This window comes from Bacillus sp. FJAT-50079 (genome assembly GCF_018343515.1).
Classification (GTDB): Bacteria; Bacillota; Bacilli; order Bacillales; family Bacillaceae_C; genus Lederbergia.
In genome coordinates, this window is sequence record NZ_JAGYPD010000005.1 from 262589 (window position 1) to 320259 (window position 57671).

Sequence of the window (57671 nt, forward strand, 5' to 3'; positions counted from 1 at the left end):
GTTTGTGCATTTTCTTTATTTTTAGCTCCTTTAATTAACGCCATTCCATCTGGAACAGCCGATGTTCCTTCTGATGGATACACAACGTCAACATTGGCACCGCCTGAAATATAGCGGTAAGCTGCTTCTTCTAATGTAATCCCGATTGGAAACTCTCCATCAGCTACTCCTTTATACACCATGCTTGATCCGCTTAAAATTTTCCCATCTAAATTATCGACAAATTTGCCGACAAAATCCCATCCATCATTTCCGTCATCCTCTTGAGCAAATAACATCGTCACTAGCTGAGTATAAGATGATCCCGATTTAGCAGGGTCGGTATAAGCGATCTTTCCTTTCCATTTTGGATCAAGTAAGTCGCTCCACGATTGTGGAACATCTGCCTCTTCCACCATATCTTTGTTGTACATGATGACCATTGGCAACGCAGAGAAACCAGTCCACGCTCCGTCTGCACTTTTATAAATATCAGCAATCTCTCCATCATTTTCGACTTTATATGGTTCAAAGCTTTCACTAAAGGCAGCTAATGACTCAGCTCCACCTCCCCAGAAAACATCCCCTAACGGATTATTCGCTTCCGCCTTCATCCGGTTTAATAATTCACCTGTACCGCCTGTCACTAGTTCGACTTCAATGCCTGTTCGATCCTGAAATTCTTTTACAATTGGATTGATAATTTCTGCTTGATGTGGTGAATATACGGTTACTTTTGTTGAAGCCTTTTCTTTCGACTGATTATTACCCGTTTCCTCACTGCTTTTTTCCTTATTTCCACAAGCTGCAACCGTAAATGAAAGTAAAACAAGAAGCATAAAAGCTAATACCTTTTTCAATCATCTCAACCCCTCTTTTTTTATGTTCATTTCTACATCCATTATATATCCCGAAAGAAAGCGTTAACAACGAGGTATAATTTCATAAATGTTGAAAATATTTCGGGCGATTTTAATCATAAAGAAGGTGTCCAAATGTCTAGAAATTGACATTTTGGACACCCTTATATTGTTCGTTAGAACTCACGGCAAGTTTTCTTCTCAGAGACTCCCTACTAACAAGTCTTTTTATACGCAGTAGGCGTCATTCCAGTGTACTTTTTAAAAATCTGACTGAAATAGCGTTGGTCCGTATACCCTACATACGAACTTACTTCATTTGTTTTGAGTGATGTATATTTCAATAAATCTTTAGCAACGGTTATCCGATGTTCTGTAACATATTCAATAAAATTCTGTCCTGTATGCTCCTTAAAAATTCGACTGAAATAACTATCGGAAATAAAAAATTGAGCAGCAAGATCTTGTAATGAAATCGATTCCTGATAATGATCTTTAATATATTGAATGACTTCCTCCATATTGATTGGTGAAGGCGATTCTGAAAATAATCCCTTTTGTTGATTGCTTTTATATTGATTTTTAATCATCAATGCTTGCTTATACAAATGTTGAAAGTCCGTTGGCTCTTCAGAAAGGATGCTGCGACCGCCAACGATTTGATGGTTTTTAAAAAATTCATCTAATTGCCGAACATATTCTTTTTTCTTTTCTGCTTCCTCAATAAATAAGATCCCTTCACACTCTTGATGGACGAGGCAGCTCACTCCCGGCATGATCGGTATTTGGACAGGCACGCTACTTTCCCAGCATATAAACGCATATTGTTTTGCAAACAGGGTTAGGTCAATTACGTGCCCAAGAAATAGATGCTGTGTTAGCATTTCAACCTTTTCCTTTTCCCACTCATCAATTAAACGCTTTACAATTAACACTAAATCTTCTTCCTCAATTGGCTTTAATATGTAGTCATCGGCGCCAATTTTCAGCGCTTTTTGCGCGTACGTGAATTCCTCAAATCCAGAAATAATAACGGTGCGTAAATGTGGAGCCATTTCTTTTGCTTGTTGGATTAATTCTAGTCCATCTATTCCTGGCATCCTAATATCAGTTAATAAAAGATGAGGGCGTTCATTTTTTATTACTTCTAGTGCTTCCAATCCATCGGAGGCAACGCCAACAACGTGAATATGTAATTCATTCCAGTCAATGCCCCGATGAAGACTTTCGCGGATAAACCATTCGTCATCAGCAATAACCATCCTCCACATGTTCATTTCTCCTTTAATATCGGTAATCTCATCTGCACAGTTGCCCCCATATTCGGTACACTGTCTATGAATATTCCATATGTATCTCCGAAATATAAAGCAATCCGCTTCTTCACATTTTCTAAACCAATCCCTAATTTCTTATTCTTTCTTGTATCGTTAAGTTGCTTCATTATATTTTTTAATTTTTGCTCATGAATGCCCACACCGTCATCCTTCACTTCAACGATTAAAATATCTTTTTGCTGAAAGATATGAATTGAGAGAGTCCCTTTACCTATTTTTGGTTCCAACCCATGGATGATCGCATTTTCAACAATTGGTTGAATGAGTAATGGAGGTATCCATAATTGTTTTACATCTTCATCAACGGTGAAATCAATCGACATTTTGTCCTGAAATCGCACCTCTTGTATGTATAAATAACGTTCTAATAAAAGTAAATCCTCTTCCAAACGAACAAGTTCATTATCCTTTTTAATCGAATAACGCATCATTTCTCCAAGCGCTACCGCCAATTCACTAATCATTCGCACTCCTTTAATTTTTGCAATTGCACTAATTGTTTCTAACGTATTATAAAGAAAATGAGGATTGATTTGCGCACGAAGCATTTGAATCTCAGATCGTTGCAAACGTGTTTGTTTTTCTAAGCTCTCTTTCATTGTTGTGTTCAATTTGACAATCATCTTATTAAAATTTCGACCTAATCCACTAATCTCATCTTCATATCTCGCCTGAAAACGAACATTTAAATCTCCGTCCTCAACTTTTTTCATCACTTTCGTTAATCGATTGACTGGCTTTGTAATCGATAAAGATAAAAAGTACGAAAACCATATCGCAACAATAAAACCAATGCCAATTAATAAGATCGTTAATAATTTGATCGTACGTCCGCTTTCTGCAATTATACGTTCAGGCAAAAAAGAAGCAATTTTATAATGCGTTTCTTCGTTAGTATCAAATATCGCCATATAGTTTTCGTTATTCCATTTTGTCTGGAATACTCCACTTTGGCTGTTCATAATATTATCCATTGATCCATGCTGCATTCTCATACCGATCGTTGCTTTACTTGGAAAACTGGAAATCACATATCCTTTGGCATCAAGTAAAAACAATTGATTGAGTGAATTCTGATCATCTGACTGGTAAAGTTCCGCAATGGAAGATTCTAAAATATCGATGATTACATAACCAATCGTTTCCTCACTTTGCGGATTTTTAATGAGACGTCCGATACGTAGCACAACCTCCTGTACATCGGTTTGCTTTGTCGTATAATGTGTATCCCATACAGCAGCTCCATTTCCCTCTTCCGCTTTCCTAAATATACCCCAATTCGCTTGAATATCATTGTATCGAATTGGTAAATAATCACCTGTAAAATATCGATCACCGTTCACACCTAAAATATATAAATTAATATTCCATGTTTTCGTTCCCAATACAGAGTCAAATAACTCATTTACTTTCTTGAAATCCTGATATTTCTCCTTATTTGTACGAGTCGTAGACTTCTCTAACACCTCATGGATTAATTCTGAGCGATAAATATAGTTGCTTAATTGTTCAATATCTCGTGAAAAAAAAGCGACATTTTTATTTATTTGTGTTAATTTTTCCATTACTCCATTGCTCGCCTGCTCTTTTACCATTTTCGATGAAACTTGATACGTAAATAAGCCTAAAAATAAAAGCGGGATAAGGGTAATCGCAGAAAAAAATAACATCAATTTTGTATGAAGCTTTAAGTTCATAAACCTTTCCATCACTCGCTTCACCCACTTCTTAATCAAATATCGTTTCCTTGAGAGGTTCCTGTAAAAATGTGAACAATAAGTTAAGCTGCGAAGCGGTATTACGATTTTCAGATAGTGGCGGTAGTTGATCTTCTTCAAAAAAACCAATCTGATTTGTTTCTATCCCTATATTCGCATCTCCACCAACGATTTCGCATAGTATAAAGATTTTATAATAATGATACGGTTGCGGTGGGTGCGGATGCTTATTTGAATCTAGTACAGCGAGAATCCTTTTTGGAACGACATCGTATCCTGATTCTTCCTTGATTTCTTTCACTACATTTTCGGAAGGTGATAAGCCAACATCACAAAATCCACCAGGCAGCGACCAATGATGATCATGGTTTTCACGGACCATCAAAATTCTATTTCCTTGAAAAACGACGCCTCGAACATCGACTTTCGGTGTTTGGTATCCGGTTTCATTAGCAAATAATTTTGTCAGCTTCTCCATTTCTACATCCGTATACTCGTGCATAATTTCCAAACTAATTGTTCGCAACTCCTCGAAACGTTCTCGATCATACACATCATTAGAAAAAGTCAATCCCGCCTGTGCAATCGACTGAATTCGCTTCGACCATTCCAACCATTTTTGCATCATATTCACTCCATTCTAATTATTTAATATTCTATCATTTTAGCTAAAAATAAACTGCACCATATTTACGGTGCAGTTTACATCTAATCAATTATATCTTGAAGTCCAAATTTTTTTCGATCAATGCTCGGAAATAATTCGTTCCATCCCCCTATGTTTACTTAAATCGGCAGAGAGACGGAAATGTTTTTACTCACATTTATATTAATAAACAGGATCAATCGCTGCTTTTCCCGTTACAACCGCAACGAGATTTTCAGCCGCTCGCATCGCCATTGCATCGCGTGTCTGACGGGTTGCAGAACCTATATGTGGTACGGTAACAACATTCTTCATCGCTAATAATGGGTTATCCTTGTCAACGGGTTCTTTTTCAAATACATCAAGTCCCGCTCCATAAATTTTATTATCTTGTAAAGCATGAATAAGCGCATTCTCATCAACCGTTTGTCCGCGAGAAACATTAATAAAAATCGCCGATTCCTTCATTAGATCGAATTCATTTTCCCCAATTAGCTGATATGTTTCAGGAGTAAGCGGCGTCATTAAAACAACGAAATCGGATTTTTGTAAAAGGGATTCTAAATCACAATAAGTCGCGCCATACTTTTCTTCCGCTTCCAATTTTCGACTTCGATTATAGTATAGAACATCCATCTCAAAACCGAATTTAGCCCTCTTTGCGATCGCTTCCCCAATTCTGCCCATTCCGATAATGCCAATCGTTTTGTTATGTACATCCACCCCGAAAAATGCTTCTTCATCTTTCATAGGCTCCCACTGGCCATCTTTCACAAGGTGATCTAATTCAGCAATTCTTCTAGCAGCTGATAAAATAAGCGCAAATGTTAAATCAGCGACCGTATTATCTAATACATATGGTGTATTCGTACCAATTACATTTCGAGCTTTCATTGCTTCCACGTCAAAATTATTGTAGCCAACAGACATGTTGCTGACGACTTTTAATTTTGGCGCATGATCAAGTAATTTGCCATCAATTTTTCCACCGGACGTATATAGTCCTTCGACATCAGCAATTTCTTTCATTAGTCTTTCCCGTGGGATCGGACCATCTCCAGTCCACTCACGAATTTCACAATACTCAGCAATATACTTTCTAACTTCCTCTGGAACTGGTAATGTTAAATATACGTTAGGTTTCAATATGATTCCTCCTCGGATTTTCATTTTGTGAAAAATTGACAAAATTCGGGTGGTGTCAGACACCTGTATTCATCATACTTATGGAAGGGAATTTTGACAATGCAGTTTAATGGGTTCACTCAAAGCGATTTTGATACATTTCAAATAAATGGACTGGAAAAAAGGATGCAAGCCATTCAAGAAAGTATCCAGCCTAAGTTTCGAATGATCGGTAACATATTGGCCGACGATCTATCTGCACAGCTTGGAAATGAAATGTTTTTGCATATTGCAAGGCATGCGAGAAGAACAGTCAATCCACCTCAAGATACGTGGTTAGCCATTTGTAATAATAAACGTGGCTATAAACAACATCCGCATTTTCAAGTCGGGCTGTTTGATGACCATTTATTTATTTGGTTGGCATTCATTTATGAATTACCTGGAAAAGCGGAAATTGCTAAAACATTTTTACACCATATTGACCTGCTCGAATCGACGATACCAAGTGACTTTGTTGTTTCATTGGACCATATGAAAAAAGACGCGGTTGCAATTAAAGACTTGGATGTTCAAAAAGCTCTTGAACGTTTTCGCGATGTGAAAAAAGCAGAATTTCTTATTGGTAAGCATATAAGCCCGAGTGATCCGGTTTTAAAAGATGGTGATCAATTGATAAACCTTATAAAAGAAACATTTGAAACACTTATTCCGATTTATCAGCTAGCCTATATAACAAAAGCGCAAGCGCCCGTTTAGCGACGTGCTTCCTTTCGCGATTCTGACGAGATTCTGTGGGATCAACGGCTAAAACCGAATGGAGGAGCAAAGGCATCGTGCGAGCCTCCTGTGGCAACGCCGTTGTGACCTGCATCGTGCAGACCTAAACACGGATTCGATAGAGCCGATGTTGACTTATCGTAGGAAGAAGAGTGAAGTTTGCTAGTAGCTAGGCGCCTGAAGCTAGACACAGAAATCCGATTTTTCGAATAAACATTTTATACTTTTTTTACCTTCAAAAAAGTAAGAGTTCTTGTACTCTTACTTTTTATTTCGCCAAGGCGGAAGATCATTTTTATCATCATAGCTTCCAAATAAAAAATAAGACAATACGCCTGACAGGATCGTTCCGCCAGCAGCAATCAGCATCCTCGTTTGCCCATCGATTTCGGAAAAATTCCTTTCAAGAATCCACATCGACATGATTGCCACAGCAATGACGACGGGAATGACGGGAATTAATCGTTTCATTCGCTCGCTTCCTTTCATAGAAAATCTCTATGATCTAGTGTAGCATACAAACGTGAAAAAAAAGAGAAACAGGACTACACCTATTTCTCATCGATTTATTGATTATTTTGCTGTTTGAGCTGTTCGATCTTGTAATTGATGCACAGTTACTTCTCCCCAGCTTAAATCTGGCACACGATATGTTTCAATTAATTCCTCATCCAGTTCAATTCCTAACCCTGTGATTCCACGCTCAGGTACGTGTAAATAACCGTCTTTGTACTCCACTCTATTCTTTACGACATCGCCTACGTATAACTCCGGCCCAGTTGGATCAGACGTGTATTCTAGGTTTACGAGTGATGCACCTAGATGTGACATTGCTGCGGTCCCAATCGATAATTCCTGGGTTGTTCCAAGGATGACACTCTTATTTGCCACTTCTGCTGCTGAAGCCGCTCTTTTGGCTGCTGATAATCCGCCAATAAATACCGGTGAAATATTGAAGATGTCGACTGAATCATGCTTAATCATGTCATATTGTTGCTTTTTACTCCAAACATGTTCACTGATTGGGTATTCGGTTCTCATGCGAATATGATGCAACCCCTCATGATCATTGGCGAAAGCTGGACTTTCGATCATCTCAAGCCCAATATCATATTTTGTTAATCGATTGACAGCTTTTAATGCAGCCTTCCAATCTAATAAATGGCTAAAATCAAATGATTTAATTTTTACTTGATTTCCAAATTCACTTTTCACCGCATCCAAAAATGCTTCATCAGCATCCACGTTTTTCCCAACGTACAGTCTAAATACATCGAACCCTTGGTTCAATCTCTCTCTCACAACCTCAATATTTTCTTCAATCTCATCCATAAATCTCATTCTAAAAATCGGATAACAAACTTTGATTTTTTCTCTTATTCTCCCACCTAGCATATCCGCGACTGAAATCCCCAAAGATTTTGCACATAAATCATAGAGCGCGACATCGACCCCATTACGAATAAAGCTGCCTTTTTCATAATAATACATCGCTTCGGGGAAATTCCCCGCAAGCTCTTTATTTAACTTCATAATATCAAATGGATTTTCACCAACAAGCACTGATTTTAATACATTCGTTAAGTCATTAAGGTCTGGAGCATAGCGCGGTAAATGAGAGAAGTCTGACATCTCGCCTACACCGAAGATCCCTTCATCCGAATAAATCTTTACGATTACATGTTTGTTAATGAAGCCTGTATGACGCGGAATACCAACTGCCGTTAACTCAATATCAGTTATTTTCATTGTCACTCATCCTATCTTTATTTTTTTCAGTTTGCTATGTTAAAAGATTTATTGATTTGCATTCCATATCATTTAAGCGGTAGGTGTGATCGTAATCGTTTTCGTCGATGTGAAAAATTCAATCGCTGCCTGCCCTTGTTCACGGGAATAGGAGCTTGACCCTTTCATTCCGCCAAATGGAGCTTGAAGCTCGACTCCAGCACTTTCTCCATTTACCTTAATCATCCCTGCTTCAATTTCATCAATAAAAGCGAGTGACTTTGCTAGGTCACGGGTAAATAAGGAAGCCGCAAGACCAAACTGTGTATCATTTGCTTGATCAATCGCTTCTTCAAACGTATCAATCTTAATTAAACATAATACGGGACCAAAGATTTCTTCTTGTGCAATCACCATTTCATTTTTCACATTTTCAAAGACTGTTGGCTCAACATAAAATCCATCTTCATATTCATTTTCTTTCAATACATTTCCGCCGATTAATAATGTCGCGCCTTCTTCTTTTCCTTTTTCAATATAACCCGCGACCGTATCTAATTGTGAACTTGATGCAAGCGGTCCCATGTACGTATCAGGATCTAAACCCGAGCCTACTTTAATATTCTTTACTTTGTCTATAATTTTTTGTTTAAACAAATCGTATACAGAGCTCTGAACGAAACAGCGGCTCGTCGCCGTACATTTTTGGCCTGTATGCTTCATTGCAGCGCTAACAGTTAATTCCGCAGCTAAATTTAGATCGGCATCCTCCAATACAATGGTAGGGTTCTTCCCGCCCATTTCCAATTGAAACTTTGCTCCGCGGCCGGCGGCAATTCCCGCTACTTTTTTCCCGACCTGGTTTGATCCTGTAAAAGTAATTCCGTTGACTGCCCGATGGTTTACGATCGCATCGCCAATGATAGAGCCTCGCCCTTGAACAAGATTGAGCACTCCTTTTGGAATTCCCGCCTCGTGAAAAGCTTCCACAATCTTTGCGGCAGTAATCGATGTTTCTGAGGCTGGCTTGAAAACAACCGTATTGCCAAAAACAAGTGCCGGTGCAATCTTCCAAATCGGAATAGCAATTGGGAAATTCCATGGGGAGATCACCCCAACGACCCCGATCGGGACTCGTGTTGTATACAATAAATTACGGCTATCTGCTGACGGAATAATATCGCCCGTCTTTCGATATCCTTCCTGTGCATAATAGCGTAAAATCGCTACTCCCCTTGCAACTTCCCCTTTACATTCAGCAAGTGTTTTCCCCATTTCCTTCGTTGCTGTAATCGCAATATCTTCTATGCGATCTTCCAAAAGATCGGCTGTTTTATGTAGATAATTTCCCCGATCGATAGAAGATTGTTTTCTCCATCCCTTGAGCGCTTGCTTTGCCGCTTTTACAGCGAAATCTACATCCTGTTCCGATGAGCTTGGAAAATGTCCAATCACTTCATTCGTATTTGCTGGATTTATACTGCTCAGCGTTTCCTTGCTTTCAGCCGAAATCCATGCCCCATCAATATAATTTAGATAGTCCATGTAAATCCCTCCTATATAACTTTTAAGCTTGTTGAGACTGAAGCAATCCCCATTTTTCAAGCAGATGCATCACTTGCTCCTTATCATCCGCGTCTAATGGATCAACCGGTTCTCGTGTCACCCCAGCATTTAAGCCAAGTAAGTTCATCGCTTCTTTTATAACGACGACGTTGTTGCCGTTATGATATTTAGCACGTAAATTTTCAAATGGCAATGTTTCTTCCCATACCTTCCAAGTCGTTTTTTCATCACCATTTCGAAGAGCATGAAGCATTTCAAATGACTTTTCTGGGTAAAGATTGACAAGTCCTGACGTAAATCCTTTTGCCCCTGCATGAAAATAAAATGGCGCCCACTTTTCGGCTGTCCCACATATCCACGTAATATGATGTTCTGATGGAATTTCTCTTACAATTTTTGCAAAACGCGGAAGATCATTAATCGAATATTTAACAGCGACAAATTTTTCTAGAGGGGCTATCTCCTTTAACACATCATCGCTTAATTTCTCATCTTTCCAATACACAACAGAAGGAATATCTAAAGAGTTAATGATTTTTTTATAATAAGAAACAGCCCCTGAATCCGTGATATACGGATGAATCGGCTGATGGATCATTACGGCGTCAGCTCCAACTTCTTGAGCGTATGTTCCGAGTTCAATCGCCATTGGTAAAGAGTAACCAATTCCTGCAACTACTAATGCTCGACCATTGACGATTTCTACGACTCTTTTTATTTCTTCCTTCGCCTCTTCGATTGACAGAGAATAGAACTCACTCGTATTTCCACACGGAACAATTACTTTTAACCCCTTATTAATAAGGTATTGAATATTATCTTCCACGCCAGTCCAATCGATTTCTTTCGTGTTCGAATCAAAAGGCGTCAAACTAATTCCATTAATCGTTTCCAGTTTTTTCGAAAATTCCTTGTATTCCATTGCCAATCTCCTCCATGTCATTTATCTCTAGACAAACCCTTCTTTTGATATCTGATATATCATATATCAGTAATTTTTATTATAGGCTTTATATTCTGGTAATTCAATCATTTTTTCGAAAATTTTATACAGATACTTTTTTCAAAATCTGGATTTCGTTATAAGCCATTAAAAATGGAGCTACCCCATGACCGTTGTTTTCGACGATCTTTTCTTGCGTTGTATAATATAAAAAGCTTCCATCACGGATAACGCCTGTTTCCGGCTTTTTACCTAAACCAGCACTTCTACAAATACCGCCGAGTCGAACCTCGCCCTTTTCTACACGTAGATATTTTGTCATTGTCCCATTAAAAGCAGCCTGCCCGTAAGTTCGATATTCTTCGAGAAGATAACCTAAACGAACCGCCTTTAAAATCGCATAAGCGCACATCAGTGTTCCTGTTGTTTCAAGATAATTTTCTGGTCGCTCCGCTTTGTCGACGATTTGATACCACATTCCACTATTATCTTGATAAGGAAGCATCCCTTTAACCGCTTCTTCCAGCAGTTCCTTTAATGGCTGGCTATTTACTTCTTCCCCTTCTAAAATCTCCAACATATCGACTAATGCCATAAGAAACCAACCGACACCGCGTCCCCACACATGCGGTGATCTTCCCGTTTCTTTATCACACCAAAACATCTTTCTGCTTTCATCATAAGCGTGGTAATACAATTGATTGTTTTCATTAAAAGCAAACTTTCTTACGTTTAAAAATTGGTTAATGATATCTGAATAATCTTTTTCATCTTCAAACTCTTTTATGTATTGGGCATAAAAAGGTTGTCCCATATATAATCCATCGAGCCAAACTTGATTTGGATAATTTTCTTTATGCCAAAAATTCCCGCTTGCTGTCCGTGGATATATTTTCAACTGATCGTATAGCTGATCAAGTATCTTTTTATATTTTGGATCTTTTTCTTTTTTGTAAAGTGGATATAAGATGCTTGCCATTCGAATCTGATCAATATTATAAGATTTTAAATTAATCGCAGGTATGTTTTGCTCCTCGTTAAATTGTCGGTCAATAAAGTCTTTTACAAAATCATAATATTTTTGATCAGATGTACTTTCATAGAAATCCAAATATCCCTTTAAAATACACCCTTCAATATAATGCCATCGTGAAGAATACCATTTGTCCGTTTTCATATATTGCTCGACTAATAGATTCATTTGAGTGTCTGTCAATGTAATCCCTCCAAACTCCTTTTGTTATCGCTTTCATTTCTTTCGAATAATGCCACAGGTCTGCTAATTTTCGCTCTAGGTGGACGCTTTCCGCGGGGCGAGCAATGAGTACGCTTCGTGCTAACAAGATGTTGGTCACGAAGCGGTTGCCACACGATGTGGCGAATTTAGGCTTTCTTCCTTAATTGCGCCTTGCAGGGTCTCATCTGCCTCGCACATCCCGTCGGAGTCGCCACCTTCCGTTACAATCAACAAACAGAATACATTTCAGATATCTTCTAAAACTATTTCATTTTCACATTTAATACATCATGGGCGGTTCTTAAAATATGTTGTTTTGTTACAGCTTCTGCCTGGTCGGGATTCTTGGAAATAATTGCTTCATAGATTTGCTTATGTTCGTTAAACCCATCGTATAATTCATTTTTCTCCATTAATGCCCGTTTGCGAAACGCTTGATCAAAGCTAGATATATTTTCTAATATTTGTGAGATCATCGGATTACTTGCTGCCTCTCTAATTAATTGATGAAACTTTGTATTTTCCTCAACTAATTGTTCAGCTTTATTCTCACTTAATAGTTGTTCCATATAATTAATTTGCTCCGATAATTGTTCAGCTTGTTCTTCAGTTAACTTCACTGCAGCAAGTTTTGCACAAAGACCTTCAATTGATGCTCGCAACATTTGCACCTCTTGAATACTCGTTTCCGCTAACTCTGACACGAATGTTCCTTTTCGTGGAATTGTTTCTACTAAGCCTTCATAACCAAGCATTCGAAACGCTTCTTTGATTGGTGTTGTGCTAACCCCCATAATTTCTGCCAGCTCACGTTCTTTTAAATGTTCCCCTGGTTTAAAGCGTCCCGTCACAATCGCTTCCCTCAGCGATTCAAGAACAACATCTCTTAATGATTTAATTTGTTCCGTTTTTATTGAAAATAAGCTTTCACTCATTTCTTTCACCTCACCTAATTCATTTACTGATATATCATATATCAAACATATCATGATTCGCTATCCTCTGTAAATAGCAACTCTACTCTGTTTAGATTATTTTAAAAAAATTCCAAAAAAATAGTTTACTTTATTCATCCATTCGTTTATGATTTAATCACTGATATATCAAATATCAAATATCAAATATTATGATGGAGGTTGAATCGTTGTGAAAAACATAAAGAAGGTTCTTTCTGTTTTTGTGATCTTTTTGACTATTGGAATCTTGGCAGCTTGTAGTAGTAAAAGTTCTCCCGGAAATGAAAGCGCTTCAAAAGATGCGGACAAGCCCTTTAAAATTACCGCAATGGTAAAATTACATACCCAAGAAGCACCAGATCAACGAGTATTAGACATCGTAGCTGAAAAAACAAATATGGAGTTAGACATTCAATTTGTGCCGTATACGCTTTATCCCGAAAAGGTAAATACCGTTTTTGCTACGGAGTCCTTCCCACATTCTGTCATTTTAGATTTAGATATGATTAATCAATATAAAGAAGCAATCCGTGATGGACAGTTTTGGGAAATCGGTCCTTACTTAGATGAATACGAACACTTAAGTAAAATGAACCCGGAAGTCTTAAAAAATACAATGATTGACGGGAAAATTTATATGATTTATCAAGGGAAACCTTCGTCCCGCCAAGGTGTTATTTATCGAAAAGATTGGGCTGATAAGCTCGGAATCTCTACACCTACGAATGTAGATGAATTTTATGAAATGTTAAGAGCTTTTACAGAGGACGATCCTGATGGAAATGGTAAAAAAGACACGATCGGTTTAACAAACCGTGATGATTTAATATTCGGTGCTTTTAAAACGGTCGCCTCCTGGTTTCATACACCAACGAATTTCGGTTTGAAAGATGAAAAGATTTTACCGGAGTTCATGTTCCCTGAATATATGGAGACACTGGACTATTTCAGAAAAATGCACGAAGATGGCTATATTAATCAAGACTTCCCAGTTGCTAGTAAGGTTGATCAACAAGCAATGTTGAAAAATGGGACAGCTGGTGCGTATATTGGCTCGATGGGTGATGTCGAATCACTATACAATGGCTTAAAAGAGGTTGATCCGGAAGCGGAGCTAGATGTTTTCAATCAAGTAGCAGGCCCGGACGGAGAATTCACTGTATGGTCTTTACCAGGATACGGTGATGGAATCGTGTTTCCGAAATCATCAATAAAAACAGAAGAAGAATTAAAAAGAATTCTATCATTCTATGATTATCTTATGTCTCCAGAAGGAACTAATTTAACATTCTGGGGAATTGAAGGTGATCATTATCAAGTGACAGATGGAAAAGCGGAAGTAATTAATAAAGAATTATTTGAGCGTGAAGTGTTCCCTCTTCAGTCGATGAGAATCGGTGATGAAGTAAGGGATGGTAAACTAAAAGGGCTATTCACATACGAACCAAAGGCAAAAGCAGAAGACTTATACATTGATAATGAAAATTATCTGATTCCTGATGCGACAATTGGATTAGATTCACCAACATTTTTACTTAAAGGTACAAGCTTACAACAATTGATCGATGATGCAACAATAAAATATATTATTCGTGATATTGACAAAGATGGATTTGAAGCTGTCATTGAACAATGGAAAAACCAAGGTGGAAATGAAATTATAGAGGAGTTTAGTGCTTCTTATAAAGAAATGAATAAGTAAATGTTAGGGATGGTGCAATGACTGCACCATCCTATCCTTAAGTGGAGGTAGATTTTAGATGAGTATACATACATTTGAGCCAAGTCTTTATTATAATACGATGGGCTCACATGAACCCGTTTTGTATATTAAAGATGGCGATTCCGTAGTAACATCAACAATTGATTCAAGAGGCAAGAATAAAAATTTACGTGTTATTGCCTCTCCCCCTAACCCTGTCACTGGCCCATTTTTTATTGAAGGAGCTGAGCCTGGTGACACACTAGCTGTCTGCTTTGATCATATGAAGCCAAACAGGAATAGTGGATGGACCGGTAATATCGTAGCGCCACACTTAGTGAACGCTGAAGAAGTAGTAAATTTACCTCAACGTGAGCTAATTGATTGGGATTTTGATCTAAAGAAGGATACTGCCCAACCTTCTAAGCCCATTTCGGGTCTATCTAATATTCAGTTAAAGATAGAACCATTTTTAGGATGTTTCGGAGTTGCTCCTGCTAGAGGAGAAATGATCTCAACTGCTAGCTCAGCTGAACATGGCGGAAACATGGATTACCGCGGCTTCCAAGCTGGAGTAACTGCCTATTTTCCTGTTTTTGAACCTGGTGCATTATTCTACTTAGGTGACTCACATGCTAGACAGGGAGATGGCGAAATCATTGGAACTGGAATAGAAACGTCTTTTGAGGTGCAATTCACCGTACATCTGATCAAAGAAAAAAGAATCGGCTGGCCTCGTGGTGAAGACGAAAACCATATTTTCACAATTGGAAATGCGAGACCATTGGAGTTAGCCCTCCAACATGCAACAACGGAAATGTTGCAATGGTTAAGAGAGGATTACGGTCTTGATCATGTAGCAGCGAGTGTATTGCTAGGACATTGTGTCCAATACGACATAGGCAATGTGTATAATCCAGCATATACATTAGTATGTAAACTTCCTAAGGATATGTTAGGTAAGATAGAAACTAGCTAACGAGTAGGGATGGTGCGATTGATGCATCATCCCTTATGTATTTGCCAAGCTTAATTGATGTGCTTGCGCCCCATTTTCAATTTCCCTTTAACGCATTTTTAAACTCTTTCATACCGAAATATAGCATGACTAACCCAGCAGGAAGAAAGATCCAAATAAATATTATAGGAGTTATCCAATCCATTCTTAATAAGAATAACGATAAAATGGCTATTAAGATCAATATATTTAATCGCTGTGACATTTCTTAATCAAATCCTTCCTAGGAACTACTTTATGCTAATAATTACTTATCCTCCAGCAACTTTTCCACGATCGACAATAATTTTACTTCAAGCTGACTGTAACGCTCTTTCATAAGAGCTAGCTCGATTTCTAAATTTTTTAGTCTTTCATCATTTTTCTTGTGTGCAATTTCTTTCTCTTTCTGCCTTTGGGGGGCAATCTCGATCACAGCTCCCCATTCCAAACGAGCAAGTAAACGTTCATTCATCGCCGACATTTCGCTTGGATGGCGGTCGCTTGTAAATACAATTTGCTTGGACTTCTCAAATAGGACATTAAATAAATGCAAAAGCTCTTCTTGCGTCTGTTCCCTTCCTAATAAGATTTCTATATCATCTAAAAGTAAAAGATCTGCTTGTGTATATTTCAATCTAAAATCATCCATTGTATTATTTTTAATACTTTCAATGAATTCATGTATGTATTGCTCTGCATTTATTATGATCACTTTCAATGTTGGACTTTGTTCAAGAATAGAATTACCGATGGCATGTAGCAAATGGGTTTTACCTGAAGTTGTAGGTCCATAAATATACAAAGGATTATCAGCTTGTCCTTGGGCTTCGGAAATTGATTTAGCTGCAGTGTATGCCAAGCGATTATCGTAATGAGAAATATAATTTGAAAAAGTATATTCTGGATTTAAATTATTCATTCGTGGGGAATAGGTTTTATTTAATAATGCAAGTAATTTTTCTCTCTCATTCACTGTTAATGACTCAATTAATTGCATAATATTTTTAACTTTATAACGGTGATCCTCTGCCTGTTTTTCTACAATAATTTTCACATGAGGTGATTCACTAGTCACCTGATAGATGGCATTTTTTATTTCACTAAAGTAGCTTGATTCAATCCAATCCCTTGCAAATTCATTCGGAGCAATAATCAACCATTCGTTTTCTTTCACCTTCAATTTCGTTTGTTTGAACCAAGTTTCAAAACTCGGTTTACTTATACGATTTTTTAAAAGATCCAATATAGTAGACCATTGTTTATTCTCCTGTTCCATTTCGAAGACTCCTTTCCGATAAATACCAATCCTACCTTAATCTCAATAATACGTCTTCCTGCAAAAAATTTAGCAACTGAAACAGATTATTCAGTTGCTATTTTGTCCATTCTGAAAACCCCGTATAAACAATTATTTAAAAAGGTTACTCTATTTCCCTATAAATGTTGATTTCCGTACTTTCTCGAAACTTTCGTAGTTCAGGTACAATGTTCAAAACATGCTCGGTTTTATTATGTTCATTTAAAGCCTCTTCACTCTCCCATTCCTCAAGCATTGTTAGAGTAGACGGGTCATTAATATCTTGATGAAGGGCGTACATGATACATCCTTTTTCTTTTCTCGTTTCTGAAATAACTTCTCTAGCTAATGCTAAATATTCTTCAATAGTTACATCCGGTTTTAGTTTCATTTTACATACAACTTTAATCATTTTATTGGCTCCTTCTTTTTTCATTGAGCTGTGGCCCTATTCGGAAAATACTATTATTAAATTAATGACTAGCTCGTCAAATATAGATATTTTCCATAATTCTTTTTCCAAGTCTGTACGAGCAATTCTTAGTAAAACCACTTACCATCTTGTCTTTTGGCTCTCTAGCAAATATTCTTTCACACCTGTATGTTCGAATTTGGTGAATTCTCCAACTCCATCCTTCGAAAGCATTCAATGAACAATGTTAGGGCTTCCTTTACAACTGCGATCTTCTTGAATCGACCGCAGGCAATGGAAAAATTCGAATCAAATACATACCCCTTCAAAATAATTCATAATTCAGGAAAAACTTCCTACTGTTTTGCCTAAGGAGTGGCTTGCATGAAAAATACTCGCATATGTACAGATACGATCTATTTAGGAGCGACAACTCATTCACTCCAATTTCAAAAGATTCGCTTATCGGTATTATATCATTTTCTATCAATCCAACGTCCTTGTGGATAAATTTTCCACTAAAGTAAAAGAAGGATTATTCTTCTATTCACCTAAAAGGGCTGTTCGTAAACTAATTTTCGAACAGCCTCAACATATTAAGCCTCTTTTACAGCATTTTTTTGTATCGTAATCCAAGGGCGATCTTCTTCCCACCGAACCTTGATCGGCATTTGAAATGCCTCTGTTAGTAGATTATCTGTTAATACTTCTCTTTTCGGTCCTTTGGCTACAATTTTTCCACCGTGTAAAAGAAGAACATGTGTGATCTCTTCGGTAATTTCTTCAATATGGTGCGTTACATAAAGGATATGGCAATTCGTTTGAGCGATTTCTTTCATTAAATTTAATAATTCCTCACGCGAGAAAATATCTAAACCTGAACAAGGCTCGTCTAAAATAAGGATTTTAGGGTCACTCATTAACGCTCTCGCAATAAGCACTCTCCTTCTTTCCCCTTGTGACAACAAATTGTATGCCTTCCCTTGCAAATAATCCAAGCGTAACTTTTTAATGATCGTTTTCGCTTTCTCCCAATCAGCCTCTGACACTTGTTCATACAGACCAAAGCTTGCAAATTTTCCACTTACAACGATTTCCTCGATTGATTCATGCTCGAGTATGTGCGAAAAACGTTCTAAGGAACTACTAACATAGCCGATTTCCTTACGTAATTCAGGCAAATTTGTTTTTCCGTATTCATTTCCCAACACAAAGACATCCCCTGTTGTTGAAAAATGATAACCTGTAACAATATTTAATATCGATGTTTTACCAGAACCATTTAATCCAAGAATCGTCCAATGTTCATTTGGATTTATCTCCCAATTAATTCCACTTAAAATTTCCCGGCCACTTCGTTTCCATGATACGTCTTTAAAAGATACAACCTTTTCCAACTTCATTCACCTACTTCATCTTATGTATGGGATGTTAATGGAAATAATACTTCATCATAAAAAGGATGCTTAGACCTGACAAATAAAGTATCGTCTTCCCAATTGGCAATCGATTTTTTTGCTGTATATTTTTTCAATTCAGGAATAAAATGAAACTCTACTCTTCGATCTTGAGGAGAGAGCATTTTTTCAATTATATCATCTAAATGGATATCATTTTGGCTAATCACATCATAAATATCTAATATTCCATCGTTCCGATCAGCTAATACAATCATATCATCTTCCACAAGATAATAGCGGTCTAGAAAATCACAATATCGATCAAGCAGTGACACAGAAAGTGGCCATTGATCATTGACGATGCCTAATGTTTTCGATATCGGCTTACGATTTTCCATTAACCTTATCATGATTGTTTGATCTTGACGATCCTCGGGATCTAACTTGCGAATCATCGCTTCTTGCCCGAAAATATGACTCGCATCCATTGTATAATGCTGTTCCAAAACCTTTTTAAATCCAAAGCGCGGATAAAAACTCAACACGGAATCGTTTGCAAATAAGTAGATAAAATCAACTTTCTCTTCGTATTCGTCAATAATTTGATTCATTAGGCGTTTCGCCAACCCTTGCTTTCGAAACTTTTTATCCGTCATAACCGTTCCAATCTGAATCGCTTTTTTCAGCTCATGATTGATGATGACGTCGATAAAGCTTATCGATGCATTTGCGATTATTTTTCCTTCATATAAATAAGAAAACGGAATATAGCGATTTTTGAAAAAACCAGCTTGATACCACGGCTCCATATTTAATTTAAATATATCCTGAGATAATTGGTTAAAGCTTTTTCGTAATTCTTCATTATGGAGATAATCGCTAATGATTTTTAAATTCCTCATCTCTTCACCATAAATAACGCAGCAAATTTATTGTACGATTTGCCTTAGCTTCTCGTTGCGTTCTTCCTTAATTGTATTAGTAGCCAAATCATATTTTTTCAGTAAATGAAAGATTTCGTTTAAAACGGCTTGGTTTACTTTAGCATCTAAATATTGGCTAATTGCCTCATACAGCCCAGTTGGTAGAAAGGCTCTTTGATCTTCCAACTTCTTCAAGACATCAGCTAATGAATGATCTAGTTTACACGAACTCATCGTATTTTTTCTCCTTTCCTACTCATTATATAAAATACAAAGCATGCTTGAGAAAGTAAAGTGTCACTTATTTCTCGGCATGCTTTTCACTATTGTTAGAAATGGATGTAACCATGCTCATCCTCTTAATCATTTGCTATGTTCTAGATTTGCATTTACATCCATATTTATCGATTATGGATCTTCCGATGAAAGAGTGTGAACTTTCCTTCCACAGCCACAATCACTACTATTATTAAATCATATATTTGCATTGTATCATAATAGTTTATTTTTCCCATACGAAAATTGAAAGAGTGACGTAACCTATTTTCAACTGTTGCTTTGTAACACAAAAAATATTAGTCTTGCTCATGAGGAGTGCGACATGCAACCACACAAAGGGATGCAACCCCAAAAACTATTTCAATCCACGCACTCATGTAGAGTGCGACCGAGTTTGACGGGGAGTTTTGGATTTTTATTGATATTTCAATCCACGCACTCATGTAGAGTGCGACAATGGCTCCGATTGCGTCCTCTTGAAACGCCTTTACATTTCAATCCACGCACTCATGTAGAGTGCGACACATTTGGAAGCGTCTGTTCATGATTTGAAAGAAATTTCAATCCACGCACTCATGTAGAGTGCGACGCCATGGGACATTATGAGTAAACCCCCTCTGTCGATATTTCAATCCACGCACTCATGTAGAGTGCGACTACAACTCTAAACTTATGATGTTTTTCCTTGTGCATTTCAATCCACGCACTCATGTAGAGTGCGACGGTTGAACGTGTTTGATGTTGTATGGGTCTGGGTATTTCAATCCACGCACTCATGTAGAGTGCGACTGAGCCTTATTTATTTATGGATGCTCGAATACTCATTTCAATCCACGCACTCATGTAGAGTGCGACAAATGGAATCGACCGATGCACTTGTTGATTCATTTATTTCAATCCACGCACTCATGTAGAGTGCGACCCATCTTTTAATGTATACAATTGAGGCATTGAGAAATTTCAATCCACGCACTCATGTAGAGTGCGACGCCAATGTTTTCATAAGACCACCTAGCGATTAAAATTTCAATCCACGCACTCATGTAGAGTGCGACCATCTTTTGCCCAACTCGGGATCAAGCCCCAACATTTCAATCCACGCACTCATGTAGAGTGCGACATCCCAAGCTTTTTCCGCTACTTTGTAGTTACCGTATTTCAATCCACGCACTCATGTAGAGTGCGACTTAATCATGTTAGAAAACATGGTAAGCCATTTTCGATTTCAATCCACGCACTCATGTAGAGTGCGACCTGTGCGACCCAATAAATAATCAGTAGACACATCGAAATTTCAATCCACGCACTCATGTAGAGTGCGACAGTAAGACAGGCATTATTTACGAACCATTTTTTCCGATTTCAATCCACGCACTCATGTAGAGTGCGACCGAAGTGCCAGATGTGTTGAAAGCCCTAGAAACTATTTCAATCTACGCACTCATGTAGAGTGCGACCTGATGCAGGGTTTCCGGTATTGATCGTCCAAATATTTCAATCCACGCACTCATGTAGAGTGCGACTAAAAAGGGCTTCAAAAGCAAGTACAGCAAGGAAATTTCAATCCACGCACTCATGTAGAGTGCGACGATGTTTTGCGAAGAGCAAAGGCTATAAAAGGGGATTTCAATCCACGCACTCATGTAGAGTGCGACGATAAGGATCAAAATTATAACATATTAGGGAAAAGTATTTCAATCCACGCACTCATGTAGAGTGCGACCTAAAATGCTGCTATCTTCCATTGCTATTTCCTTATTTCAATCCACGCACTCATGTAGAGTGCGACTCAATGCAATTTAAAACAGAAGATCAAGCCAGAAAATTTCAATCCACGCACTCATGTAGAGTGCGACGTTATTAAAAATTATTGATAGCTGTCAAAGAGGATTATTTCAATCCACGCACTCATGTAGAGTGCGACCTAATCCATCTAATTTATTATTAGTAGTTTTGATAATTTCAATCCACGCACTCATGTAGAGTGCGACGAATTACCACCTGACCCAGTAACCAATCCAGAAATTTCAATCCACGCACTCATGTAGAGTGCGACTGCCTCATCCTTTCCCCTTACGCGTACCTGAAATATTTCAATCCACGCACTCATGTAGAGTGCGACGGAGCTGTTGATCAAGATCAATGAAGGATAACATGATTTCAATCCACGCACTCATGTAGAGTGCGACTGGTTAGCAAAAATTAACGGGACTCACCCAAAATGATTTCAATCCACGCACTCATGTAGAGTGCGACGAAGGAATTGGGATGGATCGAAGCACTCTATATAATTTCAATCCACGCACTCATGTAGAGTGCGACACAGATGCCGGAATGTTTTCGCCTGTTGCATATTTAATTTCAATCCACGCACTCATGTAGAGTGCGACGCGCCCGCCTTCTTTCTGATTGGTGCGACGGAAAATTTCAATCCACGCACTCATGTAGAGTGCGACAAAACAGCTCTGAAATCTCAAAAGGATGACATACAAAAATTTCAATCCACGCACTCATGTAGAGTGCGACGTTCTTGAATAGCCTTTGTGTTAAGACTGTTATGCATTTCAATCCACGCACTCATGTAGAGTGCGACAAAACCACCTATTCAGGTTGCGCGCGAAGCCATAGATTTCAATCCACGCACTCATGTAGAGTGCGACATTTACTCGAACTGTTACAAACAATAAAGTCATTAATTTCAATCCACGCACTCATGTAGAGTGCGACTTGTTTGCTTCTAAGTCTTACTAGGTCTCCGAAATTTCAATCCACGCACTCATGTAGAGTGCGACTCCACGGTAGGAGCGCCAATCTGTCGAATAGCCTTATTTCAATCCACGCACTCATGTAGAGTGCGACGTACTTCGTTTTTCGTTTCTCCTTACGTTTGATACATTTCAATCCACGCACTCATGTAGAGTGCGACGCTATAAGATGATCAATGCTCGTGCTGAAACTCTTACCATTTCAATCCACGCACTCATGTAGAGTGCGACGGAGCTGTTGACCAAAATCAATGAGGGATAACATGATTTCAATCCACGCACTCATGTAGAGTGCGACAGAGGATAGGGATTTCTTAAAGAAGCTTTGCGATATTTCAATCCACGCACTCATGTAGAGTGCGACGACAAGATGGATAAGCAGGAGGGGTAGCATGAAGATTTCAATCCACGCACTCATGTAGAGTGCGACATCATTTTAACCATTTATCAAAATACACGACTTTTATTTCAATCCACGCACTCATGTAGAGTGCGACTCAAACAAAACAAATATGATACCTTAATTACTACATTTCAATCCACGCACTCATGTAGAGTGCGACAGCCGCACCGCCAATATTGTTTTCAATTGCTTTTAGATTTCAATCCACGCACTCATGTAGAGTGCGACACCTACTAACAATCGTCTTGAAAGGACTAAAACAATTTCAATCCACGCACTCATGTAGAGTGCGACAATTTTTCGTCCAGGTAAACTCGAATATTTATTTATTTCAATCCACGCACTCATGTAGAGTGCGACTTACGTTCACCTTCTTCTTTGATTGAATCCACATATTTCAATCCACGCACTCATGTAGAGTGCGACGGACAGGTATTGCGTGGGGTAGTAATACCCACGCAATTTCAATCCACGCACTCATGTAGAGTGCGACCAATCAATTCTTAAAGGGATGTTTCAAATTGAGGAATTTCAATCCACGCACTCATGTAGAGTGCGACCGATTAATGAGAATGGTCAGCTTTATTGGACTTTTATTTCAATCCACGCACTCATGTAGAGTGCGACATCGTAAATCGTTTATCCAGGATTCACAGTTGAGATTTCAATCCACGCACTCATGTAGAGTGCGACGTTTAAGCTATCTCTGTTAAATAACAACCATAAATTTCAATCCACGCACTCATGTAGAGTGCGACGGCAACAAGTGGTCGTTGCTGATCAATTCGAGATTATTTCAATCCACGCACTCATGTAGAGTGCGACTGCGAAATTGTATTAAATAAGGACTATTTCACTAATTTTTTAGTAATAATGATCCATTTAATACATTTTTACCTTCATTCACATTCTGATATTATCCAAAAACAGGCTATTTTACAACTTTTCGTGGTGCGGATCTCCTAGGGATTTTATGTGAGCTTCGGGTCCGCACTAAAAAATTAATGGTTCTTCTACATCTATTGTTTGTTTTGCTCCTAAATGTTTGACTTTAAATTTATAGTTATTTCCTAGTTTATAAAATCTTAAACTATCAACTTTTGGATCAATTAATTGTTCTAATTCAATTTCTAACTTTTTAAGTTGAGTGGCATCAAGAACACATTCGAAAACAGAGTTTTGTACACGTATACCAAAATCTTCGCATTTCTTCGCCACTTTCCTCAACCTTCTCTTACCGCCAATTGATGTTGTGCTTACATCGTACGTAATCAAGACTAAAATGATTGATCACCTACTTCCATAAAAATGGTGGGTATGCTTCAAGATCACCTCTTAGAAAACGGGCTAGTAATAAAGCTTGCGCATGTGGAACAAGTCCCCATGGAATCTTCTCCTTTAAATACGGATGTGTAATCTTTTCTTCTTTTTTCTTTTGCCACAGTTGTAATATTTCTCTTCTTGCTTCATCAGTCATGAGAACTGCTCCACTTTCTTTTTTATAAAAATCTGACGATTGCACTTGTTTTTTATTAATCATAGATATGACAAATCTGTCTGCATACACACTTCTTAACTCTTCCATCATATCGAGAGCAAGCGACATTCGGCCTGGCCGATCTCGATGCAGAAAACCAACATATGCATCTAATCCAACAGTTTCCAAGGCCGCTCCAACATCCGATGCAAGTAATGTATAAACAAACGACAGGAGTGCATTGACATTGTCAAGTGGCGGTCTACGATTTCTCCCTTTAAAGAAGAAATCCCCTTTTTGCTGTAAAATCATTTCATCCATTAAGGAAAAGTAGGCACTGGCTGCGTTTCCTTCAATTCCACGCAATACTTCTAAGTCATCAACTGCCACTAATTGTTGGATGGACTCTGTTAAATAAGCGGACATCTTTTTAAATTTGTCAACATCAATTCGTAAAGCATGTTCCCGTGTCATTCTTTCTAAAATCCATTTGGAATTATAAAGTTTACCAATCAAGAAGTTTCTTGCAATTTTTGCACTTTCTTTTTCATCATCTGATATTCGATATTGCGTTTTCCGTAACACAACATTCCCTTTAGACGGACCAATTATTCGTGCACGGAGTTTACCACTGCTTGTTAAAAACGTAATTGCGATATCTCTTTCTACACAGGCCGCCATCAATGCTGGGCTAGCTCCTTGACGTCCAAATGTGCAAATGGCCTCCAAATTATGAAGCGGCACTCGTCCAATTGCTTCGTCCTCTTTTATAATTGCAATATTTTCACCTTTCAATGCAAGATATGCGTCTGGTATTGTGATGTATAGTGTATTCAATAACTTTCTCATTCAGCCAGCATCCTTTTCATATAACTTGCAACCGATTCTTTCGTTAACAATTCTGGTAAACAAATATGACGCAATGAACAGTTCTTACAATGTTTACCCGTTTTTACACGGGGCGTGTACCGCCTTTCATAATATTGATGCATGCGCTCAGCGGTTCTTCTAACTTGTTTTTTTAATTCTTCTGTAATCTCGACCTCAACTCGACGTCTCATTTCATGATAAAACAAGTCCCCCCGTGAAATTGAACAACATAACATCTCTTCTAAACAGATTGCTTGCGCGACAAGTTGTAATATATCTGATTGATCATTTTTTGGTTTACCTCTTTTATATTCAACCGGAATAGGAGAATAGGTTCCCACTTCATTTTGTAATGTGATCCCATTTTCATCTTTGTGAAATTCAACGACATCACATATTCCCGTTAAGCCCAATGTTGAAGAATGAACAGGTAAGCCACGTACATATAATACATCCTTACGTTTTTCTCTTATAAAGGGATCATCTGCTTTATCATGCAGATGACTCCCTTCAACCGTTAGAACATTTTCTTCCCATTCTTGTTCAATATGAATTAATGCCCATTGCCTTTCACAAAAATGGAAATGCTGAATACCAGAGAGCATAAGAAACTCTGAAGCATCATAGCCCTTCATATTCTTTCACAGCTAGGCCCTCGAGCCTATCTACTGTAATGTTATAGTCTTCTATCGACTTTGGCAGAATCGTATCGTCCTTTAATTGAATTTTAACGGAACGATGTACTTTTGCTGAAGAATACTGTCCAAGCTTGGAGTTATGCTCCCACCAAAAGACTTTATTGACTTCCATGCTTCCATCTGGTCGAGCTGATGATGAATCATTCGCAAACATAGTAATCAACGCTTGTTTAAGTTTTTCAGCATCGCCTTCTGAAAACCCTGTTCTTTCCGCCAATTGTGGGTTGATGCTTCCATAAAATACATATACGCCAAAATCAACTCGATGCTTCATGCCCATTGTATCAGATGTTTTTTGACTTGGGTCCTTGGCATTCGTTGTAGAGTTTACACTTTTCGTAATTTGCATGCTTGTTATATCAACAGGATGGATACTTGTTGCAGTATGAATTGAGACAGGTCCGCGAACCCCTACTGAAACATCTGTCCCTTTGAATGCAAATACTTGTCCAAATGCACGGACATCGTACCATTCTTTGCTCGCGAACGTCTCCACTAATTCTTCTTTATTTGGCTCTTTATTTTTCTTAGTAAAGTATGGCGCAACTTCTTCATTCCCCTCCACTCTTGCCAAAATGCTTCGGTATCCATCGCTTCGGCGTTCATCAGATTGAACCAATATCGACTCGCCTTCGTCTTGTAATCTATTACGAAGTTTTCGTTTAATCGCCACATCCGATACTTCCCCATGCCCATCATAGTCTTGCCGCGGACGATTCCCATTCAATGGGTCACCGTTTGGATTTGCCTTATCAACCGTAAATACAACAGCAAAATCAACTTTATTTTGAATTGTCGTCATTTGAATTCTCCTCTTTCCGTTCGTTTTTTGCATATAAGGCGTTTACTTGGCTACTATATCCAAGTAAAAATTTTGGTCCCAGTGCATCATTATTCATATCTTTTTCCATAATGCTGTCTTCAATGTCCCGAATTAGTTTGTTATAGTAACTCATTTTTTGCCCTTGCCGTACTTGATAAGGATGAAGCTGTTTACGAATCGTCATCCAAGTACGTGCCGGGTGTTGGGAAAATGCATTGAAATATCGCATTGCATTTGTCGCTCGGTCATCTTGTCGGCGTTTTAATTCATTACGTTCTAAGACTTCTGCTACGCCGAGCAAGCGTCCAAACAAATAATCTCGATTTTGATTTTCTAGATCCAATGCCATGCCTATTTCCTCCTTTTCGAATTGTTTTCTAATCAGTGCACAAGCAATATTCAATGTACGTTGCCATTCACCTAATTGATTTGATAAATCCTTTTTAAAACTCATTGGATTTTTCACGCGATTATAGATCGTTCTTATAATATCTTTTGGGATAGCTGCCCGATCGACAATACATGGAAGCAAGCGTGTATATAGCTCTTTCTTTATTTTTTCATCTGCACGTTCACCATATACCGCTTCAACAATATGATAGGTGGAAGGTGTTCCTATATATCTGCTCATCTTCTTACTAGCATCATCATAATAGTTTTGTTGCCATTTACATGTATCATGCCAATGAGATAATTGATCAAAAAATAGCTCACTATCCAACTCTTGGTAATAAACAATCGATAATCGACCCGTGGTTGCTGCATCGACCGCCATCACAATAATATGTTTGGCACCTTCTGAGTTAAAATAATGCTTCAACCCTTTAAAAGCCAGTTGGACTTGTTCCGCAATCACCTGATTTGTATAATCTTTTTCAACCTCAGCTACTTCGGCACCGATAATAAAATTCATCGGATCTTCCTGATATATATCCATCGTACCTTTGAACGGCTGAACGACTGCTGGTTCTTTTACTCCAAATGTAATAAAATGCCGTGAATCAGATCTAAAATCTTGGCGTTGAATAAGCCAGCGCAATGCATTATGGGCCTTTTGCGAAACATCGTAGCCAATTTGTACCGCTTGATTCGGTGTATTAAAACGACCGCGGTATGTAAATCCCGTATCATCGTTGGAAGAAATCAACTTTGACATATCTCCCGCATTCCGCAAACGTGAACCATGGCGCTCTGTTAAGGGAACTGCTTGTCCAGTAATGTAACAAATACCCCTCTCGGATTTTTCTTCCATTTTACTTGCAAGATAATCTTGAAATGTTTGATAAAGGCTCTTATCCTCCCAAACAACTGGATCGCCCGGATACTGACTTAAAATTGTAAATCGGACAAGCGCTTCACTACTTTGCCCAGTAACAACTTTATAAATATCCGGTTTATCACGACCATATTTTTTATCATCTTGGGTTGTCCATTTTTCTATGAGTTTGTTATTTTCATCAACGAATAGTACTTCCGCATTTACAAGATCTTCAATTAATCTACCCTTTTTTACATAATTATAAATAAGCTCAACCTTCGGATGGGTAACTTCCCCAGTTGCCCAATCTTTCATCTGTTCGATATAATTTGGATAGTTTTTGGCACGTTTTTCTTCCCCGCCATACTTTAAATAATCTCCGGCAGCATAAAATAATTTATCATGAAGATAGTGTGCAGCGACTTTAGCACCGGAACGATTCGCCGAATCCAATGTGGCCGGTACAATTGTCCGAGCCCTGTCTTTTGGAACAACCGTTGCTTTAAAGAAATGACCCTCATGATCTAAAACGACTTCGATTTGCGCGCTTTGTGTGACATGCGATATCGGTAATAAGGTAAAGCGTTGACCTTCTCCCCGTTGCTTAAACACTCCAACTTGAAGACTATTATTCTCGTACACGTCATACAACCGCTTCATCCAACTCATTTTTCCACCTCCTCCGCAAACATTTCAACAAATTCTTCGTCCACCGATTTAACGTTTTCACCAACAGTAAATACTTTCGCTTCTTGTTTTTTTATCGGTCGTACGATTGGACATTCTTCAGGACGTACAAATTGAATGACGCCATTTTTCATCGTAGGAGTCCAAACCCTTGCTTCTAAGTCGTCCTTCCCTGTCTCATCTGGGTAATTAAATCCATGAAACATGTGACCAAAATTAATTTCACCATAATCATCATAAAAACCTTTTCCACTTCCGAATTCACAAGCTTCCACATATCCTTGACACTCACGACTGCCAAGATAAATATCCCGGCGTCCCCCGCGTTTTACTGAACGTTTCGCAATGTTATGATGTTTATGCTCATCACGGTCGAACGCGAGATCTTCACGATGCTCATTAAATTCAAAATGGGCGCGCACTTGATACATTGGTTTTCGCAAATAAGTATAATAAGCAAGTTCATTGGAAGAATCTTGATATTTTATCGGGCGTAGCCCTTTTACCTCCGTTTGAATGGCATTTATCACCCTTACTTCATCGATGTACCATACGAGGGTAGGCTTCCAATAAATGGATTCAACAATACCCTTCAATGCCTGGTAAGTTGGGATTTGATATGTAAACTTTTCTCCACCAATTTTAGTAATGGGATCTGTAAACAGCCCATATTTACCATAAACAATAAATTCAATTTGATTACGCATTGCTTTTCACCTCCTTTAATATAATAGTTGGCTTAATTGACCTTCTCCTGTTGTTTCTAATCCATATTCTTTATGATAGCCGCCATCTTTCAGGGCGTAGATCGAATCATTGTACAGGGATACTAATAACCCTTCGTTTGCAAGCTCTTGCAATGTATGACGATATACGTTAACACTGTATTGCTGTGCCTTTTTCAAATATTCGTTGAGCTTTTTATAATCATGAATATCTTCATTTAAGTTACTTATTAACTCTTCTCCTTCACCATAAGGGACTAAAATAGCTGTTGTTGGAGCCTCAATTACTTCAAAATGCGATTCTAATGTTTTAAACATAGATCGCATCATTGTCCTTGGATTTTGATTCGGAATGGCATCAAGATATTTTTGACTTTGATCAAGTAATTCAATTAATTCAACATTAAGTTTAGAATCGGTCATATTAATTTCATTGGCTGCCTTTGTTAAATAGAAGTCGAAATAGGTCTGAATCGCTTTCGGACCTAATAAATCATTAGCTAATTTTCCTCGAGTAAGAACATCTTCTTCTGTCACTTTTTGACCGAGGGCGATTTCCGGCAATTTGGATAGCTCTTCGTCCTTAGCACGAATAATATACACAGTTCCTTTTGTCCGCTCACCATGACGATTACAACGTCCGGCCGCTTGAGCAATCGAATCTAGTCCAGCTAGCGAACGAATCACACATTCAAAATCGATGTCTACGCCAGCCTCTATCAGCTGAGTACTTATACAAACTACCTTTTCATTAGGGGATTTAAGCTTATCTTTCACCCTTTTTAAAATGTCTTTTCGATGCTGAGGACACATCGAAGTGCTTAAATGATAAACGCAATATCCTTGTAAATCTTTTAATTGTTGATACACATTTAAGACCGCTTTTTTCGTATTTAATATAATAAGCAGGGATTGTTTTTCATTTAATTCTTCCACTGCAAATTCACTTATTTTTTCGGATGTCCAGCCTTCTTTTTCAATTTTATTAACGATTGATACACGTTCGAACGCCTTTACAACTTCTCGTAAATTCTTTACCATTTCTGTCCCTTCATCCATTAGAAGCGGATAATTTGTTTTGGTGAGAGATGGCTGTGTTGCTGTGCATAGGACGATACTGCTTCCTCCAAAATGATGTAAGAAGTTTACTGCGTTATTAAATAATGAAATATGTTTAACTGGTACCGATTGCACTTCGTCAAAAATAATAATCGCATTCGTAAGATTATGTAATCTTCGTGCTTTGCGAGTTCCTTTCGCATAAAATGTATCTAAAAATTGAACCATTGTTGTAAAGATAATTGGATAATCCCAATTATCTCGCGCTAATTGCATCTTTTTTTGTCGAGCTTCTCGATAATAATCGGGTTCATTTTCATTTTCTGCATTATCAATTACATTCGCATGATGCTCTAACACCTTTTCATCGTTCTGGATGATTTTGCGAACCGCATCTGCGTTTTGCTCCAATATTGTTGTATATGGAACGACATAAATGATTCGGTCCTTTCCTTTTAATTTTGCATGTTTGAGCGCATATCGCAGGCTTGCAAGTGTTTTTCCACCACCTGTGGGAATTGATAATTGGTAAATTGCAGACGGCTGTTCCGCCAAGTAATCGCACTGTTCTGACATTTCCGCACGTAATTGATTGATTGGATTTGTTGCAGAGGGATTAGCTGCCCATTCATTTAATTGATTGATCAAATGTTCATAACTTTTCTCGAAAAATGTTTGGTATGATTGATGCCACGCTGATGTATCGTTTTCTTCAAAGCGGCGGGTGTCCGTTCTGTCCGCATCAATCAAACAACTGAATACATATTTCATCACTAAACTATAAAAAACTAAAGGCGATACTCTCTCTTTATTTTGATATTTATGTAAAAGTTGTTGCAAACGTAACATGAATGATTTCACTTCATCTTGAGCAGCTCGATAAAGCTTCTCTACTTTTTCCTTGTTGCCTTCCATACTTACAAACTCTCTGTATACTTCCTCATAATAGGGAAGATCTTGCCTACACACCCTTCTAAAGAAATCCGATTGACTTCCGTCTGTTTGAATAAAATTTTGCAAGCCTGAGTGATGGGATAAAATTACCATCCCTACAATTTCTACTACTAAGTTACTTACCGCTTCAGTTTGATCCTTTGGTTTGTCCACATAATAAGCTTCGTATAAATATTTTGCACCAGCAGTTGAATGATCAATCCTCTCAAGTGGCTCCCCAGTTTCTTTTACAGCATTTTCAATATATACACTAAAAGCTTTCGTATTTTTACCCATGTCATGTAAAAAACCCGACAGCTCAGCCATCGATTGAAAACCTGCTTTTTTTCCAAATTCTTTTGCCATGATTGAAACAGTTTGCAAATGTTCTTGAACGGTTTGTATTTTAAAATCGGACTCTCTTATATGTGCAATCATATATAATCCTCCTAACTTTTAGATGAGTATGCTGATATCCATCTGCCTTCTTTCTTCTATTATTAAAGTCCTTTTGATTTTTCTGCTTAGTACCAAACTAAATACACCCTAAAAGTTATATCCGTAGTTTAAAAAAACTAAATAAGCCCAGACATTTAATCTTCAAAAGCCACTGAATTTCAATTTTCTCCTTTTTTCCTAATAAAGATTTAACCATCAAGTTTAAACCTCCTTCGGATTAGAATTGGTTGTTTTCAAGCAAATTGTTATATCAGCCACTCGTTTATTTCTTTCCCCCTTTTTTCGCAATTCAAACTTCTCTAATGATATAATATGAAGAAAAGTTTAAAACATGATTGAAAATTGACTGTCTTTTAGATAAAATTAATATGTCGTCAAATTATGGCGTGGATTGAAAATCTAATGATATTATATGAAAACCTATCTTTCTGATGGGTTTTTCATTTTTGAAAAGTCAGTTAACTACGCTCTTTTTATACTGGAAAGCACTACTTATAAATTTACTAGGTTTGAATTTCCTTATATCCCCCCTACTAAAGTTATATCTTTCATACCTCCGTCCCAAAGACATAGTAATTTTCTCCTAATTATATAACATTAGTAATAACCTATCAATTGAAAAAATGGGAAACAGCCCCAAAACTAGAACCGATTGGACTCTATTAGAAATCCTCCCATGACCAAAAAGTGCTTTGAGCAATATGCCAAAGCACTCTTTGGTTTTCATATTTTTATGTCAGTTCTCCACCTCAACCATCACCACTGCCGCACGATGAACCAATTCTTCGACCATAGTCGTTGCATTTGAGTTCTTTGCAGTGTAAATACTATGCGAAATCCGACCTGGGTTTACTCTACCTCTTACTATGATAAAGGCAAGTCTGGTTGAAATATGCCTCATCTCTGTTGAATTAATACGCATGGGATGAGGCATTAGTTTTCAACCTACAATCAACTTAACTCCAATCAAATTCTGTTATGTTCACCTCGATGCCTAATAAAATAAATTAGCTGCGCAATCAAGGTAGCAGGTAAATTTAAAAGATTTCCTTGGAGATTAAATTGTAATTGTTGCTCTTCAAAACTCATTTTTTCATACATTTCATTATAAGTTGCATTCGACTTTTTCTCCGACTCCTTTATTGCTGCAATGTTGGAGTATTGAAATGGGATTAGAATAATATAATAAAGTACTAAAACCGAACCAATGATAATGAGAATTCCCATTATTAGATTCCTCCTTTTGTAGTACTCTTTAATATTTACTACGAAAGTGTGAGCATTAAGTTTCATATGATCCATAATACATAAGGTAATTTAAAAGGAGAGGATTTCCTAGGGAAAATCCTCTCCTTGTATTACTCTACCTCTATCAACACTGCTGCTCCTTGTCCTCCACCGCCGCATAAAGTCGCAATTCCTCGACCGCCGCCGCGGCGTTTGAGTTCTTTCGCGAGTGTCAGCAATGTGCGAAATCCGCTCGCTCCTAACGGGTGACCGATCGCAATTGCTCCTCCGTTTACGTTGACGATGTCAGATGGAAGACCCAATTTGCGCTGGCTGGCGATAACTACTCCAGCGAAGGCTTCGTTAATTTCGAATAAATCGATGTCTGATAATTTTAGTTGTGTCCGATCTAATAGTGATTGAATCGCATTGGCTGGCTGCAAGTGCAATGTTGGATCAGGACCTGCTACAAATGACCAATCAATGATTGTTGCGAGTGGTTTCTTTCCAATTTTCTCGCATGTTTCAAGGTTTGTGATTATACCAGCACTTGCCCCATCGGACATTTGGCTTGCATTTCCAGCAGTGATTGTTCCATTCGCCTCAAATGCAGGTCTTAGATTTTGCAGTTTTTCCAATGTTGTTTGTGGACGTATGCACTCGTCCTCTGTAATCAATTGATCAGCGACTTTGACGCTGACAATCTCTTCTTTAAAGATCCCTTCAGCTTGAGCCTTCGCAGCTCTCACTTGTGATTGTTCTGCGTACTCGTCTTGTTCTTGGCGTTGAATTTGTAATTCACGGTTCGCTTTTTCCGAGATGCCGCCCATCGACTGATCGGATAGTGCACACCATAGTCCATCATTAAGTGTGTCCTGCAATTCGACTGAACCAAGCTTTACCCCCGCGCGCAAGTTAGAAATATGTGGCGCATTTGTCATAGATTCAAATCCGCCAACAACAAATAAGTCCCCTTCATTTCGTTCGATCCGACGAGCAGCATCGGCAACTGTCGCTAAGCTTGCAAGGCAAACATTGTTTAATGTAATCGCAGGTGTGCTTAAATCAATTCCTGCTTGAACAGCCACTTGCCGCGTAGGATTCTGACCTTGCCCAGCTTGAATAACCTGGGCTAAGATCGCTCCATCAGCGTTGGCAACTTCGGGATAACGACGAATCAATTCAGAAACGGCGATTTCCCCGAGCTCAACGGCTGATTTCGATTGGAAAATCCCTTTAAACCGACCGATTGGTGTACGAACCCCATCTAATAACACAGCTTTTCTCAATTAAATCATCCTTCATCTAATATGTGATTATGTTAAAGCATCCTTATATGTTTCACGCGCATATAAGGTAGCAACTGTACTAAGCACCCCGAGCCCTATCAAATAAAGGGCAATCGGCCAATATTGACCCTCGAATCTTGCTAGCAACGCTGTTGCGATAATTGGCGAAAATCCTCCCGCGAGAATCGCTCCGATTTGATACCCGATCGATGCTCCACTTAACCGCGTTTTTGTAGAAAAAAGTTCAGAGTAGTACACAGCTTGCGGTCCGTAAACAGCGTCATGCAAAACATTTAGTCCAATTACGATTCCAATCGTAATAATAAATATTGAACCAGAATTCATCATCCAGAAGAATGGAAAAACGAACAATGTTGATGCGATCGTTCCAAATAAATAGACTGGTTTACGGCCAATTCGATCAGATAAGTGAGACCAAAGCGGCATCGTAGCTAATCCAACCACCGAGGAAATCATCACTGCATTCAACCCAACCGAGCGATCAAATCCATGTGTCGTGACAAGATACGTAAGGATAAATACAGAATAAATGTAAAACACGGCATTTTGTACTAGTTTCATCCCAATTGTTAAAAATAAAGGCTTTTTCTGTTCACGTAATACTGTAACAACCGGTCGCTTTTCTTGTTCCTTATTATCAACCAATTCTTGGAATACCGGTGATTCGCTCACTTTTAAACGAATATAAAGGCCAATAAGAACGAGGAAAATACTTAATAGAAATGGAATTCTCCAGCCCCAAGTAAGGAAAGCTTCATTTGTCATATTATTTGATACCAATGCAAATACTGCCGTGGATAAGAGCAGCCCCGCTGGTACTCCCATTTGTGGAAAACTACCGTAAAGGCCCCTTTTTCCCTTTGGCGCATGTTCAACAGACATAACAACAGCCGATCCCCATTCTCCGCCAATCGCAAATCCTTGGACAACACGCAGGAGACTAATTAATAGTGGTGCAAGTAGTCCAACAGATTGATAGGTTGGAAGTACCCCCATCAAAAAGGTCGCAATCCCCATGAGTAATAGTGAAATCGTCAGCACTTTTTTTCTGCCAAGCCTATCCCCGTAGTGACCAAACACCATACTTCCGAGCGGACGCGCGATAAAACCAGCCGCATACGAACCAAAAGCAGCTAATGTCCCGTATAGCGGATCGAACTGAGGAAAAAATAACGCCGGGAAAACGAGTGCAGCCGCCGTTCCATATAAATAAAAATCATACCATTCAATCGTCGTACCAATAAAACTAGCTAGAGCAACTTTTCGATGCTCTCGAGAAAATCCTTTCTCTTTCTTATCAACAACCAATTGTTGTGCCATCATTACATCCCTTTCTTATCATAAGTAAATCGAGTGCTTTACTCAATTTGAAAGCCGCTTAAAAAACGGCAACCATCTTTCATTACATTTCGTGTAGCTTACTTCTAATGGCAAGCCAATTTTGAACTCCTCTTCTGGATCAAGCAAAAGATGGGTCATCATCGTTGGACCTTCTTCCAACTCTACAACTCCTAATACGTATGGGGCGATTTCACTCCATGCTGGGTGACCTGGTCGGTGAACAATTCCCCATGTTTTTAATTTTGCCTTGCCAGAAGCTGCTTTCCATTCTAAATTATTACTCCAGCAATGCGGACAAATCGTGCGCGGATAAAAAACCCATTGCTGACAATCGCCACATTGTTGTAATAAAAATTGCTTTTTCTCAATTCCATCCCAAAATGGTTTCGTAACTGAGGTAATGGTTGGTCCTGGCACAACGAGTGTTTCAAACTTTTCACTCATGACTCCACCCCCAATACTAAAGCTGCAGCCTCGCTTAATGTGGCACCATTTCCAGTGACAAGTGCATATTCTGCATTCCGTATTTGTCTTGAAAAAGCTTCCTGTCTTAGCTGACGAACCGCTTCAATAATATGTGACATTCCTCCTGCTAAGTCTGCTTGTCCAAATCCGAGCTGTCCTCCATGGGTATTCAGCGGCCAATCGCCATCGTGCCCAAAGGTATGTTCCTTCATCCAAGCACCAAATTGTCCAGGTGCACATAATCCTGCATTCTCAATTGTCAAACCGACAACACTCGTATAACAATCGTACAAAGATAATAGATTCATATCCTCTACCTTTACATTCGCTTGCCCTAGGGCAGATGAGATCGAAGAAACTAATGGCGCAGATTCAAGTGCTGGTGCATGGCTAACGGCTCGGTGGGTAATCTTTTCACCCGCACCTAGTAAGTAAACAGGTCGCTGCGTTTCTTTTACATTCTCTTTTGCAGTAACGACAATAGCCGCCCCGCCAGCAACAGGCATAACGATTTCAAATAAATGCATCGGATCAATAATTAATGGCGATTGTAACACTTCCTCAACCGTAGCCGGTTTACCATAAAAAATCGCTTCCGGGTTTAATTGTGCATTTTTGCGTGCCCAATGAGCGATCAACGCAAAATCCTCTTGAGTCGAACCGTATTCCGCCATATGACGCTGTTTTAACAATGCATAGGAAGTATTCGCTCCAGAAGCTCCAAAAGGTACATCAAACTCACGAATTGGATTACGATTTGGAGAGCGTGGATTTCCATTTCTTTCGTTTATATTGGCTAGCACACAAACAACCGTATTACACATGCCTGCCTCGATCGCAGCCGCTGCTCGCCATACCATGCCAGCAGCGGTTGCTCCTCCAAGGTCTACGACATTTGCCATCGTTGGTTCAATTCCTAAATACTCAGCGACCGTTGCTGGGACATGTTGAGGTGTTTCACCAACCTGCGGACCGACGAGCAACCCATCGATTGCCTCCTTTTCAAGTCCTGCATCTTGAACGGCTAAACGAACTGATTCAGCGATTAACCCTAAAGTCGTCTCACCTTCTGTATATCGTCTCGGTGTTAGTTCGGCGATTCCAATGATCGCGCTTGTGGGAACACGACGTTTTCTCATTAGACAAAATTCCTTTCTAATAATGTTTCATAATCTACTAAGCTATTTGGATTGCTTAGTGACCCTTTATTTTTCACTTGTTGCCCGAGTACCGTTGAACGCGCAGCACCTTCCACTTTTTTACCATTCACTGTATAAGGAATTTCCTGAACAGTGTAAATGCGGCGCGGTACGTGGCGCGGAGAAGCCTTCTTGCGAATATTTCGACGAATGAAGCTTGTCAATTCCTCACTTAGCTTTCCATCTTGAACGACAACACAGAGAACAATTTCCTCATCCCCTTCATTCGGTATCCCGAAAACGATGGAATCCTTGATTTCTGGTATTTGCTCAAGCACCCGATAAATTTCAGCAGTACCAATTCGCACTCCGCCAGGATTTAACGTCGTATCTGCACGTCCATAAATAATGAGCGATTGTTCAACCGTTTGCTCGGCAAAATCGCCATGTGTCCAAATTCCAGGTCGTTTCTCAAAATAGGATGAATGATAGCGTTCATCCCCATTCTCGCCCCAAAATGTGAGCGGCATGCTCGGAAATGGTACCGTACAAACCAAGTCTCCCTTCTGCCTAATAACGGATGCCCCCCGCTCATCAAGCACATCAACAGCCATCCCAAGCGCTTTACACGTAATTTCTCCACGACGGACAGGATGAATTGGTGAACCCACAACAAAGCAGCCGATAATTTCTGTTCCGCCCGAGATCGAAGCAAGTAAAAGATCCTTTTTTATCGCCTCATAGACCCAATCATACTGCTCTGCTGAAAGCGGTGAACCACAAGCTAGCAAACTGCGAAGCTGAGGCAATTGATGGTTTTCGCCTACTGAATAATCCGATCTTTGTAAGGTTTCCAAATATTTTGGACTTGTTCCAAAGTGGGTCACACCAACCTTCTCAGCAATCTCCCATAGAATGCCAATCTTGTCTTTGCGAAGCGGTGCACCATCATATAGTAGAATTGCAGCCTGACTTGCTAATCCAGTAACTAACCATGGATACATCATCCAAGCCGTATTCGTATACCAATACAACACATCACCTTGTTTTAAATCACAGTGCAATTGATGTTCCTTTACATGCTTTAAAAGCGTTCCACCAGCTGAATGGACAATCGCTTTTGGCAGTCCTGTCGTTCCTGACGTATATAAAATATATAATGGATGGTCAAAGGGCACTCTCGTAAATGTCGGCACAGTTGCGCTGTTTTTACATAATTCATCCCAGCTTAACAATTGCTGTGATTCGTCTTTTACGATCTCTTTATCTTCAGTTAGTGTGACAATAGCAGAAACATCATGAAGGACCTCGCATACTTTGCTGATGTTTTCACGGATATCAAAATGTTTGCCATTATAGTCATATTCCAATGACGCAATCAATAGTTTAGGACGGACTTGACCGATGCGATCAACAATTCCTTGTGAGCCGAAATCAGGTGAGCAAGATGTCCATACAGCTCCTAATGAAGTCGTTGCAAGGAGGGCGACTAATGCTTCAATTCCGTTCGTCACAACTCCAGCAACCCGATCACCGCTGCCTACCCCTAAATTTCGCAGTCCTTCTTGCGCTTTCGCTACTTTACCCCGTAATTCGGCAAAAGTGTACGATGTGACCGTTCCATCTTCACGAGCAGCAAAAACAGCTGTTTCTTTGCCCTCTCCTCGCAATAAGTTTTCCGCAAAATTTAATTTTGCTTCGGGAAACCATTTTGCACCAAGCATGGAACCATCATTAGAAGGGACAAAAAAGCTCTCGCCTTTATCACCGATAATATCGGCAAAATCCCAAACTGCTGACCAGAACGCTTCCGTATTTGCGATTGACCACCGATGAAGGCGTTCATAAGGGAAAAGCGGAAAACGAATCTGTTCGGAAAACTTTTTTAAATTGGATTGTGAAATCCACTGTTCATTTGGCTCCCATAAAATAGTCGAATCATGCTGTGTCATTTTTATTTCCTCCTATATACGTCTTTCTTCATTTTTATAAGATTCATTGACCATCTATTACTCCATCTATCCGAAATGGCAAATAAAAAACCCTCTTCAATAAGAAGAGGGTGCCTCATCTTATCTTTCAGGTATAATACCTGCAGGAATTAGCACCTTTTCAAGCTTTCACTTGTAGGTTGCCGGACTTCATCGGGCCTGTCCCTCAGTCACTCTGGATAAGAAATTATATATTAAGTTAGGTATTTTATTACTTTAGTAAACTCATATGAATTATAGTTGATCTATTTTTTTAAGTCAACAGCTATTTTGAATTGTTTGTATTATTTTAACTTTGCCTCTCCATTCATCCCCACCCATAAATCCGTTTGTTCTAGCTGGGAAGCAAGCTGTAAGAGCAGTCTTTCTTCGCCTTTTTTCGCCATTACTTGCACGCCGATTGGCAGCCCCGCATCTGAAAGATGAACCGGAAGCGACATTGCCGGCTGCCCTGTTAAATTGGCAAGCTGTGTAAATGGCGTATACGTTAAGCTCGGTAAGAACATATCCCAAATTAACGCTTGTTTCTGATCGCTATTGTTTGTTTCAGCCATCATGCCACGCAATCGTTCCTGCTCCTCTTTAGAATGTGTCAACTCACCAATTTTCGGTGCGGTGAATGCCGTTGCTGGTGTAATATAAAGATCATATGTTTCATGGAAGGCAGCCATCTGTTCTGCGGCTGTATCCCATGAAGCAAGGCTTGCAGAATATTTCGCAGCTGATACAGACTTTCCGGCTTCATTTAGCAACCATGTTTCAATTTCAACGTCATCCGCTGTAATTGCTCGCCCGACTCCGGCTTCAATTTGCTCAATTACCGAAGAAATTTCTCCGCTATTCATTAAAAAGTAATCTTTCATCAATTGAACACCATTTACATCATTTGCCTGTTCCTCAACGATATGTCCTTCCTGCTCCAACCAACGCACAACTTTTTCAACTGCTCCCTTCGCCTCTTCAGAAACCGGCGTGTCAACAGGAGATTTGGTTGTAAAAGCAATACGCAATTGTTTTTTGAACGGACGATGAAGCACGTCTAAAGAACTTCCCGGAAGAAGCGGTGTATGGAAAGCCGCCGATTGTTGAACGACTTGCAATGCATCAATCATCGCCGCGCTATCTCGCACCGTGCGACTAAGTACGAAATCAATCGATGCGCCTTGCCATTGACGACCTACTCCAGGACCAACCGGTGTCCGTCCTCTTGTAGGTTTTAGACCAAATAAACTAGAGAACGATGCTGGAATACGGATCGAGCCTCCGCCATCGCTTGCACCTGCGAGCGGTACAATCCCACCCGTAATCGCCGCAGCCGCACCTCCACTTGATCCGCCTGGGGAATAGTCAGTATTCCATGGACTTCTTGTTGGTCCATGCAGTTCAGGTTCTGTTATATTTTTCAAGCCAAATTCCGGTGTGTTTGTATGTCCTAAAAATAAAAACCCTGCATCTTCAAGCTTCTGGACAAAATTGGAATGATGGTTTGAGATCATTGATTTGAATAATGATGCTCCCGAAGTCATCGGCTCATCTTTTAGTGATTGTGATATATTTTTCAAGAGGATCGGCACACCTGCAAATGGCCGGTCATCAATTTTTAATCGCTTCGCTTCTTCTAACACTTTTTCCTTCCGTACATGTGTAACAGCATTTAATGTCGGATTGACCTTTTCTAATTGCTGCAAGCTTAATTCAATCAGTTCAATCGGTGCAACTTCTTTTTTTTGAATGAGCTCAGCCATGTCCGTCGCATCTAATGATATGTATGTTTTTATATCCATTTCTCCACCCCATCTACATATTATTTATCTTAACTGTATCATTGAAAGCGAGGCGAACCAATTATTTGGCCTGTTCATTCAAAAGCTTCTTCTAGTTCATAAACGGGAAGAGAGATATTAAACCTTGTCCCTTGCCCCTCGATGCTTTCGGCCGTAATTTCCCCCTGGTGGTAATGAATAATTTCCTTACATATTGCGAGTCCTAAGCCATGCCCATCCTTTCTCTCGGAGGATTTTGTGTAAAACCGTTCAAATATGAATGGTAATTCATCCTTTGAAATGCCAACTCCTGTGTCCTCAAGCGTAAACATTGCCTCTTTATTAAACTCGTCATACGTATACTGTAATGTAATTCCGCCTGTTTTTGTAAATTTAATCGCATTCGAAACTAGGTTTTGAATAACTTGTTCCATCCTTCTAATATCCACTTTTACAAGTGGATAACGATTTTCTTGAGAATGTGATTCGATCAGCATCGTAAAGGTAAGATGTGCATCTATAATATCAGGCTCAAATTGGTTGCTAAGATGTTTCAGCAACTGATCGCAAGGTACATATTCCATATCAAATGATAATCCGCGTGACTCTAGCTTAGCCAATTCGAATAGATCATGGATCATCCGATTAAGTGTTAATAAACGTTGATGACTTCTCTCAAGGTACAAGAATTGATCTTCCTCTTTTTCAATCACCCCATCTAAAATAGCCTCAATATACCCTTGTGCCGAGGTGAGTGGTGATCTTAGATCATGGGATATATCAGATAAAAATTGCCGCCTGCGTTTCTCTTCTTGAGCCAAATGTTGATTCGCCTTTTCTAGGTTTTCGTATGCTGATTCCAAGAGAGCTGTACGTTCTTTTACCTTTTTTTCTAAGTTTCTATATAAAAAAGCATTTTCCAATGAAATCGCTGCTTGTGAGGAAAGAAAATTTAGCAAATCAATTCTTTCCTTCGTAAAAGCATGCGTCACCATATTATTTTCTAAATATAAGGCACCAATGAGTTTTCCTTGATGTAAAATCGGAAAACATAAGATCGATTTTGGATCATAAGCTTTCATATAATCATCATTTGTAAACACACCTGTAACCGCACCATTTGTAAGGACGACTGGATCAAGACTTCTTTCTACATAGTGAACAATATTTGCAGGGTACTCTACGACATCTTCTTCGTCAATTAATGTAATTGTTTTCTTTATATTCCCTTGCGCTACGGCTTTTAATTGTTCTTCTATTTTTAAAAACATAACGGCTTTTTGAGCTCCACTATTTTCTAAAACAATGTCCATCAAACGCGCAATCAGTTTCTCTAATACAATTTCTCCAGAAAAGGCTTGGGCTGCCTTCATCACTGTCGCATAGTCAAATGAATATTGTTCCAATTCATCTGTTTGAATTACGGCTTGGTTTCCATCCACGAATAAATCTCGGTGCTTATTTCTAAGCAACAATGCTTTTCGGCTTGCTCCCCAGTTTTCATAGGCAGAATGGGCTGCTTGTATATAAACTTTTGCAACATAAGGCAACCCTCTACCAAAATAAAAATAACCCGCACATTCGTTTGCAATCGCCGTATCTTGAATAAACCCGTTTTTCTGTGCTTGAACAATCGCTTGATCATACAATAATGCTGCTTTTGACATTCTTTTTTTCATCCGTGCCTCTTCCGCTTTGATTAGCAAATATTTGTGCAGATAGTTTTCTGGTGATTCCTTCGCCCATCTTTTCCAAAGTGAAAGATGTTTTTTTAGTCGCTTGCGAATATAGAGCCTTCTCTCGACTTTTTCGCTGCTGTACATTTTCATCATCCACAATGCTTCATAAAAGTAATATTCAGGTGCAATAATGAGAACTAAAGATGAGTCAACGAGCTGATTAAGCTTCTTTAATAAAGACTTTGCTACATCTTGTTCATCAAGAATATAAGTAAGCTGCAATCGGAGTGTGTAATGAACAATTTCGGCTGATTGATCATCTGTCATTTGCACAAGATTCCAATCGGGCACTTTTGCTGTTTCTTGCAATATATCAATCCAATACGTTAATTCATTCAAAAAGTTTTTTGATAAATCATATTGTATTTGCTTCGTGAATTGGAGCTGCTGATCAATGATTTGCAGCGTTCCTACTAATCTATGCCCCTGTAAAAAACTAGCTATACAAATAAACGAACTTGCCGCACCAGCTAAATGGAAATTTCCTGATTCGATGCAATATTTTTGTGAACGCTCTAAATATTGCTGATTAAACATTAAATGCTTTTTCCAATGATTCACAAAGCTTGCATATACAAAATAAACCCTCCCTAACAAATGGGAGTTTTGGCTATTCTCAGCATAATGAAGCGCGAGTTGACCGTATTCATAACTGTCTTTGTATTGATGGAAACCTGCACTTAAAATAAGTGAGTAATTATTATAGACGAGGGCGGATAGATCAACCGTTCCATGTTTCATCATATAGTTGAATGCCTTTAGCATTAATAATGTGGCTAAATTTTGATCTACATGGTAGGCGGGAGCGTTCATATTGATTAACGTCTGCATAATGAGACGCTCATCTCCCTCCTTCATCTTTGGCAATCTTTTCAAATCGTTTGCCTTTCGAGTTCTAAGGGCAATCTTTGTCTGTAAAAATTCCCATGCAATTGCAGCTTTTCCAGGTCGTTTATTTAAGGTCAATCCGAATAATTGCAATGCCTTTAGTCCACAATCAACAGCTTCCTCAACACGATGCAAATGGATATATAAAGCGATTTTTAAATTATATATTTTAAGTTGGTCCTGCTTAGATTGAACCCGTTCTAATGCCTCGTCAAATCTCTTCTCAGCATTTTCAAATTCATTATCCAAGTATTCGACTTCTCCAAGTCCGATCGTAATTTTAGTCGTTAATTCATTATGAGTCTCCCATCCATTCTCACCTAATAATTCTTTTGCAATGGTAAAAAACGAGAGTGATGCTTTAAATGCCGCACCTTGCTTTGCCTTTTCGCCCGCGATCGTGTTCCACTCAGCAAGTTGAAGCTTCTCATTGTTATTTAAGCGATTTCGGCAATGATTCAAATGATTCACAATCACAAATATGTATTCTTCAAAGCTATTTTTCCCCGTATAATAATCCAATAATAGTTTGCCAATCGTTAAATGGTTGTTCTCTAGCTCCTCCGTTGTCATCGTGGAATAAATCGCTTGCTGCACCCGATCATGTAAAAATCGATACAGTAAAGGTTGTTCCTCCTTCACTTGCAAATCTTCATTTGAATAGATCCATTTATAACTAGGACTAAGGGGTAATAACAGTCCTTCCTCTAACCCTTTCCAAAGTGTGTTCGTAGTTACGACACTGTTTTTTTCATAAACGGCACTGAGAACATTTAAATCAAATTGATTTCCGATGCATGATGCAAGCTTTAATAATTTTTGCGTTTCTTCTGGTAGCTTGTAAAATCGTTTTGCGATAAAACGAATAATATCCTCTTGAATATCTAATTTGGACAACTTCAGAGGGTCACTTATCCATTTTATTTGTTTCTCATCATATTTAATCAATTGCTGATCATAAAAAGATTGAAATAATTGCTTCATAAAGAACGGATTTCCCTGTGTAATTTTGTACATAAGACTAGCTAATTCCGCTCCTTCATTCACTTCACACAATAAAGAATTGGCAACCCATTCTTCGATATGCTTTTTTTGCAGTGGCTTAAGAGGAATCGATTTCATTAAACCTTCATGTTCTTGTAATTCGTTTAACATCACACGAAAAGGGTGAGTAATATCCACTTCGTTATCTCGATAAGCACCAATGACAAATAAATAACTCGTTTTTTGTTGTGAAAGGATAAATTGCACTAAATCTAATGTTGCTTGATCTGCCCATTGTAAATCATCAAAAAATAACACGAGTGGATGCTGTTCCTGGGCGAATACGTGAACGAATGTCAAAAGAGCGTATCGGTTTCGGTTTTTCGTTTCAATTGCTGGCAATACTTCGGGCTCTGGAAGCTCTCCTGTGATCCATTTTATCTCTGGGAGTATTTTTGCAATGACAGGTAAATAGGCTCCAAGTTCAGATTCCAATCGAGCTTTCCAATTTCGAATACTTTTTTCTCCTTCTGCCATTGCTTGTTTCAACAAGTCCTGAAAAGCATGAATGAGAGGGGCGTATGGAACTTGGCTTTTCAATTGATCAAACTTTCCTGAAATAAAATAGCCCTTATTGCGAACAAGTGGTTTTTGTACCTCATTGACGAGGGCTGTTTTTCCAATTCCCGAGACACCTGGTATTAATACGAACGTACAATGGCCTTTACACGTATGTTCAAAAGCCGAAAGTAGGCTCTCAATCGCCTCTTCTCGCCCATATAGTTTTTCACCGATTTCAAAGCTTTGTGGGGTATCTTTTTGTGCTAATAAAAACTGCGAGGTTGTCTCCTCTGCTTTCCACAACTTCTCGAATTCAATTAAATCATAGGTTAATCCCGACGCACTTTGGTAACGTGATTCCGGCATTTTAGCTAATAACTTCATAACAATCTCTGATAGCATTTGAGGGAGAAAAGGGTTTACTTCAATGGGTGGAACCGGATTTTTGGCAATATGCGCATGAACAAGTTCGATTGGATCTTCTCTTTCAAATGGGACGTTTCCCGTTAACATCTCGTAAAACACGACGCCCAATGAATAAAGATCAGAACGATAATCGAGATATCGATATAAACGCCCTGTTTGCTCAGGTGCAATATACATCAATTGTCTTCCTAACGTATAGGGATTAACGTGGGAACGATGATTTTCACGTCTAAGCTTCGCAGCGTGATAAAAACCTGTTAGTTTTACACGAGTCGCTTGTTTATTCACTAAAATATTATCCGGTTGAATGTTTTTATGAATCACATGATGGTTATGGAGCTTATTGATCATTGCCGTTAATTCTTTTGCAATATTGATAAACATGTCGATATCGATTTTTTTATTGTTCATAAAGGTACTTAAGGAAATACCATCAAAAGGCTCCATAATAAGAAAGGGCCGATTCCAATGTTTTTCCAGAGCGATAGGGACTAACATCCCATTCATGTGAAGTTCCTTCATCAAATGAAATTCATGGGTTGCTGCCGCTAAGTCATGAGAATTGGTATGCTCTTTGACATGCCCTTTAATCAATACGGTTTTTCCAGATGATTGATCGAATGCGCTATAAAAGTTCCACGACCGATTTGTGTCCAACTCTTGAATCATTTCGTATCCGGGCAAATTCATTTTTAAATCAACTTGCACATTCATAAGCAGCCTCCCTTACGAAAAAACTTTAACGAATCTTTAGATAATTTTGAACGCAGTTTATACAATAGGGTGTACGATAGGATTCAATACATGTTAGGAGTGATCTCTTTTGAAGCAAATCGAACAAAGACTAATAATAGAAGATAGTCTGCAAGAAATGCCATTGGACGAAGAATGGGTGGCATTACTCCAATCAGCTAGAGAGATCGGTCTGACAGTGGATGACATACGGACTTTTTTATATAAAACCGATCCGTTCATCATTAGGAAGCAGTGAACTTATATCCAATCCCTCTAACCGTCGTAATAAATCTAGGTTGGGTCGGATCAGCTTCGACCTTTTTCCGTAGATTACTAATATGTACCATAACTGTTCGATGGTCACCGAAGCTATCTTCGCCCCAAATCTTATGAAATAGCTGCTCTGCCGTGTAAACCCGATTTGGATTCATAGCTAGCAAACTTAAGATTTGATACTCTTTTGCTGACAAATGTATTTCCTGATGATTTACCTTCACAGAATATGATTCTTGATCAATGACTAAGCCTTCATAAATAATCATTGATTTTCTTCCTTTATTCTCATGTTCCGATTGAGTGATTCGCTTATCCAGAAAACGTCTTCTTCGCAGGTGGGCCTTTACTTTAGCAGTCAACACAGATGGACTAAAGGGTTTTGATACGTAATCGTCACCGCCGACACCTAGACCAACAATTTTATCGACATCATCTTCTTTCGCACTTAAAAATAAAATAGGAATATCGCTTTTTCGTCTAATCATTTGACATAACTCTAATCCATCCATTCCAGGCATCATCACATCTAAAATGAGCAAATCTGGTGATACTTGATCAAATATTGTTAAAGCGATTTCACCATTTTCCGCTTCAATGACGTCATAGCCTGATTTACATAAATACAATTGCAGCACTTTACGAATATCAGGATCATCATCGACAACAAGGATTTTTTCCTTATCCAACAGACTGCCCCCATTTCAGTACGAGTTTTATCTAGTTAATAATCGTAGTTATAAATTCGTTCATACGACTAGCTTTTTAAAAAACATTTAACTATCTCTATCGGAATTTTCTAAATATAAAATCTAGTTCTATTTTACCATTTTTCAAAACAATGTGATACCATTATTTTCAAATTCACCTTTTTAAAAAATCTAGCCACCCGTCCCTTCATAGGCAGTACTAGATCCTCAAGAAAGAGTAAAATTAAGATACGCTTCTAGCCAGCCACCCATACCTATGTAAAAAGTGAATAATCCCTGATAACAATGCCACAAATATCTCGAAGCACAACATCATTACGTTTTTTCTAAGGAATTTCTACAATCAAGAGAGTATTCTTACTATACGTTCTTTTTACTATATTTTCCACTAATCTTTTTTAAAAAAATGCCTGCTCGTTACAAAAAGCGTTAATGTAACGTGAGCAGACACTATTTCCTTAAGCTCGGGAACCCATATTGATCGATTGCACAGCAAGCTTAATCTGATTATCATATAATTTTTGGGCTAATATTTTTTTCGCTTCTAGAGAAGCGGCTAGATAGTCCGTATCATTCACCGTTGCAACGATTGTAAACTTGTATCCTAATGGACTTGCATCAAGGGAATGCAATCCATATATTTTATACATTTCAACGTATTCGCCAAGCTCCTTATCCACTTTTAAATAATCTGCTTGCCTTTCGTTTAGTTCATTGCAAACATCTTGTAAGATTGGAAAAACCTCTCCTGGATTTTGATCAAATGAGACGATAACACTTTCGAAAATCCGTCTTTTTTCCACCGATCCATTTACCGTCTTGCGAATTTCCCCATTGGAAATCGTCACGAGCTTTCCGTTAATTAATCGGATCTTGACGATGCGAAACCCTAATTCCTCAACGGTCCCCCCTTCAAGTTCACCATTAATATGAATAAAGTCCCCGCGTTTAATCGTTCCTTCAAAGATCATGAAAATCCCGCTAATGATATCATTGATTAACTTTTGCGCCCCAAACCCAATAACAGCGGCAATAATTCCTCCAGCTAAAATAACTTCTTTTAAATCTACTACGAATGGTTTAATGGCGGCGATTAAAATAATCGTCGCAAATATATAGCGCGATGTATTTTTAACGACACTTTCAATCGTTTCTTTCTTTTTTTCTTCTAAAAGGCTCATATGTTTAAAAATCTGTCTCAGGATTGCTCTGATGATAATAATCAAGAAATAAGTAAAAAGAATCGTTAAAAACAACGTAACGAAATAATCTCTTACCTTTTCATAATTAAAATCAAAAAGATTTTGGAGCATCATAAAAAACTCATTCATATTGTTTAACCCCTTTATTTGCAAAAGATGTCCATAGAATAATTATGAATGAACCGATCGATTTCGTAAAGACTAGCTATGAATGGAGGGATTGATTGAAATGGAGAGAAAAAAGAATTCAACAGAAGAAAAAGTGGCGATGCAGGCAATTCAGAACAACCTTGAACCCGGTGATTCGGTTGACGAACATCGTGCGAGGGAAAGCGGGAATTTATTTTTAGCGGAAAAAGAAATCGAACAACAAAATAATAATTTGTGAATGGAATAAGCCCCGTTAGGGGGCTAGAATGTCGGTAGGTTATCTAAATTATTTTCCTCAATTCCATCTGGCTCGCTGCGAATAATGTCTCTGCCATACTTATGGAACACATCGATATGAGCGATATTCCCAGCTTTCGCCTCATGTAATGCTGTCACATAATCCAACTCTCGCCCTGTATTAGTTTTAAAGGCAATAATGTTGCCATCATTATTTTTTCTGACCGCAACAATTTCTTCTTTTCCGCTGGAATTGGCTTCGGATCCATCTGAATGGTTCTCGTTTTCCCGGTACTCGTTATAAATTTTCTCAAAGTCCTGTTGATCCATTTTTCGCACCTCCACTATTATCCTCTGCCATCCCAGCACATTTATTCATCTGCCTACAAGTTCGTTCGCCATTTTTTCGTTATTACAAAAGCAGTAGCCGATGATAGTAAAGCAATCAGCAATAGTGAAAATATATTCATTTGCCCAAAATCCACTTGTGATGATTTAGCCACCGCCCCCATAAAGTTTGGGGTGTAAGCCATTGTTAGCAGTAACCCTGAAACAATTTGTAATGCCATAAAAGCAACGATAAAAATGCCTGCAAACATAATCGCCTTTTTCAATTTCATCCCTCCTATGTTTTTACTACGGCGTTACATGATAAAAGTTTCGTAAATTTCTTAAATCGCCAATCGATAAATCAAAAATCGCTCATACGAATTACGCTCGTATACCCCTGGAATAATGATTTCCTCTTTAAATTCAAAAAACGTGTGATTTTCTAAGAAAAACATATACTCTTCTGAGCCATAATACAAAACAATTTCAATATCACGGATGTTTCTTTCCGCGGACAATAAAATGTTATGAATAATCCCCATGAAAATTTGAATAGAAAATGGATTAAAAAAGTAAAAACGGTTGTCTTGCGGATCAATTTCATATTCTTCAGCTAAGCAGCAATGAAAGTGAATTTGTTCCAACTTAATTTTGGATTTTCCGCCATACGTGCTACGATTTTTTAGCGCCTCTTGATAAAGCTTTTCATTCATTTCAATCCCAACGACCGTAGCCTTGAATAAATGGTGAATGAAAAAGTTTAACCGGCCTTTTCCGCAGCCGAAATCGACAACCCGATCACTGCTTTTAAGTTCATATTGTTGAAAAAGTTGCTCCAATGCATAATATGGCGTCGGTTCATAACGATGATAATGAAAGGACAAACTTGCTTCGTTTTGATCGCCGCTCGTTTTAATATTTAATAATTTATCATAATAATATTCCTTCATGATTCGCTCCTATCGGAAAGTTCGTACCTTTATTATACATGTTGGAGTGCGAAAGATCGGAATCTTTATCCATCAGCTAAACGGTTATTACCTGAGAATCCCTTTATTTCAGGAAAATTGGATTTAGAACAAGTCTATTGAACATGAATGGCCTTCTTTCGGAAGTTCGGGGTTTTAGAGCAGCCCTAATAGACATGTAATGCAGCCTTTTCACCAATTCGGGATTTTAGAACATTCCTATTAGACATGAAATCCAGCCTTTTCACGAATTCGGGATTTTAGTGCATTCCTATTAGACATGTAATGCATTCTTTTCACAAATTCGGGATTTAGAACAAGTCTATTGAACATGAATGGCCTTCTTTCGGAAGTTCGGGGTTTTAGAGCAGCTCTAATAGACACGAAATGCAGCCTTTTCACCAATTCGGGATTTTAGAACATTCCTATTAGACATGGAATACAGCCTTTTCACAAATTTAGGATTTTAGAACATTCCTATTAGACATGAAATCCAGCCTTTTCACGAATATAGGATTTTAGAACGTTCCTATTAGACATGTAATGCATCTTTTTCACGAATATAGGATTTTAGAACGTTCCTATTAGACACGAAATGCAGCCTTTTCACCAATTCGGGATTTTAGAGCCGCTCTAATAGACATGTAATGCATCTTTTTCACGAATATAGGATTTTAGAACATTCCTATTAGACATGAAATCCAGCCTTTTCACGAATTCGGGATTTTAGAACATTCCTATTAGACATGAAATCCAGCCTTTTCACCAATTCGGGATTTTAGAGCAGCTCTAATAGACTTGTAATGCATCTTTTTCACGAATATAGGATTTTAGAACGTCCCTATTAGACACGAAATGCAGTCTTTTCACAAATAAGGATTTTAGAACATTCCTATTAGACACGAAATGCAGCCTTTTCACCAATTCGGGATTTTAGAGCAGCTCTAATAGACTTGTAATGCATCTTTTTCACGAATATAGGATTTTAGAACGTCCCTATTAGACACGAAATGCAGTCTTTTCACAAATAAGGATTTTAGAACATTCCTATTAGACACGAAATGCAGCCTTTTCACCAATTCGGGATTTTAGAACGTTCCTATTAGACACGAAATCCAGCCTTTTCACGAATTCGGGATTTTAGAGCAGCTCTAATAGACACAAAAAGCAACCTTTTCACAAATAAGGATTTTAGAACATTCCTAATAGACATGCTATGCATTATTATTAATTATTTGAAAAGGTGCTTTTATTGCTAAAAGGTATTGGAGGTGAATAATCTCCTTTTTTGTTTCAACTAAATTAAGAGTATTCAATTTTCGGTGGAAGAGTTTCAAGTCTTAGCAGAAATTGCGTTTCATTGCAATTGGTAATAAAAACTAATATCTTTAATAAAGAGTACGAATTTTTATTACAAAAGGAGGCTATTATTATGAAAATTAATAATAAAATTTTAATAGTAATATTTACAGTCTTATTAGCTGCATGTGGAAACTCTGATGTAGATAACCAGTCACAAAATCCAAATGACAATTCTTCTAATGCAGAACCACCAGAAACAGCTTCAAGCACTGACAACACTAATTCAGATATCATGGAAACAAACAATAATTCAAACGAAAAATCGGATACATCAGATGCACCAGCAAAAGATGAAGATGCAACTACTGCACATAATTCAGCGAGTCTAAAGGAAGAGTATCTTCAAAAATTAAATACTACTAAAAAAGAAATGGATGAAATACAAAAAAACTCGGAAGCTGCCATTACATATGAAATGAAAAAAGTGGAAGGTGATAGATATGATGTTTGGGACGAATTGTTAAATGAAATTTATGGAGTCCTAAAAGATCAACTTTCTACTGATGAGATGGAACAATTAAGAGAAGAGCAAAGGAATTGGATAAACAACAGAGATGCTGCCGCAAAAGAAGCATCGCTAAAATATGAGGGCGGTACGATGGAACAGTTAGAATATGTAACTGTTCTAGCAAATCTGACAGAAGAAAGATGTTATGAATTAGTTGAAGTTTATATTTGATATACATCTAAGTAGTGGAATAATAATTCACTCCTTGCCTTTTAGTTGAAGAAATCTTAAAGGCATGCCACTTGAAAAATGCCTTTAAGACTGCCTTCTATAAATTATTTCTGCTTTTCTATGAATTCAACCATTTCCTCTGCTGCCGTTTTTCCTTGCCGGATGCAATCTGGGATGCCAACACCTTCATACCCGGCTCCGCATAGAAAAATACCTGGCATTTGATTTTTCAATTGCTCCCTTGTCTTTCTCAGTTTTTCCAAATGACCTACCTCGTATTGGGGCATCGAGTGATGGTGGCGAGAGATGATGGAAAAGGATGGCTTACTCGTAACGCCCATAATTTCTTGCAAATCCTTTTGTACATTCGTGAGGATTTCTTCGTCTGATAAGTGCACCCACTCCTCCGCACCAGAACGTCCAATATATGTGCGCAATAAAACTTTTCCTTGCGGAGCTACATGTGCCCATTTCGATGATGACCATGTGCAGGCAGTAATTGTTCTACCTTCTTTACGCGGCACAACAAATCCAGATCCTGTCATCGGAAAAGAGATATCTTCCTGATTGTACGCTAAAGCGACATTCGCAACAGACACATAGTTCGTTTGTCCAAGAGTATTCATAATTGCTTGCTCGGGAAACAGTTTGGCTGCTTGCGGAGCTTGTGCGGCGACAATCACGCCATCCGCGTAAAGCTCTTCATCGTTCTCCAAAGTGAGCTGAAAACAGCCCTCTCTTTTCTTAATTTTTGTAACGCCTTGTCCTGTTATGATTTGCTCTGTATGTAAAGCTTGAACAAGCGATTCTATAACAGTAGCAAGTCCATTTTTATATGAAAGAAATAAACTCTTTTGCGCAATTTCTGGCAAGTTTGGTACAGTTCGCTGTTTCTTTTTACTCGCAAGCATTCCAACCATCAAACTGCGATGTTTTTGTTCTAGTTGTTTAAACTGTGGAAAGGTAGAATCTAAACTTAATGTTTCTGTATCCCCCGCATAAATACCTGCAAGAAGTGGTTCGGTAATATTTTCTAACACCTCTTTTCCCAGTCTTCGTTTAATAAAGCTTCCTAATGCTTCATCGCCTCCGTCTTTCTTTTTTGGTAAAAGTAAATCGAATGCCGCACGGACTTTTCCAAGTGGAGAAATAAGCCCCGTTTTTATAAATGGTTTTATTTCCGTCGGAATACCGAGAACGAGACCAAGGGGCATTGGATGAAGCTTGCCTTTGTGTAAAATATAGTTCGCTTTATTGCTCGGATCCGTTGCGATTAACTCATTTTCAATTCCTAATTCCTTTGTCAGCGCCAAGATGGAAGGCTTTCGAGCTAAAAAGGAGTCAGGTCCCCTTTCAATGATAAAGCCGGCACGGCGAATCGTTTGGATTTTTCCACCTAATGCTTTACCTTTTTCAACAATCGTAATTTCAACAGGAATGCATAGCTTTTCATACCTTTTTTTCGTATAAAAAGCCGCTACTAATCCTGTTATTCCTCCGCCTATAATGACAATCTTTCTTTGTTCGTTGACCATTCTTTGATCTACTCCTTTATCTTGCAAGGGCCTTTGGAATATACGCGCATGATGGATCGCTTTCCAAATAGTCACCTGTAACGGCATACGCTCTTGAGCGGGAGCCGCCGCAAATTTCCTTGAATTCACAAACGCCACATTTGCCTTTTAATAGCGATTTATTACGCAGCTCTTGCATGACAGATGAATTCCGATAAATATCGGCAAGCGATTGCTCCCTCACATTTCCGCATACAACAGGGAGAAAGCCGCTCGGATACACATCGCCAATATGGCTAATAAAAACAAATCCATCCCCGTCATTGACGCTTTTATGGGCACGACCGAGCAAATCTTCCCGTTTCCCTACTTGATTGCTTAGTGTCTCACCCATTTTTTGCTTCTCCTGAAGGAAAACTCTGCGGTAAAAAGGTGCCTCCGTAGTTTTCACTCCATAAGGCATTTTTCGCTGAATACGATACAACCATTTCATAACTTCTTCGTGTTGCTCCGGGGTAATCATATCTTTTTCCATCCCGCGGCCCGTTGGAACGAGGAAAAACAAACTCCAAAGGACAGCCCCCATCTCTTCCACTTTTTGAGATATCGCTTCGAGATCATGGAGATTATAGTTTGATACGGTCGTATTGACTTGGATGGGGATGCTCATTTCCTTCAAATATTCAATCCCCCTCATCGTCATATCATACGAACCTTTTGTTCCTCTAAAATGGTCGTGAATTTCCGCACACGATCCATCAAGACTGAAGGCCCATCGTGACAAGCCCACTTCTTTCGCCTTTTGGATCGCTTTGAATGTAACTCTTGGTGTTGCGCTTGGTGTCATCGAAACAGGCAGCTTTTTTTCTTCAATCGCATAGCGAGCAAGATTATATAAATCTGGCCGCATTAAAGGGTCTCCTCCCGTGAATACAAATAGCGGATGATCCATTTCAGCAATCTCATCAATGAGCCTTTTCCCTTCCTCAAAAGAAAGCTGACGCGGATCGGCTTTATATTGCGCCTCCGCTCGACAATGCAGACATTTTAATGCGCAGGCACGCGTGACTTCCCATATAACAATGAAAGGATTTACGTTATAATCTCGTTCTTTTACGATCGGAAACATGTGAATTCCTCTCTTCTTTAAATATTCTTCCATCTGCAATTATATTTGAGTAGGGACATTCCCTCTGTGATAGTTGTCACAAAATAAGGTAAATAATAAAAAACAGGTATAGAAAACGACTCATTTTCTATACCTGATCAATTCATTGTCCAGATTTTTTCGAGCCCGTTCGAAAAAATCTGTTACATCGCCGGAAACTTACCTTTAATCAGCAGGGAGTTTTTTACATACAATATGGATTCATCTCGCCAATGCGGGATTTCCTCTGATTCAAGTTAAAAAGCTCCTAGTATCATTTTTCCTTCTTCACTAATCATTTCAGGAGTCCATTGCGGTTCCCAAACAACGTCAACGTTGACTGTTTGAATGTCGAGCTTTTCTAGTAATGCGATCTTCACACTGTTCACAATTGAATCATGCATCGGGCAGCCTGGGGTCGTTAGCGTCATTTTTATATAAATGTCACCATCATTACACTGCATATCATAAACAAGTCCAAGATCAATAATGCTTATTCCTAACTCTGGGTCATAAACAAGCTTTAATACTTCTTTGATGTTTTCTACCACATCGCCTCACTCCTCTAGCGTGAAAATACGAAACCAATTAACCCCATATACAAAATAGAAAAAGTGGAAAATGCGATTCCGCTTATTAACATCAGCGTTGATGCGTCAATAATAAATGCAATTAATAAGCTAATAATACAAACGGCAATGGCTGCTAACCCAGCCCTTACCTTCTTTTCATCGAGCAAATCAGCCATTAACGGTGTATTAGCCTTTCCAGCCTGTTTGCCATATTTCATCGACCACCAAAGAAACGGAATAATTTTTGATGCATAACAAAGAATCGTGAAAGAAACCCAGCCGCCAATATAAATCCAGCCTGCCAACGATATTGATTTAGCGGTAAGCATTTGCCCTGGAAAAATGAATGCGTAAATGGTCATAATCATCGCAAATACCATCAATGCTTGACTTGCATAAATGGACCAAATGATTCCAAGTCCGGGACTTTTTTTGAAGCGATATTTCTTTATTTGCAATAAATGAACATTATACAAGATGATTGCGACCGTGATCACAAAAAGGGTAAACCAGATAAACGCGAATCCGCCATTCAATAAAAACGAGGCAGCCCCAAATAAAACAGCGAAATTCCAAATGAGCACAATCATCTTTTGCAAACGAACAGGATAATGATGTGATAAGTAAAACATCGGTAGCATTTTATAGCTAAATCCAGTGATGAGCAAGCCAAACCAGCCAATCGTTCCTAACCAAATATGGGCCGCGAATATGTTTTCGTGATACAAATTCCATGTCCCTGTCACAAAATTGATCCCCATCGCAAGCCCTGACACACCTGTCAAAACTAAATATAATACGGAGCAACCCGCACTAATCGTAATTGCGTTCCATAGCGATGCACGTATTAATGTGATAAAAATATTCCACGCAAATATTAAAATACCGATAAACATTAACGAAGCAAAGCTAGCAATCATAAAAATTTCTGCTTTTAGGAAACCATATAATAGACCGGAAAGTCCGATCGTGAAAACGGCATAATGAATATAACCGAGCTTTTTACTATAAATCTCTGATTGCAAAATGACATTGATAAGCTGGTAGACTGCGCCCATCGCAAGCATCGTTGCCCACCCAAGAACGAATAAATGAATATGAAACCATCCGTCGGGACCCCGCAAGCTATGATTCATCCAATCAAAAAGGGAAATTATCGACGCCCCATGAAAGACGAAAAATCCGATCATTCCCGTTATAATAAAGAAAAATGGGAGACGAGACATGCTCATCCCTCCTTACACTTTTTGAATCTTTACTTTCGCTGTGCCATCCGTTTGTTCTTCAACATGAAAAGGATAACCAAGCCCGTTTAATTCCTCGATTAAAAAAACGGGGACTCGATCATTATGAATGAGCACCTGATCACCTGGCTGACTTCGGTCTAAAGCCGCTAACGTCCGCATCATCGGCTGTGGCGGCTCCAAACCTCGATTATCCAATTCGATCGTTTTTGCGGCTCGCTCCGTCTTTTTCTTTGGCGAGACCGAGGCAGGTTCGATCACTTCATTTGGATCAATATTTAACAGATGACGATTTTTCTTATTTACAAACGTGACAATCCAATGATCCTTTTCTTTCTTTTCGACCTTATTTACAAATCCGCGCATTTTCAAAACTCCTAGAAGCGGAGTTGGTTTAAAGGTGGCGTGAAGAACAAACACATCATCCATTTCCAAGCTTTTCACCGTATCCATAATGATTTTAAACGGCTCGATTTTTTCCCTTAAATAAGGTCTTACATCTAACTCAACGGTGCGATAAGACTGTTTGATCATGAATCCTCCCTTTATGCCGCTGAAACGAATTTTTTTGCGCTCTCATATAAACTTGCCATTCCTCCATAAAGTGAGTAAAAGAAAGCATCTGGTGCGTCAAGAGAAAATAACTTGTATTGTTTCGGATCAATTCCC

50 protein-coding genes, 1 CRISPR repeat array and 1 riboswitch (2 of these 52 running past the window's edge) are annotated in these 57671 nt (G+C 38.6%); of the genes, 7 read left to right on the forward strand and 43 right to left on the reverse strand.

Translation table 11 applies throughout. The features are described from left to right. The 5 genes from KHA95_RS14955 to KHA95_RS14975 all read right to left on the reverse strand — a co-directional run. A protein-coding gene (locus KHA95_RS14955; protein ID WP_213138324.1) for an ABC transporter substrate-binding protein crosses the window boundary here: on the reverse strand, positions 1 to 839 show its 5' portion. Its footprint begins 205 nt before the window's first position; only the first 839 of its 1044 coding nucleotides appear in the window; it begins with the start codon at positions 837 to 839; its stop codon lies beyond the left edge, outside the window. A gap of 215 nt (positions 840 to 1054) precedes the next feature. Continuing rightward, a complete protein-coding gene (locus tag KHA95_RS14960) occupies positions 1055 to 2110 on the reverse strand; it encodes a response regulator transcription factor (RefSeq protein WP_213138325.1) in 1056 nt (351 codons plus the stop codon). A gap of 2 nt (positions 2111 to 2112) precedes the next feature. Then, the gene (locus KHA95_RS14965) at positions 2113 to 3885 is read right to left on the reverse strand and encodes a cache domain-containing sensor histidine kinase (RefSeq protein ID WP_213138326.1); all 1773 of its coding nucleotides are present in this window, start codon (positions 3883 to 3885) and stop codon (positions 2113 to 2115) included. 19 nt (positions 3886 to 3904) lie between these two features. Beyond that, entirely contained in the window at positions 3905 to 4522 is a 618-nt protein-coding gene (locus KHA95_RS14970; RefSeq protein WP_213138327.1) for an NUDIX hydrolase, read from the reverse strand. 201 nt (positions 4523 to 4723) lie between these two features. Next, positions 4724 to 5710, reverse strand: coding sequence for a 2-hydroxyacid dehydrogenase (locus KHA95_RS14975; protein ID WP_213138568.1), 987 nt, complete (start codon positions 5708 to 5710; stop codon positions 4724 to 4726). A gap of 75 nt (positions 5711 to 5785) precedes the next feature. Here KHA95_RS14975 and KHA95_RS14980 point away from each other — a divergent pair, with 75 nt between their 5' ends. Further along, entirely contained in the window at positions 5786 to 6424 is a 639-nt protein-coding gene (locus tag KHA95_RS14980; protein ID WP_213138569.1) for a YktB family protein, read from the forward strand. A gap of 282 nt (positions 6425 to 6706) precedes the next feature. Here KHA95_RS14980 and KHA95_RS14985 read toward each other — a convergent pair whose 3' ends face one another. The 6 genes from KHA95_RS14985 to KHA95_RS15010 form a co-directional block, all read right to left on the reverse strand. Then, complete coding sequence (locus KHA95_RS14985; protein ID WP_213138328.1) at positions 6707 to 6916, reverse strand: histidine kinase; 210 nt, start codon at positions 6914 to 6916, stop codon at positions 6707 to 6709. A 102-nt stretch (positions 6917 to 7018) separates the two neighbouring features. Beyond that, on the reverse strand, positions 7019 to 8194 hold the full coding sequence (locus KHA95_RS14990) for a mandelate racemase/muconate lactonizing enzyme family protein (protein WP_213138329.1): 1176 nt from the start codon (positions 8192 to 8194) through the stop codon (positions 7019 to 7021). A gap of 72 nt (positions 8195 to 8266) precedes the next feature. Further along, a complete protein-coding gene (gene gucD, locus KHA95_RS14995) occupies positions 8267 to 9718 on the reverse strand; it encodes an alpha-ketoglutaric semialdehyde dehydrogenase GucD (protein ID WP_213138330.1) in 1452 nt (483 codons plus the stop codon). Positions 9719 to 9740: 22 nt separating this feature from the next. Continuing rightward, positions 9741 to 10661, reverse strand: a complete 921-nt coding sequence (locus tag KHA95_RS15000) for a dihydrodipicolinate synthase family protein (RefSeq protein ID WP_213138331.1) — start codon at positions 10659 to 10661, stop codon at positions 9741 to 9743. A gap of 124 nt (positions 10662 to 10785) precedes the next feature. Next, positions 10786 to 11898 (reverse strand): glycoside hydrolase family 88/105 protein, encoded by a 1113-nt coding sequence (locus tag KHA95_RS15005; protein WP_249316946.1) that lies wholly within the window; start codon positions 11896 to 11898, stop codon positions 10786 to 10788. Positions 11899 to 12182: 284 nt separating this feature from the next. Beyond that, positions 12183 to 12908 carry a GntR family transcriptional regulator gene (locus tag KHA95_RS15010; RefSeq protein ID WP_213138332.1) on the reverse strand — a complete coding sequence of 242 codons (726 nt, stop codon included), beginning with the start codon at positions 12906 to 12908 and terminating at the stop codon, positions 12183 to 12185. A gap of 157 nt (positions 12909 to 13065) precedes the next feature. Between KHA95_RS15010 and KHA95_RS15015 the strand changes: the two genes are divergently transcribed. After that, positions 13066 to 14577: an extracellular solute-binding protein gene (locus KHA95_RS15015; RefSeq protein ID WP_213138333.1), complete on the forward strand. Its 1512-nt coding sequence runs from the start codon at positions 13066 to 13068 to the stop codon at positions 14575 to 14577. 58 nt (positions 14578 to 14635) lie between these two features. Continuing rightward, positions 14636 to 15556, forward strand: a complete 921-nt coding sequence (locus KHA95_RS15020) for an acetamidase/formamidase family protein (protein WP_213138334.1) — start codon at positions 14636 to 14638, stop codon at positions 15554 to 15556. Between the two features lie 286 nt (positions 15557 to 15842). On the opposite strand, the gene KHA95_RS15025 is transcribed toward KHA95_RS15020, so the two are convergent. Further along, positions 15843 to 16853, reverse strand: a complete 1011-nt coding sequence (locus KHA95_RS15025; RefSeq protein WP_213138335.1) for a DnaA ATPase domain-containing protein — start codon at positions 16851 to 16853, stop codon at positions 15843 to 15845. Between the two features lie 145 nt (positions 16854 to 16998). Further along, positions 16999 to 17286 carry a putative quinol monooxygenase gene (locus KHA95_RS15030; RefSeq protein WP_213138336.1) on the reverse strand — a complete coding sequence of 96 codons (288 nt, stop codon included), beginning with the start codon at positions 17284 to 17286 and terminating at the stop codon, positions 16999 to 17001. A gap of 384 nt (positions 17287 to 17670) precedes the next feature. Here KHA95_RS15030 and KHA95_RS23185 point away from each other — a divergent pair, with 384 nt between their 5' ends. Further along, a complete protein-coding gene (locus KHA95_RS23185; RefSeq protein ID WP_283248175.1) occupies positions 17671 to 17796 on the forward strand; it encodes a hypothetical protein in 126 nt (41 codons plus the stop codon). A gap of 86 nt (positions 17797 to 17882) precedes the next feature. Here the strand turns inward: KHA95_RS23185 and KHA95_RS15035 are convergent, their stop codons facing one another. The 19 genes from KHA95_RS15035 to KHA95_RS15125 form a co-directional block, all read right to left on the reverse strand. Further along, positions 17883 to 18683, reverse strand: a complete 801-nt coding sequence (locus KHA95_RS15035) for an ABC transporter ATP-binding protein (protein WP_213138337.1) — start codon at positions 18681 to 18683, stop codon at positions 17883 to 17885. A 20-nt stretch (positions 18684 to 18703) separates the two neighbouring features. Then, positions 18704 to 19588: a GNAT family N-acetyltransferase gene (locus KHA95_RS15040; RefSeq protein ID WP_213138338.1), complete on the reverse strand. Its 885-nt coding sequence runs from the start codon at positions 19586 to 19588 to the stop codon at positions 18704 to 18706. Between the two features lie 27 nt (positions 19589 to 19615). After that, positions 19616 to 19843 carry a group-specific protein gene (locus KHA95_RS15045; RefSeq protein WP_213138339.1) on the reverse strand — a complete coding sequence of 76 codons (228 nt, stop codon included), beginning with the start codon at positions 19841 to 19843 and terminating at the stop codon, positions 19616 to 19618. 402 nt (positions 19844 to 20245) lie between these two features. Next, positions 20246 to 23881: a CRISPR direct-repeat array (repeat unit 32 nt; unit sequence ATTTCAATCCACGCACTCATGTAGAGTGCGAC). A gap of 168 nt (positions 23882 to 24049) precedes the next feature. Next, complete coding sequence (gene cas2 / locus KHA95_RS15050; protein ID WP_213138571.1) at positions 24050 to 24340, reverse strand: CRISPR-associated endonuclease Cas2; 291 nt, start codon at positions 24338 to 24340, stop codon at positions 24050 to 24052. A gap of 10 nt (positions 24341 to 24350) precedes the next feature. Further along, positions 24351 to 25382, reverse strand: a complete 1032-nt coding sequence (gene cas1c / locus KHA95_RS15055; protein ID WP_213138340.1) for a type I-C CRISPR-associated endonuclease Cas1c — start codon at positions 25380 to 25382, stop codon at positions 24351 to 24353. Further along, entirely contained in the window at positions 25379 to 26038 is a 660-nt protein-coding gene (cas4, locus tag KHA95_RS15060) for a CRISPR-associated protein Cas4 (RefSeq protein ID WP_213138341.1), read from the reverse strand. Before cas4 ends, cas1c begins: the two co-directional genes overlap by 4 nt. Further along, positions 26025 to 26903: a type I-C CRISPR-associated protein Cas7/Csd2 gene (cas7c, locus tag KHA95_RS15065; RefSeq protein ID WP_213138342.1), complete on the reverse strand. Its 879-nt coding sequence runs from the start codon at positions 26901 to 26903 to the stop codon at positions 26025 to 26027. The genes cas4 and cas7c overlap by 14 nt, the downstream gene beginning before the upstream one ends. Then, entirely contained in the window at positions 26884 to 28851 is a 1968-nt protein-coding gene (cas8c, locus tag KHA95_RS15070; protein WP_213138343.1) for a type I-C CRISPR-associated protein Cas8c/Csd1, read from the reverse strand. The genes cas7c and cas8c overlap by 20 nt, the downstream gene beginning before the upstream one ends. Continuing rightward, on the reverse strand, positions 28848 to 29576 hold the full coding sequence (gene cas5c / locus KHA95_RS15075) for a type I-C CRISPR-associated protein Cas5c (protein ID WP_213138344.1): 729 nt from the start codon (positions 29574 to 29576) through the stop codon (positions 28848 to 28850). Before cas5c ends, cas8c begins: the two co-directional genes overlap by 4 nt. 15 nt (positions 29577 to 29591) lie before the next feature. After that, a complete protein-coding gene (gene cas3 / locus KHA95_RS15080) occupies positions 29592 to 32024 on the reverse strand; it encodes a CRISPR-associated helicase Cas3' (RefSeq protein ID WP_213138345.1) in 2433 nt (810 codons plus the stop codon). Between the two features lie 757 nt (positions 32025 to 32781). Next, a complete protein-coding gene (locus KHA95_RS15085; protein ID WP_213138346.1) occupies positions 32782 to 32979 on the reverse strand; it encodes a hypothetical protein in 198 nt (65 codons plus the stop codon). Positions 32980 to 33011: 32 nt separating this feature from the next. Continuing rightward, positions 33012 to 33272, reverse strand: a complete 261-nt coding sequence (locus KHA95_RS15090; protein ID WP_213138347.1) for a DUF3949 domain-containing protein — start codon at positions 33270 to 33272, stop codon at positions 33012 to 33014. A gap of 131 nt (positions 33273 to 33403) precedes the next feature. Next, a complete protein-coding gene (locus KHA95_RS15095) occupies positions 33404 to 34561 on the reverse strand; it encodes an acetyl-CoA C-acyltransferase (protein ID WP_213138348.1) in 1158 nt (385 codons plus the stop codon). 27 nt (positions 34562 to 34588) lie between these two features. Further along, positions 34589 to 35902 (reverse strand): MFS transporter, encoded by a 1314-nt coding sequence (locus tag KHA95_RS15100; protein ID WP_249316950.1) that lies wholly within the window; start codon positions 35900 to 35902, stop codon positions 34589 to 34591. Positions 35903 to 35944: 42 nt separating this feature from the next. Then, on the reverse strand, positions 35945 to 36367 hold the full coding sequence (locus KHA95_RS15105) for a Zn-ribbon domain-containing OB-fold protein (RefSeq protein WP_213138350.1): 423 nt from the start codon (positions 36365 to 36367) through the stop codon (positions 35945 to 35947). After that, positions 36364 to 37527, reverse strand: a complete 1164-nt coding sequence (locus KHA95_RS15110; protein ID WP_213138351.1) for a thiolase family protein — start codon at positions 37525 to 37527, stop codon at positions 36364 to 36366. The genes KHA95_RS15105 and KHA95_RS15110 overlap by 4 nt, the downstream gene beginning before the upstream one ends. After that, a complete protein-coding gene (locus KHA95_RS15115; protein ID WP_213138352.1) occupies positions 37527 to 39479 on the reverse strand; it encodes an acetoacetate--CoA ligase in 1953 nt (650 codons plus the stop codon). Before KHA95_RS15115 ends, KHA95_RS15110 begins: the two co-directional genes overlap by 1 nt. A 117-nt stretch (positions 39480 to 39596) precedes the next feature. Next, a riboswitch (SAM riboswitch) is annotated at positions 39597 to 39704 on the reverse strand. Positions 39705 to 39802: 98 nt separating this feature from the next. Then, positions 39803 to 41302, reverse strand: coding sequence for an amidase (locus KHA95_RS15120; RefSeq protein WP_213138353.1), 1500 nt, complete (start codon positions 41300 to 41302; stop codon positions 39803 to 39805). 74 nt (positions 41303 to 41376) lie between these two features. Next, complete coding sequence (locus tag KHA95_RS15125) at positions 41377 to 46593, reverse strand: ATP-binding sensor histidine kinase (protein WP_213138354.1); 5217 nt, start codon at positions 46591 to 46593, stop codon at positions 41377 to 41379. 109 nt (positions 46594 to 46702) lie between these two features. Here KHA95_RS15125 and KHA95_RS15130 point away from each other — a divergent pair, with 109 nt between their 5' ends. Then, a complete protein-coding gene (locus tag KHA95_RS15130) occupies positions 46703 to 46870 on the forward strand; it encodes an anti-repressor SinI family protein (RefSeq protein ID WP_249316952.1) in 168 nt (55 codons plus the stop codon). Here KHA95_RS15130 and KHA95_RS15135 read toward each other — a convergent pair. After that, entirely contained in the window at positions 46857 to 47576 is a 720-nt protein-coding gene (locus tag KHA95_RS15135) for a response regulator transcription factor (RefSeq protein WP_213138355.1), read from the reverse strand. The two genes, KHA95_RS15130 and KHA95_RS15135, sit on opposite strands and share 14 nt — an antisense overlap. Before the next feature lie 479 nt (positions 47577 to 48055). Further along, complete coding sequence (locus KHA95_RS15140) at positions 48056 to 48928, reverse strand: mechanosensitive ion channel family protein (protein WP_213138356.1); 873 nt, start codon at positions 48926 to 48928, stop codon at positions 48056 to 48058. Between the two features lie 100 nt (positions 48929 to 49028). On the opposite strand from KHA95_RS15140, the gene KHA95_RS15145 reads away from it, so the two are divergent. Next, positions 49029 to 49187: a hypothetical protein gene (locus tag KHA95_RS15145; protein WP_213138593.1), complete on the forward strand. Its 159-nt coding sequence runs from the start codon at positions 49029 to 49031 to the stop codon at positions 49185 to 49187. A 23-nt stretch (positions 49188 to 49210) separates the two neighbouring features. Here the strand turns inward: KHA95_RS15145 and KHA95_RS15150 are convergent, their stop codons facing one another. Genes KHA95_RS15150 through KHA95_RS15160 form a run of 3 tightly spaced genes read right to left on the reverse strand, consistent with a single transcriptional unit; the run spans position 49211 to position 50466 of the window. Continuing rightward, entirely contained in the window at positions 49211 to 49516 is a 306-nt protein-coding gene (locus KHA95_RS15150) for a DUF3892 domain-containing protein (RefSeq protein WP_213138357.1), read from the reverse strand. 53 nt (positions 49517 to 49569) lie between these two features. Then, positions 49570 to 49800: a hypothetical protein gene (locus KHA95_RS15155; RefSeq protein WP_213138358.1), complete on the reverse strand. Its 231-nt coding sequence runs from the start codon at positions 49798 to 49800 to the stop codon at positions 49570 to 49572. Positions 49801 to 49857: 57 nt separating this feature from the next. Then, positions 49858 to 50466: a methyltransferase gene (locus KHA95_RS15160; protein WP_213138359.1), complete on the reverse strand. Its 609-nt coding sequence runs from the start codon at positions 50464 to 50466 to the stop codon at positions 49858 to 49860. A gap of 1450 nt (positions 50467 to 51916) precedes the next feature. Between KHA95_RS15160 and KHA95_RS15165 the strand changes: the two genes are divergently transcribed. Continuing rightward, positions 51917 to 52525, forward strand: coding sequence for a lysozyme inhibitor LprI family protein (locus tag KHA95_RS15165; RefSeq protein WP_213138360.1), 609 nt, complete (start codon positions 51917 to 51919; stop codon positions 52523 to 52525). Positions 52526 to 52629: 104 nt separating this feature from the next. On the opposite strand, the gene hemY is transcribed toward KHA95_RS15165, so the two are convergent. The 6 genes from hemY to KHA95_RS15195 form a co-directional block, all read right to left on the reverse strand. Beyond that, positions 52630 to 54060, reverse strand: a complete 1431-nt coding sequence (hemY, locus tag KHA95_RS15170; RefSeq protein ID WP_213138361.1) for a protoporphyrinogen oxidase — start codon at positions 54058 to 54060, stop codon at positions 52630 to 52632. A 16-nt stretch (positions 54061 to 54076) separates the two neighbouring features. Next, entirely contained in the window at positions 54077 to 55168 is a 1092-nt protein-coding gene (locus tag KHA95_RS15175; RefSeq protein ID WP_213138362.1) for a TIGR04053 family radical SAM/SPASM domain-containing protein, read from the reverse strand. A gap of 275 nt (positions 55169 to 55443) precedes the next feature. After that, positions 55444 to 55737, reverse strand: a complete 294-nt coding sequence (locus KHA95_RS15180; RefSeq protein ID WP_213138363.1) for a metal-sulfur cluster assembly factor — start codon at positions 55735 to 55737, stop codon at positions 55444 to 55446. Between the two features lie 14 nt (positions 55738 to 55751). Continuing rightward, the gene (locus KHA95_RS15185; RefSeq protein ID WP_213138364.1) at positions 55752 to 56984 is read right to left on the reverse strand and encodes a heme-copper oxidase family protein; all 1233 of its coding nucleotides are present in this window, start codon (positions 56982 to 56984) and stop codon (positions 55752 to 55754) included. Positions 56985 to 56996: 12 nt separating this feature from the next. Further along, positions 56997 to 57536 carry a DUF2249 domain-containing protein gene (locus KHA95_RS15190; RefSeq protein ID WP_213138365.1) on the reverse strand — a complete coding sequence of 180 codons (540 nt, stop codon included), beginning with the start codon at positions 57534 to 57536 and terminating at the stop codon, positions 56997 to 56999. 11 nt (positions 57537 to 57547) lie between these two features. Next, positions 57548 to 57671, reverse strand: the final stretch of a protein-coding gene (locus KHA95_RS15195; protein ID WP_213138366.1) for a hypothetical protein. 209 nt of this gene lie beyond the right edge of the window; only the last 124 of its 333 coding nucleotides appear in the window; its start codon lies off the right edge, out of view; its stop codon occupies positions 57548 to 57550.

What these genes read in the sequence shown, in the direction of transcription:
- KHA95_RS15105 (WP_213138350.1), bottom strand. Translation starts at nt 36,367, where the DNA reads ATGAGTGAAAAGTTTGAAACACTCGTTGTGCCAGGACCAACCATTACC.
- KHA95_RS15025 (WP_213138335.1), bottom strand. Translation starts at nt 16,853, where the DNA reads ATGGAACAGGAGAATAAACAATGGTCTACTATATTGGATCTTTTAAAA.
- KHA95_RS14980 (WP_213138569.1), top strand. Translation starts at nt 5,786, where the DNA reads ATGCAGTTTAATGGGTTCACTCAAAGCGATTTTGATACATTTCAAATA.
- cas7c (WP_213138342.1), bottom strand. Translation starts at nt 26,903, where the DNA reads ATGACGACAATTCAAAATAAAGTTGATTTTGCTGTTGTATTTACGGTT.
- cas8c (WP_213138343.1), bottom strand. Translation starts at nt 28,851, where the DNA reads ATGAGTTGGATGAAGCGGTTGTATGACGTGTACGAGAATAATAGTCTT.
- KHA95_RS14975 (WP_213138568.1), bottom strand. Translation starts at nt 5,710, where the DNA reads ATGAAAATCCGAGGAGGAATCATATTGAAACCTAACGTATATTTAACA.
- KHA95_RS15185 (WP_213138364.1), bottom strand. Translation starts at nt 56,984, where the DNA reads ATGTCTCGTCTCCCATTTTTCTTTATTATAACGGGAATGATCGGATTT.
- KHA95_RS14960 (WP_213138325.1), bottom strand. Translation starts at nt 2,110, where the DNA reads ATGTGGAGGATGGTTATTGCTGATGACGAATGGTTTATCCGCGAAAGT.
- KHA95_RS15110 (WP_213138351.1), bottom strand. Translation starts at nt 37,527, where the DNA reads ATGAGAAAACGTCGTGTTCCCACAAGCGCGATCATTGGAATCGCCGAA.
- KHA95_RS14985 (WP_213138328.1), bottom strand. Translation starts at nt 6,916, where the DNA reads ATGAAACGATTAATTCCCGTCATTCCCGTCGTCATTGCTGTGGCAATC.
- KHA95_RS14965 (WP_213138326.1), bottom strand. Translation starts at nt 3,885, where the DNA reads ATGGAAAGGTTTATGAACTTAAAGCTTCATACAAAATTGATGTTATTT.
- KHA95_RS15145 (WP_213138593.1), top strand. Translation starts at nt 49,029, where the DNA reads ATGGAGAGAAAAAAGAATTCAACAGAAGAAAAAGTGGCGATGCAGGCA.
- KHA95_RS15010 (WP_213138332.1), bottom strand. Translation starts at nt 12,908, where the DNA reads ATGATATGTTTGATATATGATATATCAGTAAATGAATTAGGTGAGGTG.
- KHA95_RS15100 (WP_249316950.1), bottom strand. Translation starts at nt 35,902, where the DNA reads ATGGCACAACAATTGGTTGTTGATAAGAAAGAGAAAGGATTTTCTCGA.
- KHA95_RS15160 (WP_213138359.1), bottom strand. Translation starts at nt 50,466, where the DNA reads ATGAAGGAATATTATTATGATAAATTATTAAATATTAAAACGAGCGGC.
- KHA95_RS15125 (WP_213138354.1), bottom strand. Translation starts at nt 46,593, where the DNA reads ATGAATGTGCAAGTTGATTTAAAAATGAATTTGCCCGGATACGAAATG.
- KHA95_RS15175 (WP_213138362.1), bottom strand. Translation starts at nt 55,168, where the DNA reads ATGTTTCCGATCGTAAAAGAACGAGATTATAACGTAAATCCTTTCATT.
- KHA95_RS15190 (WP_213138365.1), bottom strand. Translation starts at nt 57,536, where the DNA reads ATGATCAAACAGTCTTATCGCACCGTTGAGTTAGATGTAAGACCTTAT.
- cas5c (WP_213138344.1), bottom strand. Translation starts at nt 29,576, where the DNA reads ATGCGTAATCAAATTGAATTTATTGTTTATGGTAAATATGGGCTGTTT.
- KHA95_RS15140 (WP_213138356.1), bottom strand. Translation starts at nt 48,928, where the DNA reads ATGAATGAGTTTTTTATGATGCTCCAAAATCTTTTTGATTTTAATTAT.
- KHA95_RS15040 (WP_213138338.1), bottom strand. Translation starts at nt 19,588, where the DNA reads ATGAGGAATTTAAAAATCATTAGCGATTATCTCCATAATGAAGAATTA.
- KHA95_RS15020 (WP_213138334.1), top strand. Translation starts at nt 14,636, where the DNA reads ATGAGTATACATACATTTGAGCCAAGTCTTTATTATAATACGATGGGC.
- KHA95_RS15150 (WP_213138357.1), bottom strand. Translation starts at nt 49,516, where the DNA reads ATGGATCAACAGGACTTTGAGAAAATTTATAACGAGTACCGGGAAAAC.
- KHA95_RS14990 (WP_213138329.1), bottom strand. Translation starts at nt 8,194, where the DNA reads ATGAAAATAACTGATATTGAGTTAACGGCAGTTGGTATTCCGCGTCAT.
- KHA95_RS14970 (WP_213138327.1), bottom strand. Translation starts at nt 4,522, where the DNA reads ATGATGCAAAAATGGTTGGAATGGTCGAAGCGAATTCAGTCGATTGCA.
- KHA95_RS23185 (WP_283248175.1), top strand. Translation starts at nt 17,671, where the DNA reads ATGAAAAATACTCGCATATGTACAGATACGATCTATTTAGGAGCGACA.
- cas4 (WP_213138341.1), bottom strand. Translation starts at nt 26,038, where the DNA reads ATGAAGGGCTATGATGCTTCAGAGTTTCTTATGCTCTCTGGTATTCAG.
- KHA95_RS15045 (WP_213138339.1), bottom strand. Translation starts at nt 19,843, where the DNA reads ATGAGTTCGTGTAAACTAGATCATTCATTAGCTGATGTCTTGAAGAAG.
- hemY (WP_213138361.1), bottom strand. Translation starts at nt 54,060, where the DNA reads ATGGTCAACGAACAAAGAAAGATTGTCATTATAGGCGGAGGAATAACA.
- KHA95_RS15000 (WP_213138331.1), bottom strand. Translation starts at nt 10,661, where the DNA reads ATGGAATACAAGGAATTTTCGAAAAAACTGGAAACGATTAATGGAATT.
- cas3 (WP_213138345.1), bottom strand. Translation starts at nt 32,024, where the DNA reads ATGATTGCACATATAAGAGAGTCCGATTTTAAAATACAAACCGTTCAA.
- KHA95_RS15165 (WP_213138360.1), top strand. Translation starts at nt 51,917, where the DNA reads ATGAAAATTAATAATAAAATTTTAATAGTAATATTTACAGTCTTATTA.
- KHA95_RS15090 (WP_213138347.1), bottom strand. Translation starts at nt 33,272, where the DNA reads ATGGGAATTCTCATTATCATTGGTTCGGTTTTAGTACTTTATTATATT.
- gucD (WP_213138330.1), bottom strand. Translation starts at nt 9,718, where the DNA reads ATGGACTATCTAAATTATATTGATGGGGCATGGATTTCGGCTGAAAGC.
- KHA95_RS15030 (WP_213138336.1), bottom strand. Translation starts at nt 17,286, where the DNA reads ATGATTAAAGTTGTATGTAAAATGAAACTAAAACCGGATGTAACTATT.
- cas1c (WP_213138340.1), bottom strand. Translation starts at nt 25,382, where the DNA reads ATGAGAAAGTTATTGAATACACTATACATCACAATACCAGACGCATAT.
- KHA95_RS15120 (WP_213138353.1), bottom strand. Translation starts at nt 41,302, where the DNA reads ATGGATATAAAAACATACATATCATTAGATGCGACGGACATGGCTGAG.
- KHA95_RS15115 (WP_213138352.1), bottom strand. Translation starts at nt 39,479, where the DNA reads ATGACACAGCATGATTCGACTATTTTATGGGAGCCAAATGAACAGTGG.
- KHA95_RS15085 (WP_213138346.1), bottom strand. Translation starts at nt 32,979, where the DNA reads ATGCCTCATCCCATGCGTATTAATTCAACAGAGATGAGGCATATTTCA.